This window comes from Rhizobium sp. YTU87027, from assembly GCF_050644135.1.
In the GTDB taxonomy this organism is placed as follows: domain Bacteria; phylum Pseudomonadota; class Alphaproteobacteria; order Rhizobiales; family Rhizobiaceae; genus Rhizobium.
Window position 1 is genome coordinate 2,845,558 of record NZ_CP098440.1, and the last position, 56,731, is coordinate 2,902,288.

The window sequence follows — 56,731 nt, forward strand, 5'->3', positions numbered from 1 at the left end:
GACCAGAAGCTGACGAAAGTACCGGACCATCTCAAAGCGGCGGCGGCGGCTGTCGAGGACGTACATTTCAACGGCGGCCCGCAGCGGCATGCCCGGCTGGTCGCCAAGGGTTGGCGCAAGACAGCCCTCAAGGCAAGAGAAGCAATTGCCCAATGCCGGAACGGCGAGTCGGCAGAAGCCTTCCATACCTTGCGCAAGCGCGCCCAGGACTACCGGGCCTATCATGCCGCGCTCAGGCCGCTTTGGCCGGCCGCCATGGATGCCAAATACGAGGTAACGAGCAGTCTGGTCGATCTGCTCGGCCGCATCCACGATCTCGACGTGCTTTGCGAACTCGTGGAGGCCGAGCCACGGCATTTCAGCAATGCCGACGACCTGGCCTATCTGCTCGACGCCATCATTTTCCACCAGCAGGAAGGCCGACAGGCAGCCTTAGAGCGCGCCGAGGAAGTATTCGCCGATGATCCGCGGGAGGAAGCAGACCGGATCGAATTGCTCTGGCAGGCGCAGGTGAGCTGAATCGTCCCAATTGCGCAGACGGCCCGAAACCTGTATTTGCAGCCGCATGACAGACACGCTGACACAACCGCCGTCTGCGACGAGCCCCTTCCTCGTTGCGGCTCTCTACCATTTCGTTTCCGTCCCGCGCTTCGAAAGCCTGCGCGAGCCGCTGCAGACGCTTTGCGAGGAAAACGGCGTGAAGGGCACGCTGCTTCTGGCGCATGAAGGCATCAACGGCACGATCGCTGGCCCGGATGCAGGCATCAAGACGGTGCTCGCCTATCTGCGCGCCCAGCCGGAATTTGCCGCGCTCGAGCACAAGGAAAGCCACGCATCGAAGATGCCTTTCCTGCGAATGAAGGTGAAGCTCAAGAAAGAGATCGTCACCATGGGCGTCGAGAACATCGACCCCAACAAGGTGGTCGGCACCTATGTCGCTCCGCAGGATTGGAATGCGCTGATCTCCGATCCCGATACAATCGTCATCGACACGCGCAACGATTACGAGACGGCGATCGGCATCTTCCGCGGTGCTGTCGACCCGAACACGAAGACCTTTCGCGAATTCCCGGACTGGGTGCGCAACAATACCGGCCTGCACAACAAGCCGAAGATCGCCATGTACTGCACCGGCGGCATCCGCTGCGAGAAGGCCACCGCCTTCATGAAGGAGCAGGGCTTTGAGGAGGTCTATCACCTCAAGGGCGGCATCCTGAAATATCTCGAAGAGATCCCGCGGGAGGAAAGCCTCTGGGATGGCGCCTGTTTCGTCTTCGACGAACGTGTGTCGGTCGAACACGGCCTCAAGGAAGGCGAGCACAAGCTCTGCCACGCCTGCCGCAATCCGATCACCGCCGAGGAGATCACCTCACCCCACTACGAGGAAGGTGTCTCCTGCAGCAACTGCTACCACACGCGCAGCGAAGACGACCGTCTGCGCTACCGCCAGCGGCAGCACCAGATCGCGCTCGCCAAGAAGCGCGGGCAGAAGCACATCGGAACCTGATTAGGCGGCGTTGGTGCGGCGCGTGGTGACCTTCGTTGCCCGCGCCTGCATCAACCGCTCGGTGATCTGATCGGCCGGCATCGGTCTGCCGAAGAAATAGCCCTGTAGCGTATCGCAGCCGAAGAGGCGCACGGCAATGGCTTGCTCCTCCGTCTCGATGCCCTCGGCCGTCACCGGAATGTCGAGCGAGCGGGCGAGTGCCACCGTTGCCTGCAGCATTTCGCGCTGGCTGTCGCTTTCCAGGATGTCCATGACCAGCGAGCGGTCAATCTTGATGCGGTCGAACCCGAACTGGCGCAAATAACCGATGGACGAGAAACCCGAGCCGAAATCATCGAGCGCGACTTTGACGCCCAGCGCCTTCAGCCGCTCGATCGCCTGCCGCGTGCGCTGCGGGTTCTGGATCATGTAGCCCTCGGTGACCTCGAGCGTCACCCGTTTGGCCTCGATCTCCGTCTGCTTTAGGACATAGCGGACATAGTCGGCAAAGGCCGGGTTGCGGAATTGCCCCGGAGAGACGTTGACCGAGATACGCAGTTCCGGCCACTGCTTGGCGGTTTCGCAGGCCTTGCGCAGCACGAAAAGCCCGAGCGCTTCGATCAGTCCGCTGGTCTCCGCGATAGGAATGAAGACCTCAGGCGAGACCGGTCCGTGGCCCGGGCGGTTCCACCGCACCAATGCTTCGACGCCGGTCATTTCATGGGTCGCTGCATCGATCAGTGGCTGATAGGCGATCTGTAGGTCGCCGCCCTCGATCGCCATCCGCAAATCGAGTTCCAGCGCATTGCGCTCGCTGCGGTCGGCGTCCATCGCGGGATCGTAAAGCGTCATGCGCGCGCGACCGGCTTCCTTGGCCTTGTACATGGCAAGGTCGGCCCGGCGCACCAGCTCCTCGCGGTCAATCGTGCCGCCCTGCGACATGGCGATACCGATGCTCGCGCCGATCACGACGACACGCCGGCCGATCTCCAGGGGCTCCGCCAGGAAATCCAGTATCTGCTCGGAAAGCTGCAGGGCAACCGCGTGCTCGCTTTCAGAGACAAAGGCGATAGCGAACTCATCGCCGCCGATGCGCGCAAGGACGGCACCCTCGGGGATGAGCACATCCAGGCCTGCGGCAACCGCCCGGATCAGTTGGTCGCCGGTGCCATGACCGTAAGCATCGTTGACTTCCTTGAATCCATCGAGGTCGAGATAGAGGATAAGCACGTTGCGGCGCGTCTGCAGGGCTTCTGCAACGAAACCGTCGATCGCAGATCCCAATCCGTCGCGATTCAACAAGCCGCTCAGCCGATCACGGTTTGCTTCCTCTCGGGCGTTGATTTCTTCCGCCTTGAGGCGCCGCAACGCCAACCAGCCGATGATCAGCAGCACGACGAAGAACAGGCCGACAAGGCCCAGCGCCTTGACGACCATTGGACGAACTTCACCATAGCCGATATCGCCGGGAGCCCGCGACATCCAGGTGAGCTTGCCGAGGGTAATCGCCTGCGCGTCCGCGATCGTCACCGAATAGGGGGCCTCGAAGTTCGGAGCAACCAGTTTCAATCCGCTGATAACATAGGTTGCGCCAAGCTCGGCGACCTTGTCGGCACTCAGATGTCGCGCGAATATGAGGTAGCGATGTTTTCCGGCCGGCACACCAAGCGCACCGGACTTCTCGCGGACGAGCGCTACGCCGACTGCCGCGATACCGGACTTGGTACCAACGAAGCCAGTTGCTTCCGGATTGTCCTGTGGCCTCGCGGCCTTTGCCTTGTTGAAAAGCGTCCAGAGCGATGGGGAGAAGAATTCGTCCAGCGAGCCGTCCATCGGCTTGCCTTCCCGATACACCATGATCGGTTTCTTCTCATCATCGATCACGATCGCCATGTCGAAGAGGGAACTGTTGACGGACATTTCGCCGTAGTTGCTGATCGTCCAAGCCATACCATCGGCCGCATAGACGTTCACCGCGGCATCGTCCCAGGCGGCGTAATCGTTGAGCGTCGCGCCTAACTGCATCTCGAAGGTCTTCAGTGCGCCGGAAATAGTTTCCCGCGAACGCTCGTCATCCAGCACATTCGATCGGTCCGCAACGCGTTCAAGCGCACTGAGCACCAGGACCGTGACAATCGCGACGACAATAGCAAAGGAAAAAAGCACGCCGGCTACGGTCGCATGACGACCGATGCCCGAGATTTTTCTGCTGCCTTCGAAAATTGCCCGCATTACTGCTCCCCGATCAAGGAAGTCTGCCAGCGAATGGTTCAAAAAACGGTTAAGGGGCGATATAATGATTAATCGTCTACGATTTGGCAAAAGCGCTCGAAAAACGCACGTGCGCACATATATTGATCAATATTTTCAAAAGCTTGACAAATAAAACTAGGTCGCGGCTCGATTGATTGCAGCGCAGAATTTTACAAGCGCTGATACAAGAAGACCGCTTTCGACGTTCCCGGCGAGGACAACGGTCTGTATGTCCTCCGGTTTGCCGAGCAACGAGACTCGTAGAAGGGCCTCGTCGACAAGGTGTAGTGACATCGTCTTGAGCACTTCGGTCAACTGCTCTAGCGCGAAATCGCCGCGATGCGAGGCATGCGCGATCATCACGGGCTTGAACGGCACTTCGTCGCGGGAGACCAACCAATCCAGCGCGTTCTTCAAGCCGCCGGGCAGACCATGGGCATATTCCGGACAGGCGACGATGATGCCGTCGCAGGCACGGATCTTGGCGGCAAACTCTTTGACGATGGCCGGCGTGTTCTCACCCTCGCGGTCCGGATTGAAGATCGGCAGATCGCCGATCAATTCGCAGATCTCGATGGAGACACCCACCGGCGCATTGTCGCGCAGAGCTTCGAGCAGCCGGCGATTGGTCGACGCCTTTCGCTGGCTGCCGCAGAGCGCATAGAGGAAGAGCGGCTTTGCCATGCGCTCGGTTTAAGCCACGGCGCCGATTCGCGCCATGCGCTCGTCAGCTGCTTTTGTGATTGCCCTTCGGGAACTGCGCCGCAAGTTCGCTGTACCATTTGCCGCTCTTTTTGAGCGTGCGGACCTGTGTGTCGTAGTCGACATGCACGAGGCCGAAGCGCATGCGGTAACCCTCGGCCCATTCGAAATTGTCCATCAGGCTCCAGGCGAAGTAACCGCGCATCGGATAACCGTCCTTGATAAGGTCGGCGACGGTATCGAGGTGCTCGCTGTAGTAGTCGAGGCGCGGCTGGTCATCGACCTCGCCGTTGACGACGCCCATGTTGTAGCAGGCACCGTTCTCGGTGATGTAGCACTCCGGCAGCTCGTAGCGACGATAGAGATCCTCGACGACGTTCTTCAGGCCCGGTGCATAGACCTCCCAGCCGATATCGGTCTTCACGTCGCTGACGCGCGGCGCCTCGACCGTCCAGGGGAAATCGCCGTTCTTTGCAGGATCGTCGGCGACACGCAGCGGCGTGTAGTAGTTGAGGCCCCACCAGTCGAGTTTCTGATTGATGATCTTGAGGTCGCCCTCTTCCACGACGGGCATCCGCTCGCCGAGTGCTTCCAGGAACTCCTTCGGATACTCGCCCTTGAAGACCGGATCGAAGAAGGCGCCGTTATGGAACTGGTGGGCACGTTCGCCCGCCGCCTTGTCGGCTGCGCTGGCAGAGCCCGGCATGACGGACATGGCGTTGAGCACGAGCCCGACCGGTACGTTGGGCGCTTGCGAACGGATCGCCTCGACGCCGAGGCCATGCGCGAGGTTCATGTGATGCATGGCGTGAAGCGCCGCCTGCATGTTGCGCTCGCCCGGCGCATGAATGCCGTAGAGGTGGCTGAGCCAGACGATGCACCACGGCTCATTGAAGGTCGCAACGCTGTCGAGACGGTCGCCGAGGCGGGCCATCACGGTCTTGGCATAGCGCTGGAACGCGTAGGCCGTCGAGCGCGCCGTCCAGCCGCCGTCGCCTGCGAGAAGCAACGGCAGATCCCAGTGATAGAGCGTTGCGAAGGTCTTGATGCCCCGCGCCTTGCAGCCATCGACGAGGCGATCATAGAAATCCAGACCCGCCTCGTTCACCGGACCTGTGCCATCAGGGATGATGCGCGGCCAGGCGATCGAGAAACGATAGGCTTCGACGCCCATGGACTTGATGAGATCGAGATCCTCGTCGAGACGGTTGTAGTGATCGCAGGCGACATCGCCATTGTCGCGATTGAAGACCCGACCCGGCATATTGCAGAAGGCATCCCAGATGGAGGACTTGCGACCGTCTGCCTTGGAAGCGCCTTCAATCTGAAACGCTGCCGTCGCAACGCCAAAGGTGAAATCGCCCGGGAAGCGGGCAGCAAGGGTCTTCGGATCGATCATGAGAGGGTTCCGTCTGTTGCTGTTGGACAGGCCGATGCGGCCATCTTCGGTGGCGGTTTAGCCAAGCCAGATAGGCTTGTACAGGGCTCGAATGTCAAAACTGTAACGTTGCAGATGAAAATCCGCCATGCCGCGATATGGAAAACACGACCGTTATCGACCTCCCCGTATTACGCGATGATCTCATCGCCCGAGGGCAACTGCAGCCGCCTCGCAATGCCGATATTGTCAAGAAACACTTCATCGTGACTGACGACAAGCAGCGCTCCGTCATAGGCCTTAAGGCCCGCCTCCACGGCTGCGACGGAATCAATGTCGAGATGGTTGGTCGGCTCGTCGAGGATCAAAAGCGGCGGCGGCTTCGCGCCGCCGAGGACGCAGGCGAGCCCAGCGCGCAGCAGCTGCCCTCCCGAGAGTGTCGAGACCTGCTGCAGGGCGGCATCCGCCCGGAACATGAAACGCGCCAGCGCGGCGCGGCAGGCATTCTCGTTGGCACAGGGATTGAGATTGCGGAAATTCTCCCGGATCGACAGCGATCGATCGAGGAGACTGACGCTCTGATCGAACAGCGAAAAGCCGGTCATGACGGAGACCGCCCCGGACCATGGGTGTAGCTCGCCTGTGATCAGCGCCAGCAGCGTCGTCTTGCCAGAGCCGTTCGGTCCGGCGATCGCGACGCGATCGGGGCCGGTCATGGCGAAGGAGAGGTTTCGGATGATTGGCTGCTCAGGCCGATGGCCGGCAGTGACGCCCTCCAGCCGCAGAACATCCCTGCCAGGCGGCAGCCCTGTTGACGCGAGCTGGGCTGAGAAGGGCTGGAGGATCTCGATCCGCTTCCGCACCGCGGACGCCTCCTCCATCGCCTCCTCGCGGCGTTTTTCGCCAAGGCGCACTTTGTTGCCGCCGGTGTTTTCCGCCTGTCGCTTGAGGCCGCCGGCGACAATACGGGGCATGTCGCCCCTTGCCGCCTTTTTGCGGCCGTTGCGGTCACTGCGGGCCTGCCGCTCCGCCGCAACCTGGGCGCTGCGGACCGCATCGGCAACGCGTCTCTCGGTGTCTGCAAGATCGTGCTCGGCGGCGGCCAATTCAATCGCTTTGCGTTCGCGAAATGCGCTCCAGTTTCCACCGTATCGCCGGGCGCCAAGTGTCGTGATCTCCACGATCGCATCCATGGTGTCGAGCAATTCGCGATCATGGCTAACGACGATGGCGCCGGCCCGCCAGCCGGCAAGCAATGCGATGACCGCTTCGCGCCCATCCCGATCGAGATTGTTGGTCGGTTCGTCGAGAATGAGGAAATCAGGGTCGGAGAATACGAGAACTGCAAGACCTACACGCGTCCGTTGGCCGCCCGAAAGCGAGGTCAGCAAGGCTTCCGGTTCCGCGTCCAACCCGACGCCTTCGATCGCCGCGGCGATACGCGCCTCGATCGTCCAATCGGCAATGGCGAGTTCGTCAGTAGTGGCATCACCGGCTTCGGCGCGGCGAAGGATAGTGAGCGCCTCACTGGCGCCGAAGAGATCGGCGACCGTTGCCCCCTCGTCCACCTGGACCGCCTGGCGCAGGATTCCGAGCCGCCCGCCGAAGGCGATGCTGCCGGATTGCGGTTGCAATTCGCCGGCAACGAGCTTCAGCAGCGTCGTCTTGCCGACACCATTACGACCGATGAGGCCGGTTCGCTCGGCGCCGAAACTCAGATCGAGATGGGAAAGAAGGATCCGCCCGTCAGGCGTGGACCACGAAAGATTCGACAGGGTAATGGATGCAGGCATGGATAAAGGACTCCCGAATAGCAAGGCGAACTGGCGTTGCGATCGGGGTGAAATCCATTGCTGCACACATCCTGTTGATGTTGGCGATGGCCGCAATCTAGGCGAGCACCACGCCGAAATCAAGGCAATAGGCGGTGGAGCCGCATCGACGGAACCACGTCAGCCTGCAATCCGCAGCGATTCTGTCACTACAGCACTAGGAACCGCTACTGCTTCTGCTCTTTAAGTTTCACGGCCATCGTCACCGTGCCACGCACGACGATGTCGTTGCGCGAACCGCGATTGAGATCCGCGCTGCTCGTAAGGCTTATGATCTGGCAGCTCTCGGCAAGCGTCTGCAATATGAGATCACATTGCCCGCCCGCCATCAGATAGAACCCTTTCTGGGCGGCCTTGATCTGCTCGCCGCTCTCTTGCCCGGCGTCGACAGGCACCGACAGAGAAACCGTCGTCTGCACGTTCACCGTGCCCGGAACACGTTGGCCGCCATAGAAGTTCGGCGCGCGATTGAGGACCTCCTGCGACAACGCCGGAAACGCGGCGAGCGCGAAGGCGCATGTCAGAACTTTGGCAAAAGCTTTCATCGAACGTCTCCCCATCTGGTTGCGCCCGTTTCTGCCACAGCATTGTTAAACGACAATGAGCGCTCTCCCTAACATTGTAGGGAATGCGCTCATTGGTTGCATAAATTATCCAAACCGTACGAGGATCAGACCTTGACCCAGGCGCCGTTCTTCTTCGAGGACGCTACGCAAGCCTCGACGAAGGCAACACCTTTTACGCCGTCATCAACCGTCGGGTAGACCACGGCCTTATCGACTGCCTTGCCCTTCTTGTGTGCGTTGATCGCAAGCGCGGCTTCCGTGTAGATCGTCGCGAAGGCTTCGAGATAGCCTTCCGGATGACCGGACGGAATACGCGAAACGCGAGCAGCCGCCGGGCCGGAACCGGCACCGTTGCGGGTGATCAGGCGCTTCGGCTCGCCGAAGGGCGTGAACCAGAGATAGTTCGGATCGGCCTGCACCCATTCCAGACCACCCTTCGTTCCATAAACGCGGACCTTGAGGCCGTTCTCGTGGCCCGGCGCCACCTGGCTGCACCAGAGCATGCCCTTGGCCGGCTTCTCGGAACCCTTGGCCTTGAAGCGCAGCATGACGTGCGCGTTATCGTCGAGACGGCGGCCTTCGACGAAGCTGTCGAGATCGGCGGCGAGGCTGTCGAGCTCCAGTCCGGACACGAAGGAGGCGAGGTTATAGGCATGCGTACCGATATCGCCGGTCGAACCGCCAGCACCCGACTGCGCCGGGTCGGTGCGCCACACAGCCTGCTTGGCACCCGTCTGCTCGACGGCTTCGGTCAGCCAGTCCTGCGGATATTCCGCCTGTACGATGCGGATATCACCGAGTTCGCCATTGGCGATCATCTCACGTGCCTGACGGACCATCGGGTAGCCGGTGTAGTTGTGCGTCAGGATGAAGAGCGCGCCGCTCTCGTCGGCAACCTTCTTCAGCTTCTTGGCGTCGGCAAGGTTCGAGGTCAGCGGCTTGTCGCAGATGACATGGATGCCGCGACGCAGGAATTCCTTGGCGGCGTCGTAGTGCACATGGTTCGGCGTGACGATCGAAACCGCTTCGATACCGTTCTTCAGCTTCGCTTCGCGGATCGCCATTTCACGGTAGCTGGAATAGGTGCGCGACGGATCGAGGCCGAGGTCGCGGCCCGATGCCATTGCCTTTTCCGGCGTCGATGACAGCGCGCCTGATATCAGGTCGTACTGGTCGTCGATGCGGGCAGCGATGCGATGGACAGCGCCGATGAACGCGCCCGCGCCGCCACCGACCATGCCGAGACGGATGCGCGGTTCGCGCGCCTGTTCTGTAGATGCTTCAATTGCCATTGGTTCCTCCTAAAATTGCGTAGGGCAGAAACAGCCCCTTCCCTCGATCGGCTGGGGAAGGGAGTGGCCCCTTCCCGCTGCCAATCAACCTTCCTGTAGCGAAGGGCAGTGGCCTCAAAGACCGAGCATGCGGCGGTTGGCCGCCTGGTCCGTACCACCCGCTGCGAAATCGTCGAACGCCTTTTCCGTGACGCGGATGATGTGCGCCTTGACGAACTCGGCGCCTTCACGTGCGCCGTCCTCCGGATGCTTCAGCGCGCATTCCCACTCGACCACGGCCCAGCCGTCGAAGTTGTTGGCCGTCATCTTCGAGAAGACCGCGCCGAAATCGACCTGACCGTCGCCGAGCGAACGGAAGCGGCCGGCACGCTCGACCCAGCCCTGGTAACCGCCATAGACGCCCTGGCGGCCGGTCGGGTTGAACTCGGCGTCTTTGACGTGGAACATCTTGATCCGGTCCTTGTAGATGTCGATGTTCTCGAGATAGTCGAGGCACTGCAGTATGTAGTGTGACGGATCGTAGAGCATGTTGGCGCGCGGATGGTTCTTTACGCGCTCGAGGAACATCTCGAACGTGATACCGTCATGCAGGTCTTCGCCCGGATGGATTTCGTAGCAGACGTCGACGCCGTTTTCGTCGGCATGGTCGAGGATCGGCTTCCAGCGGCGGGCGAGTTCGTCGAAAGCGGTTTCGACGAGGCCGGCCGGGCGCTGCGGCCACGGGTAGATGAACGGCCAGGCGAGCGCACCGGAGAAGGTCGCATGCGCCTTGATGCCGAGATGCTTCGACGCCGTCAGCGCCATCTTGACCTGTTCGACGGCCCATTCCTGACGCGCCTTCGGATTGCCGCGCACCTCAGGTGCCGCAAAGCCGTCAAACGCTTCATCATAGGCCGGATGCACGGCGACGAGCTGGCCCTGAAGGTGGGTGGAAAGCTCGGTGACTTCGACGCCGTTCTGGCGCGCCACACCCGCAAACTCGTCGCAATAGTCCTTTGAGGAAGCCGCCTTCTTGAGGTCGATCAGCTGGCCCGCCCAGGTCGGAACCTGCACGCCCTTGTAGCCGATGTCGGCTGCCCATTTGGTGATCGAATCCCACGAGTTGAAAGGCGCGGCATCGCCCGCGAACTGTCCAAGGAACAGGCCTGGACCCTTGATCGTTTTCATGTCAATTCCTCCCTAAAAGATGACCGTAAACGTTTCTGGTAGTGTTCTAGCACGCGATTTGAAGTCTGCAAGCCGATTTCGGCGAAACTGCAAATTTGCCCCACGGGGCAAAAAACGAAGGCGGCCGACTTAAACACGGCCTGTCTCGGCACACAAGATGTACGTACCGCATTTCTGCTGTCCATCCCGTCACAGCGGTGGTGTCCGCCTGAAATCCAGGCACCCGCAGCGTCTTGCGGCGGTAGACATCGCGCCGTGCCGTGCTACTGTCTTTAGACCAGGAGGATGGCGCATGACGCGGCGTCTGGCAGCAATCTTGGATGCGGATGTCGTCGGCTTTTCCCGGCTGATGGGCCTTGATGAAACCGGCACTTTTGCGACGCTGAAAGCGCACAACAGCGAAATCATCGTTCCCAGCATCAACAGACATCACGGGCGCGTCGTGAAATTTCTCGGCGATGGCACGTTGGCCGAATTTGCGAGCGTCGTCGATGCCGTCGGCTGCGCCATGGATATTCAGAGAGCATTGCTTCGGCGCAACGAGTCCATCGAGCCGGATCGGCGCATGGTGTGGCGGATCGGCATCCACGTTGACGATGTGCTGGTCGAAGACGAGGACATTTTCGGCGACGGCGTGAACGTCGCCGCAAGCCTGCAGCAACTGGCGCCGCCGGGAGGGATCTGCGTCTCCCAGCAGGTCAACGACCAGATCCGATCGAAGCTTGACTTCCGGGCAATCGATTTCGGCAACCGCAAGCTCAGGAACATCGAGCAACCGGTCCGTGTCTGGCGATGGACGGCGGAAAGCGTACAACTTCCATCGCCTGCCGCGCCGAAGGATCAGGTCACGAGGCCCTTGCGCAATCGGCCCTCCATTGCGGTGCTGCCCTTCAACAACATGTCGAGCATCGAGGAACAGGAACATTTCTCGGACGGCTTCACGGACGAGTTGATCGCCACGCTGGCGCGCTGTCGCTGGCTGCTGGTCGCAGCCCGCAACTCGTCGTTCAGCTACAAGGGCCGGCAGGCCAATGCCCAACAGGTGGCGGAGGACCTTGGTGTCAAGTACGTGCTGGAAGGCAGCGTGCGCCGTGCGGCAGATCGCGTTCGGATCACCGCGCAGTTGTTGAATGGCACGGATGGCTCGCTGCTCTGGGCGGAACGCTACGACCGGACGCTGGCCGACATCTTCGATGTTCAGGACCAGCTTGCTTCTGAGATCACGGGCACGATCGAGCCGGAACTCGGCTCCATCGAGTTCGCCGCCCTTCGTGGCCGCACCGTGTTCGACATGGACGCCTGGGAAATCTACCTGAAGGGCCTCTGGCATCTCTACCGGTTCACACTTGACGAACTGAAGACTGCCAAGGCGCTCTTCGAGCAGGCGATCAGCATTGATCCGACCTTCGCGCAGGCGCAGGCCCGCCTGGCCTACGTGCACATTCAGCTTGGCTGGTATGGCCCTCTCGACGAACGAGCTGAGCGGATCTGCGAGGCGATCGACCTTGCTGAACGGGCGATTGGACTGGATCAAAAGGAACCCGCCGCGCACCTCGCCCTGGGTAGAGCGCTTGCGCTCGATGGGGCGACCGAGGCCGGAATTGCGCATCTGCGCAACGCCTTGCAGCTGGATCAGAGTTTTGCGCAGGCTCACTTCGCGCTCGGCCAGGTTCTCTGCTATGTCGAGCGCCCTGCTGAAGGCATTGCCGAGATCAAGGAAGCGTTCCGTCTCAGCCCTCGCGATCCGCATCTTTGGACCTTCCATAACATTCTCGCGATCGCGAACTATCAGTTGGACAACATGGCGGAAGCGGCCAAGGCAGCCCGCGCATCGCTCCGCTCCCCGAATGCCACCTTCTGGCCGGCGATCGTTTTGGTTGCGATCCTCGGAAGGCAAGGCAAAACTGACGAGGCTCACGAAGCGATTGCCAGGCTTCATCGTTTCCGACCGGGAATGAACTGTACCGACGCCCGGCGGGAATTCTATTTCGGCGACAATCCTGTCATGACCGAAACCTTCATCGACCGCTTCATCGCCGATCTCACCAGCGCCGGCCTGCCTGACTGACGAGCGGAAGCATCAAAAAAGACGCCCGTCCTCTCGAACGGGCGCCGCATTGGATTTCTCGGATCAGAACGGAGAATCCGGGAAGTAGAAGTCCTTGGCATTGTCCTTCGTGACAAGCGTCGCATCGAGGACGAAGGTGCCGCGAACCGGAACCTGACCGTAAAGACCAGCAGCCGTCAGTTCCATTGCCGTGCCGACCATTGCCGGCGGATAGAGAACGTCGACGGGGATCATCTTGTCGCCGTCCATGACCTTCTTGACCATGTCCTTGGAGCCTGCGCCCGCGACGACATACTTGATGTCGGAACGCTTGGCCTGCTCGATCGCCTGCAGGACGCCGACAGCCATGTCGTCATCCTGGCACCAGACCACGTCGATCTTCGGATACTTCGTCAGGTAATCCTGCATGACCTTGAAGGCATCGTCGCGGTTCCAGTTGCCGTACTGGCGGTCAAGAACCTTGACCTTGGAGCCGGCAATACCCTTGTCGAAGCCGTCCTGGCGCTGCTGATCGATCGGGATCGGCAGACCGCGGATGACGACGACTTCGGCGTCCGGCGTCTGCGCTGCGATGTACTTGCCAGCGACTTCGCCGAGCGCCGGGTTGTTGCCGGCAACGTAAAGGTCACGGACGGTGTCATCGTTGGTCGAAGGCGCACGGTCGACAAGCGCGACGTACTTACCCTTGCCCTTGACTTCCTTGATGGCGTTGACGAGCGGATCCGGATCCGACGGCAGGATGACAAGTGCATCGATACCCTGTGTGTCAAGGTCCTGCACAGCGTTCGCCTGGCTGGCGGCATCCGGCGAGGTCTTGACGATGACGTTCAGGCCCGGATGCTGTTCCATCAGCTTCTTGGCGATGCGTTCGGCATGGAACACGACGCCCGAGGTCCAACCATGGTCGGCGGCCGGAATGGAGACGCCGATGGTGAACTTCTTGTCCTGTGCGTATGCGGTACCCGCCAGCGTGACGGCCGCAACCGCAAGACCCAACATGAGTTTGCGCATTCTATTTCCTCCCAATAAACGTCAGGGACTTTTCCTACCCGTCAACCGGACGCCCTGTGATCCCGGCCAATTTCCTGGAGCCAGTCCGCTTACGATTTGCGGACCAGCGAGCGCTGCACCAGCATGGCGATAATGATGATCGCACCCTGGATCGCACCGATGAGATATTCGCTGATGAAGTTCGACAGCAGCATAATGTTGCCGACGAGTTCGAGAATGAACGCGCCGCAGATCGTGCCCCAGACGCGGCCGGCGCCACCCTTGAGCGCCGTCCCGCCGACGACGACGGCGGTGATTGCCTGCAGTTCCCAAAGAATCCCCGTCGTTGCAGAGGTCGAGCCGAGGCGCGGCACATAAAGAAGCACGGCGATGGCAACGCAGAGCCCCTGGATGACGAAGGCGATCGTGCGGACACGATTGACCGCGATACCGGAGTAGCGTGCGACGTCGCTGTTGGAACCGACAGCAACGACGTGTCGACCGTAACGCGTGCGATAGAGAATGAAGGCTGCCACGGCGGTGACGGCCAGGATCACGACGATCGGCACCGGCACGCCGAGGATGCTGCCGAAATAGGCCGGGCGGTAAAGCGTCTGGATGTCGGGCGAGCGCAGCGTGATCGCGCCGCCCTGGCTGAGCCACGTCGTCAGGCCGCGATAGATGCCCATGGTGCCGAGCGTGGCGATGAACGGCTCAATTCTGCCGACCGTGGTGATCAGGCCGTTGGCCAGTCCACAGAGCGCACCGGCGACGAGCGTGAACACGACCGCAGCCGCCAGCATCAGCGTCGGGTCGGCAATCACGCTGGAATTCATCAAAAGGATCATCAGGCTGGCGACGAAGGCCACCATCGAGCCGACAGACAGGTCAAGATCGCCGGCGGAAATCACGAATGTGGCGCCGACCGCAATGATCGCGATGAAGGCGCAGCGGGTCGCGACGTTGGCAAGGTTGGTGATGCCGATGAAGTTCGGGTTGACCAGCGCGCCGACGATCAACAGCAATATCAGAGCCGCGAAGGGCGCCACCGCCCTGAGATCGATATCCCGCCAGGGGCGACGCCTGATTTCCCTGGTCTCCTCGTTCACGCTCATCTCCAAACCAACCTCCCGCCACAATATTCGATGGGCATCATACCTGGGCGGCACGACCATCGCTGCCGCCTCCCCGCCAGCGTCAGGCGGCTTTCTTCTTCAATCCCGCGGCGTAACGCATGATCTCCTGCTCGGAGATCTCGTCGCCCTCAAGCACGCCGACGATCCGTCCTTCGCGCATCACGGCGACGCGCGTGCAGAGGCCGATCACTTCAGGCATCTCCGACGAGACGACGATGATGGACCGACCATCGCGCGCCAACGCCGAGATGAAATGATAGATCTGCTGCTTGGTGCCGACATCGATGCCACGCGTCGGCTCGTCGATGATGATGATTTCGGGCTCGGTCTCCATGACCTTGGCAAGCAGAAGTTTTTGCTGGTTGCCACCAGACATACGCCCGGCAACGATGCTGGTGTCGCGAACGCGGATATCGAAGCGGCGCCGCGCCTTGGCGAGCGCCTGCGCCTCGCTGCTTGGGCTCAGATAGCCGTGCTGCGAATGCTGGCCGAGCGACTGTAGCGTCAGATTGGTCATCATACCGGAGCGCAGAAGCAAGCCCTTCGACTTGCGATCCTTGGTCATGTAGGCAAGTCCGGCGCGATTGGCGGCGTGCACATCGCCCGACGGAACCGATTCGCCGCGAATGTGGACTTCGCCCGAAGCACGGCTGCGAAGCCCGGCGATCGCCTCCATCAGTTCCGTACGACCGGAACCGATCATGCCCGAAAAACCGATGATCTCGCCCTTGCGAACCTCGAAGCTTGCATCCTGGACATAACCCGTAGAGACGCCCTCGACCCGGAGGACGACTTCCTCGTCGACATTGGGCTCGACCTTGGTGGGATACAGGCGCGACAGCTCGCGCCCGACCATCAGCTGCGCGATCGATTCGCCATCGAGCATCGAGGTCGGGGCTGTCTTGACCCACTGACCGTCACGCAGCACCGTCACCCGGTCGGTGATTTCCATCACCTCGTCGAGCTTGTGCGATACGAAGATGAAGCTGGTTCCCGTGTCGCGCAGTTTGCGTACCTGCCGGAACAGGAAGTTCGTCTCTTCGCGCGAGAGCACCGCTGTCGGCTCGTCCATGATCACGACCCGGGCATCACGGCTGATTGCCTTGGCGATTTCCACCATCTGCTTGTCGGCGATCGATAATGTGCTGATGATGGCATTCTCGTCGACGTGCGAACCGAGCAGATCGAGTGCCTTGCGCGTCTCGGCACGCATGTATTTGCGATCAAGCACGCCGAACCGTGTGACTTCGCGACCAAGGAAAAGGCTCTCTGTGACGGTCAGATGTTCGGCAAGATTGAATTCCTGATGGATGAGAACGATGCCGAGCGCTTCGGCTGCGCCATTCGCTGGCAGCACGACCGGCTCGCCATCGAGCAATATCTCGCCCGAACTCGGCTGCTCGAAACCGGACATGACCTTGACCAGGGTCGATTTGCCCGCGCCGTTTTCACCCATGAGAGCATGGATCTCACCGGCGCGCAGATCGAAATTGACACTGAAGAGGACTTGCACGCCGCTGAACGACTTGCAGATGCGCCGCGCGGACAACACCACGGGCGCGGCGTCGACTGAATCCACACTCATTGACGGCTTCCTCCCCTGCGGCTCCCATCCGCTTGGCGCCATATGTAAACCTTTACACGACGCATGTAAAGGTTTACATCATCGTTACACACAGATCTGCCGGCCCCGGCGTTTGACCTATCGACAAGTCTGTGTAGTGTCGCGGCGAAGGCATCCCCAAGGCAGGACGCAGTGTCGAATTCCACGCCCGCAACCATAGAAGACGTCGCTCGGATCGCCGAGGTTTCGATCGCGACGGTATCGCGGGCGATCCACATGCCGGAGAAAGTCGCCAATTCGACGCGGCTGAAAGTCAACCAGGCGATCGCCATCACCGGCTACACCACGAACGCCATGGCCCGCAGTCTGCGGCTCGGCCGGTCAAACATGATCCTCGTGGTGGCGCCCGATATCGGCGACCCGAACTTTTCCAACATTCTCGTCGGCCTCGAGAACGAAGCACGCGCCCATGGCTACGGCATCCTGATCGGCCATACACAGAATGACGCACAGCGTGGCCTCGAATATCTGAAGTTTTTGAATTCCAGCCAGGCCGCCGGGCTGATCCTCTTCACCGGCATTTTGCCCTTCGGCCACCAGACGATGACGGCCCGGCTGCCGCCAAGCGTCGGCGTGTTCGAGCCGGTTTTCAACGGCGGTATTCCCTATGTCGGCGTCGATGACGTCGAGGGAGCCAGAAAGGCGGTCGACCTGCTGTTGGCCGAGGGTCACCGCAAGATCGCCTTCATCGGCGATTCGCGGACGCGCCTTGCTTACAGCCGCCGCCGTCAGGGCTACGACGCGGGGCTAGATGCCGCGGGCGTTGCACCGGACATGCGTATCGTGCTCGAAGGCGACGGAACGCTTGAAAGCGGTCGTCACGCCGTCGAGCAGCTTTTCATGCGCGACACACTGCCGACCGCCTTCATGTGCGTGAACGACCAGACGGCGATCGGCGTGATGATCGGCCTGAACGCTCGAGGATACGATATTCCGAAGGATTTCTCCGTGACCGGCTTCGACGACGTGCCGCAGGCCGTCTTCATGTCGCCGCCGCTGACCACCATCCGTCAACCGCGGACGTTGATCGGCAAGCAGGCCATGGCGCTGCTCCTGGAGTTTCTTGCCGACGGCCAGCCGGCCGAGACCGAAATATTGCTGCGTCCAGACTTGGTCGTGCGCAATTCGGTCGGTGCTCCTTCACGTCGATGGACGAAACGCTGAAGCCAGCAGCTATCGGACGCTGACACGGACATCCCGCCGCGCTTGACGGCGGGAGCAATTGGCCTTCACGCCGCAACTGGTTATTGCGACTTTTGAGGATCGTCTGCCGGGTTGACGTACTTGATGCCCCACGGGCCATTGGTGTTGATTTGCAATACAGTCTCATCGTCGAAGTAGACGAAATGCGCCGTGCCCGGCGGCAAGGCAAAGAAACTGCCCGCAGGCAGTTCCTTGGTGGCGCTCCGATCGGCGGTTTTGCCCATGCCAAACTTGGCGGCGCCGGATAGGACCGTGACCACTTCATAGCCAGGATGCGTATGCGGCGGGATCGCATAGCCCGACGGTACTTTGAGCCGAAGGGCAAACAGGCCTTTCTTCGTCGGATTGCCGAACAGGACCGCCGCTTGCGCACCGGCCGGAAGCACCTTGGGGGCCTCGACCCACTTGACATCACCGGGAGCGAATATTGTGTGCGCATCCTCCGCCAGAGCGAGCGATGCGGTCCCACAGAATCCAATCAAGCCGACTGCGAATATCGATGCGATTTTCATGATATCCTCCCTCTCGCCGGGCCTTCCACCTGGGCTGAGCGCTGGGGCAGGCTCGCGAAACCCAAGAATACGTCCGCAGACCGTCTGTGGGCAAGAGCTACTCGGTCATTGGATCAGATGTCGGCAAGTCATTTCACCCGCTTGAACACCCATTTCACGACGTATTCGCCGCTTCGCTTCATCTTGGTTTTCGTTTTGACCTGGACCGGCCCGCCGAGAGCCGCTTCGGCGGCTTCGAATGCCTGCCGCGCCTCGGCAATTGCCATGTGATAGGCGCTGTTGTCGCGCCTGGGGCTGTCGGCGACAGCCTGCACAAGGGCGCTCCAATCACGTTCACTGTTGCGCATGTATCAGCCCTCCCGTTGGCAACAACGCGGTCTACCCTCCGGCATGTTGGCTACGCAAGCATGAATGATCACACGCGCTATTCGACAAGCCCGAACATGGGACCGAATCCGCCATGCCACGATTTGTCGTTGCGCCCAAGGGCCGGACTGTAGAGTCCGACACCCCGGCCACCGTCGAGAAACAGCGCATCGGGGCAGGCCAAATAGTCACGGAACAAGCGCGCGAAATCATGGAAATTCACTCCATCTTCGCTGACCGCGAAGCGCACCGCGCCATCGCTGCAGATGCCCACTCCGCCGCGGCGGGTCCTGTCCGTCGATCCGATGATAAAGATCGGATTCAGCTTGTTGTCGATGACAAGCATCGGACCGGACTGGGTGGCGAACCGGGCCTGGGGACGGCGTTTCAGGAATTCCGGCGTCGGAAGTATTCCGGCGCCAGCGTCGCCGAGAAAGAACACGCCATTCGGCCTTTTATAGAAGTTCGGCAGAGGACCGGCGGCAGATCCATCGCCATGCGCGCTGTTGGCAGGCCGCAATTCTTGACCATCTTCAACATAAAGACCGATCGGTGAAAAATCGGGCAGATACATGCCGGCATTGACCGCGAACGCCAGGGTCTGTCCCTTGCTGCGAACGGCCTCGGCAACGCCGGAGAAATCACGATAAGGCTCGCCATCCGCGTTCTTCCAGAACAACCGGAGATCGCCTTTTCCTTTTTCAATGGTGCAGACGATATACGCGTTTCCTTCGAAGGTGTCCTGCGCGCAGGGTCGCGCGGAAGCGGCTCCCGCAGATATCGCAGCGGCCAGCATCGCGGCCCCTGCAAGCATACTCTGTCTGAGATAGGCCATCGCTGCCATGCCCTTTCTTTCAGATCGCTATTCGACCGCCAGCAATGCCAAGCGCCAAGCAGGATATCTCGCGTCAACCTTCAAAGCATGGCCACGTGTGCTACCGCGATCAAAAAGGCCGGGAAACCTTCGCTCCCCGGCCCTCTCCTCCACAGTCAACCGCCGATCAGACGTAACGGTTGACGATGTTTTCGAGCAGTTCCTGCTTGCCGGACTTCGGCTGTGGGTTGATGTCCTTGGCTTCGACCCACTCGGCGATCTGCTCGAGCGAGTATTCGCCGCGGGCGAGCTTCTGGCCTTCGGCCGAATCCCAGCCGGCATAGCGGGCGTCGAGCGGGCCGGACAGAGCCTTGTCCTCGATCATCTTGGCAGCAGCCTTGAGACCGCGGGCGCAGGCATCCATGCCGCCGATATGGCCGATCAGCAGATCTTCCGCATCGAGCGACTGGCGGCGCAGCTTGGCGTCGAAGTTGGTGCCGCCCGTCGTGAAGCCGCCGCCCTGCAGGACCTGGTAGTAGGCGAGCGCCATCTCAGGAACGTTGTTCGGGAACTGGTCGGTATCCCAGCCGGACTGGTAGTCGTTGCGGTTCATGTCGATCGAGCCGAAGATGCCGAGCGCGTTGGCGAGCGCCAGTTCGTGCTCGAACGAGTGGCCGGCGAGGATCGCATGGCCCTGCTCGATGTTGACCTTCACTTCGTTTTCGAGGCCGTGCTGCTTCAGGAAGCCGTAGACCGTCGCGACGTCGTAGTCGTACTGGTGCTTGGTCGGCTCTTGCGGCTTCGGCTCGATGAGGATCGTGCCCTTGAAGCCGATCTTGTGCTTGTACTCGACGACGAGGTTGAGGAAGCGGCCGAGATGGTCGAGTTCCTTCTTGAGATCGGTATTGAGCAGGGTTTCATAGCCTTCGCGGCCGCCCCAGAGAACGTAGTTGGCGCCGCCGAGCTTCATCGTGGCGTCCATGCAGGTCTTAACCGTCGCGGCCGAGTAGGCGAAAACTTCAGGATCGGGGTTCGTGGCGGCACCCGACATGAAGCGGCGGTTGGAGAAGAGGTTCGCCGTGCCCCAGAGCAGCTTGGTTCCGGTCGCCGCCTGCTTCTCGGCGAAGTAGTCGACGATCTCGTTCAGGTTCTTGGTGTTTTCAGCGAAGTTCTTGCCTTCGGGACGCACATCGGCGTCGTGGAAGCAGTAGAACGGTGCGTCGAGGATCTGGAAGAGTTCGAACGCCACGTCGGCCTTCAGCTTGGCGGCCTTCATCGTGTCTTCGAACCAGGGGCGCAGGAAGGTCTGGCCGCCGAAGGGGTCGCCGCCCTGCCAGGCAAAGGTGTGCCAGTAGGCAACGGCAAAGCGCAGATGGTCTTCCAGGCGCTTGCCGAGAACGACTTCGTCCTTGTTGTAGTGACGGAAGGCGAGCGGATTGGTGCTCTCAGGGCCCTCATACTTGATCTTCTGGATGTCGCCGAAGAATCCGGTGCTCATCTCGTGTCTCCTCAGGTTTCGGATTGTAGTTCTGGGTTCAGTGCTGCAGCGATTTGATCGCCGGGTAGAGAGCGCGATAGCGCTTGTAGGCATCCTCGTAGGCGCCGGAGAGCGCCGCGACGGGTTCGATCGTGCCCGCCGTCTTCGGCGGCGTGCAGACGGCAACCGGGTCGGCGCCGGTCGCCGCGATCAGGCCGAGACGCGCAGCGCCAAATGCCGCGCCGAAGTCGCCATCGGCAGGCAGGTCGACAGGGACACCGAGCGCAGTCGCGATCGAAGCCAGCCAGTAGCGCGAGCGCGAACCGCCGCCGATCGCCGTAACGCGAGAAATATCCGTGCCCGCAGAGCGCAGTGCTTCCAGATTGTCGCGGATAGCGAAGGACACGCCTTCGAGGACCGCCTGGGTCAATACCACGCGGCTGCTCTCATGCTCGAGGCCGATGAACGCGCCGCGGATGACAGCATCGTTGTGCGGCGTGCGCTCGCCGGAGAGATAGGGAAGGAAGGTGACGCCGGAGGGCGCCTTCAGCGTCTCGCCGAGCTCGGTCGTCAGATCCGCCGCCGACTTTCCAGTGACACTGGAGTGCCAGTTCAGCGCGTCCGTCGCCGAGAGGATGACGCCCATCTGATGCCAGGTGTTGGGCAGCGCGTGGCAGAAGGCGTGTACGGCGCTTTCCGCCTTCGGCAGATAGGCGGCATTGGCCGCGAAGAGAACGCCCGAGGTGCCGAGCGACACGAAGGCCGCGCCATCGCTGACGGTGCCCATGCCGCAAGCCGAAGCCGCGTTGTCGCCCGCGCCGCCGGCAACGACGACGCCACCAGACATGCCCCACTGACCGGCCAGCTCGCCGCACAGCTTGCCGCCCTGCTCCGTGCCTTCGATCAGGCGAGGCATCTGCTTTTCATCAAGGCCGGTGGCTGCAAGAAGCTCGGATGACCAGGCGCGCTTGCCGGTATCGAGCCAGGAGGTGCCGGCCGAATCCGACATCTCGGAGATGTGCTCGCCGGTCAGCCAGAGGCGCAGGTAATCCTTCGGCAGCAGTACCTTGGCGACCTTGGCAAAGATCGCAGGCTCATGCTTGGCAACCCAGGCAAGCTTCGGCGCGGTGAAGCCGGGGAAAACGATATTGCCGGTCAGCTTGCGGAAGCGCGGATCGGAATCCAGCGCAGCCGCTTCGACGTAGGAGCGCGTATCGTTCCAGAGAATGCAGGGACGCAGGACTTTGTCGTCGGCATCGAGCAGCGTCGCGCCATGCATCTGGCCGGAGAGGCCAATGCCCTTGACGGCGGCGAGCTCCTTCGGATGCTTTGCCTTCAGCCCGGCAACAGCCTCTTCCGTCGCGCGGATCCAGTGCGAGGGCTCCTGCTCCGACCAGCCGGAATGCGGGCGCGAGACATCGAGCGAACCATTGGCCGAGCCGATGATCTTCTGATCGCCGTCGATCAGCATGGCTTTGACGCCGGAGGTTCCGAGATCGAGACCCAGATACATGTGTTTCTCCCTTTGCCGTTACGGCAGATTGTCTTTCAGGAATATGTCGAGGCGGATGCGCTCTTGCGCCTCGATGACGGCAAGCCCGTCAGCCTTCGCCTTGAGGACGCGGATGGCGCTGCGCACCTCGTGGCCCGCATCTTGGTTCAGAATTGCGTCAATGGTGCCGTCAAGCAGCGCGGCGCGGGTATGTGTCGTCAGTTCATGGGCGATGACCGTCAGCGACCGATCGACTGCCTTTTCCTTCAGCGCCCGGATCAGACCGCGATTACCGGCACCGAGGCTGTAGACCCCGATAATGCCACTTTTCTTCGACAGCGCGTCGGCCACCAGCATATGCGCCATCTCGGGGTCGTCGCGGCCTTCGATGACAGGCAGGATGGAGAGCGATGGAAACTCCGCCGCCATGACGGCCGCAAAGCCCTCGAGGCGCTCACGATGGTCGCGCACCAGCATCGAGCCCGCGAGCACTGCGATCTCGCCCCTGGCGCCGCCGAGGAAACGCCCGAGCAGCCGAGCAGCCGTACGCCCGGCCGCGATGTTGTCGACGCCGGCATAGTGGTGACGCTGCGAGCCGGTGAGATCCGAAACGAGCGTCACGACTGGAATGCCATCCTGCACCAGACGGTCGACGGCATCGCGCACCTCCGGCGCATCGGTCGCAACAAGCGCGATCCCCGAAGGCCGTTCTTTTCCAAGTTCGTCCAGAACCCTGACCAGAGCGCTCGGATCGAACGCCGGCACCTCAAGGGTGCGGATGTCCGTTCGCTCCACGGGCGAGCGGGCGACGGCGGCGCGCACCTCGTCATTCAGTCCATGCATAAAGGAGTTGTCGCTGGCAGGAAGGATGAACACGAGCGGATAGGTCCGACCCTTGGCGAGGTTGGCAGCAGCGACATCCCTGACGTAGCCAATCTCGCGAATGGCCTTCTCGACCTTTTCGCGCGTCACGTGGCGCACGCCCGGCCGCTGGTTCAAAACCCGATCGACGGTTGCGAGGCTGACGCCTGCGGCGGCAGCAATATCGTGAACTGTTGGCCTCATCTTTCCTCCTGACGAGACCTTTAACTCCAAATCTGATGTACGTAAATCAAAATCTGCGAACGCTTCCGTACACGTCAGATATTTGTGTAAAACAAAGGCCGATCTGATGACATCCGATCGGCCCTGAACGTTGATTTGAAAGACTAATTAGTGGCCTCCGCCACCTCCGCCCCCACCTTGCGGCGCGGGTTTGTCGAGCATCGCCACGCCGAGGATCATGGCCAGGAAAAGCAAGGTCAACATCAGGAAGACGTCGCTGAAAGCCAGGACGACGGCCTGCTTCGTCACCAGTCCGACCATCTGCTTGATGGCGACAACGGCGCCATCCATGCCGTAGGTATTGAAGTTCGCTGCCATGTTGTTCATCTGGTCGATTGCGGCAGGGCTTCCCCAATCGATATTCTCGCGCAACCGCTCGTAATGAACGTCCTGCCGGTTCGTCAGCACCGTGTTGATGATCGCCAGCCCCACAGCGCCGCCGAGGTTGCGGGTCAGGTTGAAGAGGCCGGACGCGCCGCGCATGCGGGCCGGCGGCATCGTGCCGAGCGCGATGTTGTTGATCGGCACCATGCACATCATCAGCCCGAAGCCGCGGAATATCTGCGGAATGAAGAGTTCGTAGAAGTCCCAGTCCTGGGTCAGATGCGTCATGATGTAGGTGCCGGCCGCAAAGCTGGCGAAACCGATTATCATCATGAGCCGCAGGTCTATCTTCGTCGACAGCTTTCCGGCAATCGGCGCAGTGAAGAACATCGCAAGGCCTGACACGAACATGGTCTCGCCGATCATCAGCGAGTCGTAGCCGCGGATGCGGCCCAGATAGACGGGGTAGATATAGGTCAAGCCGTAGAGGCCGATCCCCATCACGAACGAGAATACGGAGCCGAAGGCGAAGTTTCGGTTCGTGAAGGCCCTCAAGTCAACGACCGGGAATTCCACGGTGAAGGCCCGATAGAAGAAGATAACGGCAGCAATCGCAGAGGCGATCGCACCCATGAAGATATAGCTGTCGTTGAACCAGTCGTTGGAGTTGCCTTCCTCCAGCACATATTCCAGCGCACCGAGGAAAACGCCCATCGACAACAAGCCCCACCAATCGAACTTCCTGATCAGCGAGAATTCCGGCTTGTCGAAATCGATGAAATTCCACGTGACAATCGTCACGATGATGCCGGGCACGATGTTGACTAGGAACAGCCAGTGCCAGGAGAAGGCATGGCTAAGATAGCCGCCGACGGTCGGGCCGATCGTCGGGGCAAGCGTTGCGATCAGGCCGATGATCGGCGACACGATGCTGCGCTTGGAAGGCGGGAAGATCGTGAATGCGGCGGCAAAGACGGACGGGATCATGCCGCCGCCGATGAAGCCCTGAATGGCGCGATAGACAATCATCTGGTCTATGTTCGTCGCCGTCGCGCAGAGCGCGCTCGCCATGGTGAAACCGGCGGCCGAGGCCGCAAACAGATATCGCGTCGAGACGATGCGCGCGAGCGTCCCCGACAGCGGAATCATGATGACTTCCGCGATCAGATAGGAGGTCTGCACCCAGCCGATCTCGTCCGAGCCGGCGCTGAGGCCAGCCTGGATTTCCGCAAGCGATGCCGAAACGATCTGGATGTCGAGGATCGACATGAACATTCCAAGCACCATCGCGAAGAACGCAATGAGCTTGCGGGGATCCATGTGATCCGTGGCAGCCGGAGTGGCCGGAACGGTTCCAACTGTTGCGCTCGCGGCCATGGGTCTACCTCGTCAGCCGATATTACTTGGCCGCGTCCGGCGCTGTGCGCGTGTCGACATCGACGACAACGCTGAGACCGGCGCGCAGGCGACCGCTATCGAGAGCATCCTGCGGCAGCGAGATGCGAACCGGCACGCGCTGGATGATCTTCGTGAAGTTGCCCGTCGCGTTTTCCGGCGGCAGCAGCGAGAAGACGGAACCGGATGCCGGCGAAATCGACTCGACCGTGCCGACAATCGGATGATCATCATAGGCATCGACGTGCACGTTGACCTTCGAGCCCGGGACCAGATGCTGGATCTGAGTCTCCTTGAAGTTCGCGTCGATATAGAGCTGACGGACCGGCACGAGCGCCATCAGGCGTTGCCCGGGCGACACCAGATCGCCCTCCTGCACTGAACGATTGCCGACGACGCCGTCGTAGGGCGCCTTCAGCACCGTGAAGGAGAGGTCACGGGCGGCCTTGTCGCGCGAAAGCTCGAGCTGGCGGATCGTGCCTTCGGCTTCCCGGCGCTGCGCCTGCAGGAGCGTGATGTTGGCGTGCGCGGAAGCAATCGCGGCGTCGCCACCGACGAGGTTCGCCTTTGCCTGATCGAGCGCGATGTTCGCAGCATCGAGGTTGGCGGTCGTACCGACCGACTTGGATTGCAGCTCGGCAGCGCGGGTCTGGGTGATCTGCGCGCCGCGAACGGTGGCTTCCAAAGCCGCCTTCTGGGCCTCGGCCTGATCGAGACTTGCCTGCCCGCCGGCGATCTGCGCGTCGATGCGCTGCAGCGAGAGCTTTTCCGTTTCGAGTGAAGCAACCGCCTGGTCAAGTGCCAGCTTGTAATCGCCGTCGTCGAGCGACGCCAGGATATCGCCTGCCTTGACCTTCTGGTTGGCAACGACATTCACCTTGGCGACATAGCCGGTGACCTTCGGCGAGATCGTCGCGATATCGCCTTCGATATAGGCGTCATCGGTCGAGACCATGAAGCGGCCCGTGGTCCACCAATCGTAACCATACCAGGCAGCGCCCGCGAGCAGCGCAAGGCCAATGATCGGCAGAGCAAAGCTACGCTTTTTCTTCTTTTCGGCAGGAGCGGCCTGCGTATCAGCAGGAGCTTGCGGCGCGCGCGGTGCTTCCGCGGTAGGAACTGCTGCTTCCTGAGCCCTGCCCTCGGTATCAGCAGGCTCGCTGACGATGCGGGCAACATTGGCTTTTGAACTGGACGACATGGGCAGCTACCGGTAAATCGAGTGAATTTAATCGAACTGAACGGTTCGGTTCAGTTGACATAGAACCTTTTTCCATTCATATCAAGTTATATCGAACCGGTTGGTTCGGTTTTATTAACGAAAAATTCGCTGATGCGATCATGGTTAAGGAGCGATGACAGAGCTTTCCGATACGCGCGTGGACGACTCCCCCTCGACAGGCGGCCGGTGGGCCGCAGGCGAAGACCCTGCCAAGCGCAAGCAAATTCTCGACGGCGCCCGACGCGTTTTCATGAAACTTGGCTTCGATGCCGCGAGCATGAACGATGTAACGCGCGAGGCCGGAGTTTCAAAGGGAACGCTCTACGTCTACTTCGCCAACAAGGAAGAGCTCTTCACCGCGATGATGGAGAGCGAGCGCGCGGCTTTCGTCACCAGCGTGCGCAATACTCTCAAGGAATCCAATGATCCCGACGTCGCGCTGCACGACTTCGGCATGACCTTTGTCAGCCACCTGACCGAGGATAAGGTTATCAATGCGATGCGCACGGTCATCGGCGTACGCGACCGCATGCCGCACCTCTGTCAGCGCTTTTTCAGCGGCCCGGAGAACATCCGGACGGTGTTAAAGGACTTTCTGACAGCCCAAGTCGAGGCCGGCCGTTTCGAGATCGACGACATTGAGCTTGCCGCCCGGCAGTTTCTGGAACTTTGTGGTGGAAGCTTCTTCAAGCTGCGCCTGTTCGGCGACATGGACGCCCCGCCTCCACGCGAGGAGATGGATCGCGTTGTCAATGGCGCCATCCGTGTCTTCACGGCGGCCTACGGCGTCAAGAAGCAGCCCTGAACCCGTCCCTTTGATTTCTCTCGCCATTCGCGCCAGAATCCCGCAACCGGGATCAAGCGCGACCTGTTGCTCTTCGCTATGAAGGGCATGCAGCCAAGGGAGAGCAAATGAGCGCCGTCGGACGAGCGATCTGGTTCATCGAAACTCATTTCGGCAACGACATCACTCTGGAAGAGATTTCGGAGGTTGCCGGTCTTTCGCGCTACCATCTTTCGCGCGTCTTCGGGCTGGTCACCGGGCATTCGATCAGCAGCTATATCCGAGCCCGCCGCCTGAGCGGTGCGGCACGGACGCTGGTCGATCAACCGGGCAGCATTCTCGAGGTTGCCCTCGACGCGGGTTACAGCTCGCACGAGGCATTCACCCGTGCCTTTCGCGACCAGTTCGGCCTAACACCCGAGGCCGTCCGCAAGCAGAGGCACACGCGCAACCTCGCACTTCTGGAGCCTATCCGCATGGACCCCACTCGCCTTCCCGAACTCGAACCACCACGTTTCGAAACCTTGCCGCCGATGCTCTTTGCCGGCCTGCAGGAGATCTACCCCTACGGCGGCAATGCCGCGATCCCCTCGCTATGGCAAAAATTCAATGTTCATTTCGGCAACATTCCCGGCCAGATCGGCAATGTCGCCTATGGAATCTGCACGCATATCGAGGGTGAAGCCGAGAAATTCCGCTACATGGCGGCCGTGGCAGTCAGTAACGGCAGCGACCTGCCGGCCGGCTTTTTAACCCTGAAGATCCCCGGTCAGCGCTATGCCGTCTTTGCCCATCGAGGCCACGTTTCAGGCATTTCCGCAACGATGCATCGGATTTTCGGAGACTGGATGCCGAATTCCGGTATAGAGTTCGGCAACATGCCCGACATGTTCGAACGCTACGACGATCGCTTCGATCCCTATACCGGCACGGGCCTGACGGAAATCTGGATTCCCATCAAGGAATAAAACTCGTCGTGCTTTCGTATATCCCCTTGCGCGCTTGCCAAGGCAGGCCGCGTCCGTACATTGCGAGCGTCAAACTATGTGGCGCAAGGGGATAAACGCCGATGCAAGATATCATGATGCTCGTTCAGGACCCGGCTGCCTGGGTGGCCCTCGTCACCCTCGTGGTGATGGAAGTGGTCCTCGGGATCGACAACCTCATCTTCATCTCGATTCTCACCAACAAGCTGCCACCTGAACATCGCGAGAAGGCCCGCACGCTTGGCATCGGCCTTGCTCTCATTATGCGTCTTGCCCTCCTCGGTACCATTGCCTGGATCGTGAAGCTGACCACGCCGATCTTCGAACTGTTCGGCCACGGCTTCTCGTGGAAGGACATCATCCTGATTGCCGGCGGTCTCTTCCTGCTGTGGAAGGCGACGAAGGAAATCCACCACAACGTCGATCCGACCGATCACAACGAGGATTTCATTGCGACAGCAGTAACAACAGGCTTTACCGCCGCGATCGGCCAGATCCTGCTGCTGGACCTCGTTTTCTCGGTCGACAGCATCATCACCGCGGTCGGCATGACGCCGCACCTGCCGATCATGGTCGTCGCCGTGGTCGCGGCCGTAACCGTCATGCTGGTTGCCGCCACGCCGCTTGCGAACTTCATCGAGAAGAACCCGAGCATCGTCATGCTGGCCCTCGCCTTCCTGATGATGATTGGCATGACCCTGATCGCCGAGGGTATGGGCGTGCACGTGCCGAAGGGCTATGTCTATGCCGCGATGGCCTTCTCCGCGCTCGTGGAAGCCCTCAACATGCTCGCTCGCAATGCCCGTCAGCGCAGAAAGCAAGGCGGCCACTGAGACAAGCATGGGGCGCGGTTCCGCTGCCGCGCCCTAAAGCATGTCCCCCAGGCTCCAGTGATTGCCCCATCGGACATCGATCTCGTCATCGACGTTTTGATAGCGGATATCCGTCGACAACCTTATCCGGTTCGAGACGCTTTGGTTCGTGGTCGAGGCGTGGATCATGTAGGGACTATGCAAGACCACGTCGCCGGCTTCGTAGTCGGCGATCAGCCAGCGCGTGCCGAAGCGCTCCGCCATGTCAGGAAGATCCTTCGAAACCCAGCCGCCCTCGGTCATGTTGCGGTTGAAGGCGCTCACCCTTTCCTCTGCGGACAAGTCGCGGCTCTTCCTGGAAAACTCCTCCTCCATACGGACGCCGATGGCATGCGAGCCCTCGAGGTAAACGAGCCCACCCATGTCGACCGACGTATCGCCGATCGGAATCCAGGCGGTCACCAGCCGGTTGGTGCCACCGCGCAGGTAGACGAGATCGTAGTGCGCCGGCGTCGCTGTCGTCGTGCCCGGCTGGGTAAAGCGCATAATCTTGCGCTTGTGCAGGTAGGAGATACCCGAAAGGAACTCATCCATGAATCCGGCAAGCCGTGGCTGCGCGCAAAAGCCCTCGAAGGCGACAGAGCGGACAAGCGACATCAGAATACGATCGACCTGACCTTTGTCGACACCTGTGCCGGCGGATAATCCGAGCATCGGATCGGACCCGGGTGCGACAAGCCCGCCGCGCGCCAGATGCAAGAAAACCCAGCCGCGAAAGGCATTGACCACATCCGGATCGAGAAAGCGCTTCAACCAGACATAGCCACTTTCGCGATAAAGCCTGCGGATCGCCTCCATGCCGATCGACGGGTCCGTCGGCACGAGTTCACCCAACCGGTTCGGCGCGGTCGAGAGAATCTTCCCGTTCGCGACTAGGTCGATCGCCGGCGCTCGATCCGGCTTGCGATCCGCAGCACGACTTGACATTCCGATCACTCCTAAAGCGAAATAGACGCTTGAAATCTGAAGAAAAAGAAATGAGCATTCCATGGACGGAAGAAACGGCTGGACTTTTCGCTCATGACTGAGCTCCCGATCGCTCTTTATCGTTCTTCCTCTCCCGGCTCCACAGTGCTCACGGTCACCGGGTTCGGTCGCCAACGTATCGGAACGCGTATCGTCAACCGCCGGCTGCCGATGCACGCGGTCGTCCTCGTGGAAGCCGGGCAAGGCACGCTGCAGACGGCAAAGGCCGGTGTTCAGGAGATCAACGGCCCGTCGCTCTTCTGGCTGCCCGCCGGGACGCGGCATTCCTATGGTCCGACAGAAGGCGAGAGCTGGGAGGAACGATGGGCTCTCTTCGAGGGCACGTTGACGGCGGATCTGATCCGTCAGCGCCTGATCTCACCAATAGAACCGGTGGTGCGTCTACAGAATCTCCGCGAGACGCAGCACCTTTTCGGGGCGCTTCATTCTGACTTTGTTGCGGGCGATCCGCTTAGCCTCGCGTCGGCCGCGGCAACGCTTCACCGCATCGTTGTCCAAGCAGCCCGGCAGGCAAACGCAGGCAGCGATGATGCGGCGGATGTCAAGATCGAGCTGGTCATCGAGACCTTGCAGCGTCGGGCATTCGAGCCGGCGGACATGCAATCCGTCGCGCGGGAGTTCGGCATGTCCCCGGCAACGTTGCGACGGCGTTTCCATGGAGCCATTGGCTTGTCACCGAAGGCTTTCCAGCTGCGCCTCCGCATCGATCGAGCCAAGCAGCTGCTGACGACCACCGATCTTTCGATCGAGGCGATCTCCAATGCCATCGGCATCGATGATGCATTCTACTTTTCGCGGCTATTTCAGGATCGCGAACACTGTTCGCCGAGCGAGTTCCGCCGCCAGTACCGCAGAACATGACTGCGGCCGGATCGAAACCGGCCGCAATCACACATTGATTTGATCCTACTGCGCTGCTCAGTGCGCGCCGGCGCCCCCGCCGGCCTGCGTTTTCTTGGTGAGCAATAGAGCGAAAGCGGCAATGGCAAGCACGACACCGATCACGGCGAAGGTATCGCTGAAGCCTAGGATCAAAGCCTGACGTCTGACAATTTGACCCAAGGCGACAATGGCTTTGTGGCTGGCGACGGCCGGATCGGAGACGCCGTGCGCCAGGAAATAATTGGTCGTTTGGCCGAGGCGATCACGAACCTCGTCGCGAGCCAGCGTCACAGACTGACCGATGATATTCGAATGGAACTGCTCGCGTTTGGTCAGGATGGTGCCAAGCGATGCCGTGCCGACCGCGCCGCCGAGGTTGCGCAACATGTTCGTCAGGCCCGAGGCAGCCGCCGCGTCCGCCGCAGCGATGCCGCCCGTGGTGATCGCGGTAACCGGCGTGATGACCAGTGCCTGACCCATGGCGCGCACGATGTTCGGGATCCAAAACTGGTCACCTGCATTGTCGGACGAAAGCCAGATGTTCATGAAGCAACTGACGGAGAAGACGCTCACGCCGACGACGGCGAGCACACGGACATCCACGCGCTTCATCATCCATGGGATGAGAGGGATCAGCATCAGCTGCGGCAAACCAGTCCATGCAAGAACGTTGCCGATCTGCTCGGCGTTGTAACGCTGCACCTGGCCGAGATATTGCGGGACGATGTAGACGGACCCGAACAGGGCTACGCCGACCAGCACGTTGACGACAACACCGATGCCGAAATTACGCTGCTTCAGCAGGCGCAGCTTCACGAGGGGCCTTTCGACCTTGAGCTCGATCCAGATGAAGGCTGCAAGGAAGACAAAAGCAACAATGCTGAGCTTGATGATGAAGGGCGAGGAGAACCAGTCGTCCTTGTTCCCTTCCTCAAGCACCGTCTGCAGGGCAGAAAGGCCGATCGCCATGGTAACGATGCCGGCCCAGTCGCCTTCCTTCAGCAGGTGGAGCTGCATCGGCTGCTTCTCGAGCGTCAGGGCAAGAGCCACCGCCATGATGGCACTGGGAACGGTGTTGATGAAGAAGATCGTCTGCCAGCCGTAATTCTCTGTGAGATATCCGCCGATTGTCGGCCCGATGGCCGGCGCGAAGGTCACCGACAGAGCAAAAAGCGCCAGGCCGAGCGGTTGCTGGCTCTTCGGCAACTTGGTCAGCACCATGGTGAAGGCCATGGGGATCAGGACGCCGCCGGCGAGCCCCTGGAGGCCGCGAAACACGATCATCGTGCCAAGGTCGTGCGCGAACGCACATGCCATTGAAAACAGCGGAAAGAGGATGGAATTGACGAGAATGTAGCGGCGAAACGAGAAGACGCTGCTGAAATAGGCCGTCAGCGGTATGACGACGATCTCGCCGATCAGATAGGAGGTGGAGATCCAGGCGCCGTTGTCGACGCCGGTTCCGATGCCGCCCTCGATGTTGAGCAGTGAAGCATTGGTGATCTGGATGTTGAGGATTGCCATGAACGCACCGATCATGCCAGCGCAAACGGCTATCCAATCCTTCGTGCTGGCTCGCGGCTGGGAGACTGCAATTGAAGTAGACATGACAAGATCCTCATCCCGCGCCCGTTACGCTCCGGGAGCCGTATCGGCGGCCTTGGTGTTGATGCTTGGTTGCACCGACATGCCGGGGCGAAGGTCGCCAGCCGCCGTGCCATTGCCGTCGAGCACGATCTTGACCGGGATACGCTGGACGACCTTCGTGAAGTTGCCGGTGGCGTTATCCGGCGGCAGCAGTGCGAATTCCTGGCCGCTCGCCGGTGCGATGCTATCGACATGACCGCGATAGGTGCGGCCGGGGAACGTATCGACTTCGATGTCAACAGGCTGGCCGGCATGCACATCGGTCAGCTGCGTTTCCTTGTAGTTCGCGACGATATAGGCAGCGCTGGTCGGGACGACCGACATCAGCTGCGTACCTGCCTGGACGTACTGGCCAACGCGCAGTGTCCGGTTGCCGACAGTGCCGTCGACGGGCGCTACGATCGTGGCATAGGAGAGGTTGAGCTCGGCCTGGCGCTCAAGCGCCTGGCTACGGCCGAACGCAGCTTTTGCCTGGGCAAGCTCGGCATTCAGAAGATCGACCTGTTTTACGGCTGCCTCGAGGGCCGCGCTGTCGCGCACGATCGTTGCCTGTGCAGCGGCGATCTGCGAGGCGGCCTGCTGGGCGGTCTGGACCGGGGCATAACCGTTATTGGCAAGGCTCGAATAGCGCTTGTTGTTCTGCTCGGCGAACGTTTCGTTGGCCTTATCGACTTCGACCGTGGCGCCGGCGGCAGCGATCGTCGATTGCTGGATCTCAAGGGCCGCCTGCTTGGCGCTTAACGTGGCTGCCGCAGCGGCAACATCCGCCTTCGCCTGGTCGAGCGCGGCCTGGAAATCGCGGTCATCGATACGCGCGAGCGGATGGCCGGCCTTGACGGCCTCGTTGTCGTTGACGAGCACCCGGGCGATATAGCCTGAAACCTTGGGGGCGATCGTGCTGTTGTCCGCCTTCACATAGGCGTCGTCGGTCGACACATGGAAGCGACCGACCGTCCAGTAATCGTGCCCATAATAGGCACCTGCGACCACGATCGCGATGGCAGCTGCGCCAAGCAGCAGCGACCGACCTGGTCGCTTGCGAGCCTGCAGCGTGTTAGCGGCAGCGCGCGGCGCCTCCGCGTGCAGCGGCTTGCCGGCCTCAAGCGTTTCTGGGGCTGCCTCGGCGACCGTTTCGGCGCTTGGGGCGGTGTTGTTGTTCAGAGCATGCAGCTTCTGGGCGGTCATTGTTTTCTCCGGATCATGGCCGCTATCGCGCGGAACGCAGCCTGATGCACAAAATGGAAAATTGACGTTTTCCAAAATATGCTCTATAAAATCGATGTCAACATGAATTTGGAAAATAGTGATGGTCCAAAATCACAAGATCGAGAGAAGGCCGCGAGGCAGACCACAGGCGCGGTGCGATGACGACACCAGAAGCGTCATCATTGAGGCTGCCAACAAGCAGTTTCACGAGAATGGATATGCGACGGCGAGCATAGCAGCGATCGCGCAGGAAGCGGGCGTTTCGACAAAGACGCTCTACCGGCTGTTTCCGACGAAAGCCGACCTCTTCTCCGACCTGATTTCCGATCGCATTAGCCGCTTTTTGCTGGCCCTCGACCCGACTACGCTTGCCGCGGCCGATCTGCGCCAAGGCCTCGAGCGGATGCTGATGGCCTATGGCATGCTGACACTCTCTGACGACACCATCACCATGATGCGCCTCGTGATCGGCGAGTCCGACCGTTTCCCCGAAATCTCCGCATCCTTCTATGAAAAAGCCATCGTTCGAACGAGCGCACTGATGGAGGGATGGCTGCGCAAACAGGTCGATCGCGGCCTCATCGCTCTCGACGACCCGCATGCCGCTTGCGGCATGTTGCGCGGCATGATGGCCATGGAGCCACAGCGCGCCGCAATGCTGCGGCAGCTGCCGGCGCCCGGGATCGAGGAGATCGCTGCCCGGGCGAAAATGTGCGCCGATCTGTTTCTGAACGGCGCGGCAGTCGTTCCAGCTTAGTCGCCGCGCTTAAGCGCGGAGAACCGCCTCAGGCGGTCTTTGCAAGCTCCTTGTCGATGGCAGAAGTCAGTCGCTGATCGTCGGCCGTGACATCAGGCGCAAACCGCGCCACGATCTTGCCATCGCGGCCAATCAGAAACTTTTCGAAATTCCACAGGATATCGCTCTTGTCGCCGGTCTCGATGCCGTGATTGCGCAGCCGCTCCCGCATCGGACCTTCGCCAACTGCCGTCCCGGCAGCGGCTGTCAGCAGCTGGTAGAGCGGATGCTTGTCATCGCCCTTCACCGAGATCTTCGAGAAGATCGGAAACTTCACGTCATAAGTCAGGGTGCAGAATTCAACGATCTCGGCATCCGTGCCGGGTTCCTGCCCCTTGAAATTGTTCGCCGGAAAGGCGGCAATCACGAAGCCGCGCTCGCGTTTGTCCTCATAGAGCTTCTCGAGCCCTTCATACTGGACAGTCAGGCCGCATTTGGAGGCGACATTGACGACCAGGATTACCTTGCCGCGGTGATCGCTCAGCGTTGTCTCGCGGCCGTCGGCCAGCTTCACCGGTATGTTCAAAAGATCAGTCATCACTATCTCCAGCATGAATTCCGCCGCGGAAGCTATACCCACCCGTGCGTTTGTCCAGCAGGCAGATGCAGTCCACTGGCAAAATCAAACAAAACAGCTAGTTTGCCCCAGGAGCACGGGAGGGCGCGACGCAAGATGGTGCTGGAATTGCTGGTGGCGGTCGTTGTCTTCGCTTTGCTCATGACAGCCTCGATCGGAACGATGCTGACTTACTCGAAGCTGCCGGTACATCACCGCCAGGACGAGACCAATACCGTCGTCCGGCTGGTCGCCAACATCTTCGTCGTTATGACATCGCTTGTCTTTGGCCTGATGATCAATTCGTCAAAGAACACCTTCGCCGAGATCGATAAGAACGTTCACGCCTTCGCGACGCAAATCATCCTTCTTGACCGAACCCTGCGCACCTATGGCCTCGAGGCCAACGAAACCCGTAAGCGCCTGGAAAACTACGTCGAAAAAGCGCTGACCAATCCGGCGCGCGCCGCCACTGATCCAATGGTCAAGAGCGACCGAACGAGCGAGCTTGCCCTCAATGCCGTCGGCGACAGCCTTTCGCTGATCAGGCCGTCCGACCCGGGGCATGTTGCGCTCTGGAACGACGCCCGCCAGCAGTACCAAAGGATCGTCGAGCAACGCTGGATCATCGTCGAACAATCGGAAGGCGTCATTCCGAGGCCGCTCATCACGATGCTGACGGCGTGGCTGACCTTGATCTTTGCCAGCTTCGGCTATCGTGCGCCGAGAAACATCATCGTCGTCCTGATGTTCTTCATGTCCGCGCTCCTCATATCCCTGTCGATCTTCATCGTGCTGGATATGGACATCCCGTTTTCGGGCTGGATCCAGATTTCCGATACGCCCCTTCGCAGGGCGCTGGCCGAGCTTCAACAATAGCAATTTGCGGAACGCTGAGCAGCATCGCGCTCGTATTATCGCGACACCGACGAGATCCTGGCGCAAACGATCCGCGTCCTTGAAGTGCCGAACAGGAACTTTGCACCCGGCACAGCATTGATTAGTCCAGGAAGGCTTACAGATATCAAGGCGGCAGGCGCACGCCCGTCGCTCGGCCTCGAGACGCTGGAGTCGCATGACAACACAGCAGATCCTCGCCTTCAGCGTGATCGGCCTGATGATGGCGATCTTCATCTGGGATCGCTTCCGCTATGATCTGGTCGCCTGTTGTTCCCTTGTTCTGGCAGTAGCTGTCGGCATCGTGCCTTTCGACAGGGCATTTTCGGGCTTCAGCGATGACATCGTCATCATTGTAGGCAGTGCGCTCATCGTCAGCGCCGGCGTCGCGCGCTCCGGAATCGTCGACACCACGATCAAGCGATTCTTCCCCAATCTGACCAAGCTGCATGCGCAACTCGCCCTGCTGCTCATCGTTGTCGCCGTTCTCTCTGCCTTCATCAAGAACATCGGCGCGCTTGCGATCATGATTCCGGTCGCTTTCCAGTTTGCCCGCAAGAGTGGGAGATCACCATCGTTCTACCTGATGCCCATGAGCTTTGCCGCCCTTCTGGGCGGGCTGATGACCCAGATCGGCACCTCGCCGAATATCGTGGTCTCGCGACTTCGCGGCGAAATCAGTGGTGAACCCTTCACGATGTTCGACTTCACGCCGGTCGGAGCGACGCTAACACTGGTCGGCATTGTCTTTCTGATCTTCTTCCACTGGCTCCTTCCCGAGCGACAGAACGAGAATCCGTCGCTGGAGGAAGCGCTGGATCTCAAGAACTACTTTTCCGAGGCAACCGTCGTGGAGGGCGCGGGTTTCGAAGGCAAGGCACTCAACGGTATCCTGCAGCTTGGCGATGGAGAAGTAATCGCAACCGCGATCCTGCGCGGGCATTCACGCCTCTCGCCCTTCCCTGACATCCTGCTGAAAGCAGGTGACACGATCCTGCTGGAGGGGCGCCCGGAGGCGCTGGACCGCGTCGTTTCCAATGCCAAGCTCAAGCTTGCCGGCAAACCGATCCCTGAGGCGAAGGCCGAAGGAGACGTCACCTCCATCGAAGCGGTGATTTCATCCGAGTCCATGCTGGTCGGCTGGTCCGCGCGCCAGCTTTCACTGTGGAACCGCCGTCGGATCAACCTGCTTGCCGTCAGCCGCCACGGTCACCGGCTGACAGAGCGCCTGAGCGAAGTGACCCTGCGCGCCGGCGATGTTCTTGTGTTACAGGGCAGCCGCCGAAACCTGCCTGCCTTCCTGCAGGAATTCGCCTGCCTTCCCCTGGCGCAGCGCGACATCATGCTCGGCACGCCGCGCAGGGCCTATGTGCCGCTGCTGATCCTCGCCGCTGCGATGGGTGTAACCGCAGCCGGAATGGTTCCGGTTTCGGTTGCCTTCTTCTGCGCGGCGCTGGCAATGGTCGTCTTTCGGGCAATCCCGCTCGCCGAGGTCTACAAGGCCGTGGACGGGCCGATCCTGATCATGCTTGCGGCTCTGATCCCCGTCTCCGACACACTGCGAACGACCGGCGGCAGCGATCTGATTGCCGGCTGGCTTGGCCACTTTGCGGCCCAGATGCCGCCCTTCGGCGCATTGGCGCTGATCCTCATCACCGCCATGGCGGTAACCCCGTTCCTCAACAATGCGGCAACGGTTCTGGTCATGGCGCCGATTGCCGCAAGCTTCGCCCAGACACTCGGATACCGGCCAGAGGCGTTCCTGATGGCGGTCGCCGTTGGAGCGGGTTGCGATTTCCTGACGCCGATCGGCCACCAATGTAACACACTTGTCTTCGGCCCGGGCGGTTACCGCTTCAGCGACTATCCTCGCCTCGGCCTGCCGCTGTCCTTCATCATCATCCTCGTCAGCGTGCCCGCCCTGCTATACGTCTGGCCGGTTCGTTGACCAAATTGCCCATTTTCCTTGACGCGCGCGGTCGAATATGGCCTTAAGGCCAGCCAAATGGGCAATCGGCGGATGAACGGGGGCAGTGCCCTTTTCCAGCCGGTTTCCTGATCCAGTTATCTGCATTCTTTCCGGCCGAACGTCGCTTTCCCAGGAAAAGCCGTCCGGCATTCATTTGACGGGCACATAAAAATGACAGCTTCCGGCGTCCGCGTCCGCATTGCTCCCTCGCCGACCGGCGAGCCGCATGTCGGCACTGCTTACATCGCACTCTTCAACTATCTTTTCGCCAAGAAGAACGGCGGCGAGTTCATTCTGCGCATCGAAGACACCGATGCGACGCGCTCGACCCCGGAATTCGAAAAGAAGGTGCTGGACGCGCTGAAATGGTGCGGCCTCGAATGGAAGGAAGGTCCTGACATCGGCGGTCCCTACGGCCCCTATCGTCAGTCCGACCGCAAGGATATCTACACGCCATACGGCCAGGAACTGCTGGACAAGGGCCACGCCTTCCGCTGTTTCTGCACGCCGGAGCGGCTGGAAAAGATGCGCGAAGAGCAGCGCGCCGCCGGCAAGGCACCGAAGTATGACGGTCTTTGCCTGAAATACTCGGCCGAAGAAGTCAGATCAAAGATGGCAGCTGGCGAAGGCTCGGTCATCCGCATGAAGATCCCGACCGAAGGCTCCTGCGACTTCACCGATGGCGTCTACGGTGATGTCTCGATCCCGTGGGACTCCGTCGACATGCAGGTCCTCATCAAGGGCGACGGCATGCCGACCTATCACATGGCAAACGTCATCGACGACCATCTGATGCAGATCACCCACGTCGCGCGCGGCGAAGAGTGGCTGGCATCGGTGCCGAAGCACATCCTGCTTTATCGCTATTTCGGTTGGGAACAGCCGGTGTTCATGCATCTTTCGCTGATGCGCAACGCCGACAAGTCGAAGCTCTCGAAGCGCAAGAACCCGACCTCGATCTCCTATTATTCCGCTCTCGGCTATATCCCGGAAGCGCTGATGAACTTCCTCGGCCTGTTCTTCGTGCAGATCGCCGAAGGCGAGGAGCTGCTGACGATGGACGAACTCTCGGAAAAGTTCGACCCCGAAAACCTCTCCAAGGCCGGCGCGATCTTCGACATCCAGAAGCTCGATTGGCTGAACGGTCGCTGGATCCGCGAGAAGCTGTCGGAAGAGGAATTCCAGGCCCGCGTGCTCGACTGGGCAATGGAGAACGACCGCCTGAAGGCTGGCCTGCGCCTGTCGCAGTCGCGTATTTCCAAACTCGGCGAACTCCCGGAACTCGCAGGCTTCCTGTTGAAGTCCGACCTCGGAGTGGACCCCTCGACCTTCGCCAAGATCAAGTCGCCGCCGGAAGAGATCCTGGAGATCCTCAACACCGTTCAGCCGGACCTTGAAAAGATCCTCGAATGGAACGTCGAGACGATCGAAGCCGAGCTGCGCGCGATAGCCGACCGCATGGGCAAGAAGCTGAAGGTCGTCGTGGCGCCGCTCTTCGTTGCCGTCTCCGGCTCCTCGCGCTCGCTGCCGCTCTTCGACTCGATGGCGATCCTCGGCCGCTCCGTCGTGCGTCAGCGGTTGAAACTGGCCGCCCAGGCAGTTGCCTCCCTCGTCGGCCCGAAGAACTGAACCGGACGTTTGCATCATGACCGAAAAGACCGAAACAGCGACCCTTTCCTCCGACGCAACCGAAGTCCGCGCCCAGAAGCTGAAGCTGCTGCGCGAACAGATCGGTGACGTCTATCCCGCGCATTTCCACCGGACCATGACCAATGCCGAACTGGCGAAGAAGTACGAAGGCCTCGAGTCTGATGTCGAGACACAGGATGTCGTGACCGTTGCCGGTCGCGTTTATTCCTCGCGCAATTCGGGCATGTTCATGGATATCCATGACGCCTCCGGCAAGATCCAGATCTTCAGCCACAAGGACGTGACGCCGGAAGAAGCACGCAACATGCTCGGCATGATCGATATCGGCGACATCATCGGCGTCACCGGTACGGTGCGCCGTACGAAGCGCGGCGAATTGTCGATCAACGCCCGCGAAATCACGATGCTGACGAAGTCGCTACTCCCCATGCCGGAGAAGTGGCACGGCGTCTCCGACGTCGAGATCCGCTATCGCAAGCGCCACCTCGACATCATGACCAACGAGGAATCGAAACTCCGCTTCCAGCAGCGCTCGAAGATCGTCTCCGGCATCCGTCGCTTCATGGAAAACGACGGCTTCATGGAAGTCGAAACGCCGATGCTGCACTCGGTCTATGGCGGCGCCACCGCCGAGCCGTTCAAGACGCATCACAACACGCTGAAGCTCGACATGTACCTGCGCATCGCGCCGGAGCTGTATCTGAAGCGGACGCTGGTTTCGGGCCTCACCGACAAGGTGTTCGAGATCAACCGCAACTTCCGCAACGAGGGCGTCTCGACCCGGCACAATCCAGAATTCACGATGATGGAGTGCTACTGGGCCTATGCGGACTACGAGGACATCATGGACCTCGTCGAGCGGCTGTTCGAAAGCCTGGCGTTGTCGATCCACGGCACGACGGAATTCCCCTTCGGCGACAAGGTGATCTCCTTCAAGGGTCCGTTCAAGCGCGTTCCGATGCCCGACGCCGTCAAGGAAGTGACCGGCATCGACTTCCTCGCCATGAAGACGGACGAGGAAGCCCGCGCAGCCGCCAAGGCGGCCGGCTTCGAAGTTGAGAAGGATTGGACCTGGGGCGAATGCCTTGCCTTCATCTTCGAAGAGAAGGTTGAAGCGACGCTGATCCAGCCATCACACGTCACCCATTTCCCGAAGGACATCTCGCCTTTCGCCAAGGAAGTCCCGGGTGAGCCGCGCCTCGTCGAGCGCTTCGAGACCTACTGCAACGCCTGGGAACTCGGCAACGCGTTTTCGGAACTCAACGATCCGGAAGAGCAGCGTCGCCGCATGGTCGAGCAGCTGGAGCAGGCGCACGCCCGCGGTGAAAGGGAAAAGCAGCTGGACGACGAATTCCTCGATGCAATCGACCAGGGCATGCCGCCGGCAGGTGGCCTCGGCATCGGCGTCGATCGCCTGATCATGCTGCTCACCAACGCTCCGTCGATCCGAGACGTGATCCTCTTCCCGGCTCGCCGCAGCAAGGCAGACTGAGCCGGCTCATACGGAACAGAAAAGGCGGCGGCCCGGTCGGCTCGCCGCCTTTTTTCGTTCGAACCGTCAGTGACCGGCAGCGGGCGCTGATTCCGCTGGCGCAGGTTCCCCTGCAGGCGCCGCGTCTTGCCCGCCACCCTCGGCCGACTTTTCTTCCTTCGGCTCTTCCTTCTTCTCACCCTTGCCCTCGCCACCCTTCGTTGAGGCAACGGCGATCGGATCGATGCAGTCGGAGTATTCCTTGAAGGACGCGTTCAGCGCTGTGATCTCGTCCTCGGGCAGATCGACACGTTCGCCGAAGAACAACCCGTTGGCGGCAGCCTCGCCGTCATAATAGCGGGCGGTGTACGTCTTCGCCTCCGCGCTTTCGAGAACGGGATCGGGATGCGGAATGTAGACGACGTCGGCGCCGATCGCCCGGCCGCGAATATCGGAACGCAGCGTCGGTCCATTGGTATCGAGCACAACGACCTGCACGAGATCGGGCTTCTGTGCATTGTAGATCGCCTTGGCCACGCGAAGCGCGGTCTTGACCCGCGTCATGCCATCGGTCGGCTCGGTCTTGATATACTTGCGGATCCAGACGCGGTTCTGTTTCTTAATAGTGACGAGATTGACGTCGGTGCAGGAGAGACCGTTCATCGTCTCCGCGGAAAGGCCGAGGATCTTGTCTTTGCCGATGAACAGCGCGGCGCCGCCGGAGACGCCCCCGAGGAGGGCGACGCCAGCGATGATAAACACCAATTTCCGGGAAGGCCGGAAGATGCGCAGTAGGGCCTTCACGCCAACTGCTCCGCCATTAACGAGCTCCAACGCAATACGAGTGGTCTCGACGCTAGAGAAATGACGTTTCCGAATACTTAAACGAGCCCTCCAAGTTTGCGTCAGTATGGGATTAGCACCAAAAAAGGTCCAAGCTTTCCCTATGCTTGCCAATATCCTCGCGACCATGCTCTAACGGCGTATGGCCTTCACGCTCCGCCAGATCCAGTATTTCGTAGCCGTCGCCGAACAGGGCTCCGTAACGCGTGCCGCGCAGAACCTTTCGATCTCGCAATCCTCGGTTACGGAGGCGCTGAAAGAACTAGAAACCGATCTCGGCGTCGCGCTCTTCGAACGCCATCCGCGCGGTCTGTCGATCACCCACAATGGCCATCAGTTCCTTCGCCATGCGACGAAAATCCTGGCGAGCGTTTCTGATGCGCGCACCAGCTTTTCCGGCAAGCAGAATGAGCTGTCAGGCACGCTCAATATCGGCGTCACCTCGCTGGTTGCCGGCTACGTGCTCTCCGACCTCTTGGCCCGCTATCGCCGCGCCTGCCCAGGCGTCGAAGTCAGCGCCATCGAGGACAATGGCAGCTATCTCGAGCATCTGCTGGTCGGCGGCGAGCTGGATGTGGCTGTCATGGTGATCTCCAACCTGCGTGACCGCATGGCCCTGCAGGCGGAAATTCTGGAAACCTCGCCCTACAGGCTGTGGCTGCCCATGGGCCATCCACTGGTCTCCGCCGACATCATCTCCGTCGCCGATATCGCCCGCGAGCCGCTGATCATGCTGACCGTCGACGAAATCGAGGAGAACACCGGCAAACTGCTTTCGGCGCTCGGCGCGCGCCCGCATGTTGCCTTCCGCACGCGTTCGGTGGAAGCGGTGCGCAGCCTGGTCGCCACCGGCGCCGGCGTGGCGCTGCTGCCGGATCTCGTCTATCGCCCCTGGTCGCTGGAAGGCGACCGCATCGAGAGCCGCGACGTGTCCGGCTCGCTCCCCGTCGTCCAGGTGGGCATGGTCTGGCGCAAGGGGTCGAGCCTGCCGCAGGCGGCCCGCGACTTTGTGGGCATTGCGGAGGCGCTCCGGTCCGGTCGACCGCGCTGAATGCCAGTATTGATATCGGATTTTCCGATATCGGCTTTCTGATAAATGAATTTGCGAAACCGGAAAATTCGGCGCACTTTTTCATCCGGGAACATAACGCCACGAAAAGTGGCAAAACCGGGAGACATCAGATGAAATATCTTCTGAAATCGTGCACTGCTGCCCTCGCGAGCTTAAGCTTCGTGACGCAGGTGGCCGCCGCCGAACCGCTGAAGGCGCTCGGCAAGGGCGAAGGTGCAGTGAGCATCGTAGCCTGGGCGGGTTACATCGAACGCGGCGAAAGCGACAAGAGCTACGACTGGGTCACCGCCTTCGAAAAGGAAACCGGCTGCAAGGTCTCCGTCAAGACGGCCGCGACCTCGGATGAAATGGTCTCGCTGATGAACGAAGGGGGCTTCGACCTCGTCACCGCGTCCGGCGACGCATCGCTTCGCCTGATCGCCGGCAAGCGTGTCCAGCCGATCAACACCGACCTGATCCCGAGCTTCAAGAATGTCGATCCGCGTCTGCAGAAGGGGGCGTGGTACACGGTCAATGGCGCCCACTACGGCGTACCCTACCTCTGGGGGCCGAACGTTCTGATGTACAACACCGATGCCTTCAAGGATAAGGCGCCGACCAGCTGGAAGGTCGTCTTCGAGGAAGAGACGCTTCCGGATGGCAAGTCAAATAAGGGGCGTGTCCAGGCCTATGACGGCCCGATCTATATTGCGGATGCCGCCCTCTACCTGATGGCGCACAAGCCAGACCTCGGCATCAAGGATCCTTACGAGCTGAACGAAGACCAGTACAAGGCAGCCCTCGATCTGCTGCGCGGCCAGCGCAAGCTCGTTTCCCGCTACTGGCACGACGCAATGATCCAGATCGACGACTTCAAGAACGAGGGCGTGGTCGCCTCGGGCTCCTGGCCGTTCCAGGTCAACCTGATGCAGGCCGACAAGCAGAAGATCGCCTCCACCTTCCCGGAAGAAGGGGCAACCGGCTGGGCTGATACGACCATGCTGCACGTCGACAGCGAGCACCCGAACTGCGCCTACATGTGGATGGAGCATTCGCTGCAAGCCAAGGTCCAGGGCGACGCCGCTGCCTGGTTTGGCGCGGTGCCGTCGGTCCCCGCAGCCTGCAAAGGCAACGAATTGCTGACCGACGAAGGTTGCGCAACGAACGGCTTCGACCACTTCGACAAAATCAAGTTCTGGAGAACGCCGACCGCGAAGTGCGCCACGCAGAACGAGTGCGTGCCGTATCACCGTTGGGTATCTGACTATATCGGCGTGATCGGCGGACGATAATTTCGCCCGCGACCTCTTCTTCTCCTCGCTCGGGGAGAATACGCCCTGCGAGGGCAGACGAGGGGGCAACCGAGCAAAAGAGCGGACGTCAGCGCGGGGCGCGATGACGGAACGCCGAGTTGCCCCCTCGTTGGAGCCTTTTGGGCCACCTTCTTCCCGCTGCGAAGAAGTCAAAACAGACACTACATTTCCGGAGCTTACAATGATCCCCGCCGTCCGTTTCCAACAGGTCTCGCGCCATTTCGGGCAGGTCCGTGCCGTCGACGGCGTCGATCTCGAAATTGCGCCGGGCGAATTCTTCGCCATGCTCGGCCCTTCCGGTTCCGGCAAGACGACGTGCCTGCGCCTGATCGCCGGCTTCGAGCAGCCGACGGACGGCCATATCGAAATATTCGGCGAAACGGCAGAGGGCATTCCGCCCTATCGCCGCAACGTCAATACGGTCTTCCAGGACTACGCGCTCTTCCCACATCTCAACATCCTCGACAACGTCGCCTATGGGCTGATGGTCAAGGGCATCGGTAAGGCCGAACGCACCAAAGCCGCCGAGCAGGCGCTCGAGCTTGTGAAGCTTCCGGGCTACGGCGCGCGCAAGCCTGGCCAGCTCTCCGGCGGCCAGCGGCAACGCGTGGCGCTCGCCCGCGCCCTCGTCAACAAGCCGAAGGTCCTGCTCCTCGACGAACCGCTCGGCGCGCTCGATCTGAAACTGCGCGAGCAGATGCAGGAGGAGCTGAAGAGCCTGCAGCGCGCGCTCGGCATCACATTCGTCTTCGTCACTCATGACCAGGGCGAGGCGCTGTCGATGGCCGACCGCGTCGCCGTCTTCAACAATGGCGGGATCGTCCAGGAAGGCACCCCGCACGACATCTATCGCTGCCCGAAGACACGCTTCGTCGCGGATTTCGTCGGCTCCTCCAATGTCATTGCGCCCGATCTGATGACCGCGCTCGGCGGCGAGAAGCGTTGGGCGAGCCTGCGTCCGGAAGCGATCCACGTCGCCGGCGAAGGTGTCGAGGCGCGTGTGGAGCACGCGAGCTTCCTGGGTGCTGCAACCCGCTTGTCGGTCGATATCCGCGGCACGCGGCTGCACGTCATGCTGCCTGCCGGCGCCCACGTGCCGGAAGTCGGCACGAGCGTTCGCCTCGCTTGGCAGCCTGTGGACGTGCATTACATGGACGACGCAGCATGACCACCCTTGCGCTGACCAAGCCGACCGATCTGCGCGAGACCTCGATCCTGCCCGGTCGCGGTGGCTTCTTCGGACGGCTTTCCGATGCCTTCTGGCGGCGTCCGAAACTGCTGCTCTTCCTGATGCTGACGCCGCCGCTGCTGTGGCTCGGCATCATCTACATCGGTTCGCTGATCGCGCTGTTGTTACAGAGCTTCTTCTCGATCGATGACTTCTCAGGCCTGGTGAATTACGAATTCACGCTCGCGACCTATGCTCAGCTCCTCAGCCCGACGAATTTCGACATCATCATCCGCACCATCATCATGGCGGCGCTGGTGACACTGGCCTCCGCCGTGGTCGCCTTCCCGATCGCCTACTATGCCGCCCGTTATGCGCAGGGCAAATGGAAGGCGCTGTTCTATCTCGGTGTCATGCTACCACTCTGGTCGAGTTATCTCGTCAAGATCTATGCCTGGAAGCTGATCCTGGCCAAGGAAGGCATCCTCACCTGGATCTTCGAGAAGATGCACCTTTCCTGGCTGCTCGACGGCATTCTCAACCTGCCCGTCATCGGCGGCAATTCGCTGTCGGTCAGCTATCTCGGCACGTTTGTCGTCTTCGTCTATGTCTGGCTGCCCTACATGATCCTGCCGACACAAGCAGCGCTCGAACGCGTCCCCGGCAACCTCATCGAGGCCTCGTCCGACCTCGGCGCTACCCCGAGCCAGACGTTCCGCACAGTGCTTTTTCCGCTGGCGCTGCCCGGTATCGTCGCCGGCTCGATCTTCACCTTCTCGCTGACCCTTGGCGACTACATCATTCCGCAGATCATCGGCTCGTCGCGTCTCTTCATCGGCCAGGCGGTCTACGCCCAGCAGGGCACGGCAGGCAACGTCCCACTCGCGGCCGCCTTCTCCGTCGTGCCGATCGTCATCATGGCCATCTATCTCTGGCTCGCCAAGAAACAGGGGGCCTTCGATGCGCTCTGACCGTTCAAAGCGTTCGCCGCTGTTCCTGAAGATCGCCGCAGCCGGCGGCCTGCTCTTCCTGCACCTGCCGATCCTATTGATCTTCGTCTACGCCTTCACGACGGAGGAAAAGAGCTATCAATGGCCGCCGCCGGGGCTGACGACGCAATGGTTCGCCATCGCCTGGAACCGTCCAGATGTCTGGTCGGCGCTCGGCCTGTCCGTGCAGGTCGCCTGCATCGCCACATCAATCGCACTGGTGCTTGGCACCCTCTGCGCCGCGGCGATCAGCCAGACGAAGTTCTTCGGCCGCGAGGCGATCTCGCTGCTGGTCATCCTGCCCATCGCGCTCCCCGGCATCATCACCGGCATTGCGCTGCGCTCGGCCTTCAGCCTGTTCGATATTCCCTTCTCGGTCTGGACGATCGTGCTTGGCCACGCGACCTTCTGCGTCGTTGTCGTCTACAACAACGCCGTCGCCCGCTTCCGCCGCACCTCCGGTTCGCTGATCGAGGCATCGATGGATCTTGGCGCCGATGGCTTCCAGACCTTCCGCCACGTCATCCTGCCGAACATCGGCACGGCGCTTCTGGCCGGCGGCATGCTCGCCTTCGCGCTGTCGTTCGACGAGGTCATTGTCACCACATTCACCGGCGGACAGCAATCGACGCTACCGATCTGGATGCTCGAAGAACTCATCCGCCCGCGGCAGCGCCCGGTCACCAACGTGGTCGCGATGGTCGTCGTGCTCGTCACTTTCCTGCCGATCCTGGCAGCGTACTACCTCACTCGCGACGGCGACCAGATCGCCGGAGCCGGCAAATAACCAGAGTGGGATGCGGAAAAGTGTGAAGCGGTTTTCCGCCCACATCCCACTCCGTCAACAATAAGGGAGAACATCATGGACACCGCGATGCTGATTGGGTCCCGCTTCGAAGCGGGCACGGAAACGGAAGAGCACATCCTGAACCCGAAAACGGGCGAAACCGTGCTTGACCTGCCGGAAGCCTCGCTTGGCCAGATCGACGCCGCCGTGGACGCCGCGGAAGGCGCGTTCAAGCACTGGTCGCAGACGACGCCGGGCGAACGCTCCAGCTACCTTCTAAAGATTGCCGATGCGATCGAAAAGGATGCTGCGGGCTTTGCCGCATTGGAAGCGCTGAACTGCGGCAAGCCGATCAACGCCGTGCTGAACGACGAGATCCCGGCGATAATCGATTGTTACCGTTTCTTCTCCGGTGCGGTCCGCAACCTGCACGGCCCGGTCGCCGGTGAATATCTGCCGAACCACACCTCGATGATCCGCCGCGACGCCGTCGGCATCGTCGGCTCGATCGCGCCGTGGAACTATCCGCTGATGATGATGGCCTGGAAGCTCGCGCCGGCGATCGCCGGCGGCAACACCGTCGTCTTCAAGCCTTCCGAACATACGCCGTTGACGGCCCTGAAGATGGCGAAACTGCTCTCCGAAATCCTGCCGGAAGGCGTCGTCAACGTCGTCCTCGGCCGCGGCGAAAGCGTCGGCAACGCGCTGATCAACCATCCGAAGATTTCGATGCTGTCGATCACCGGCGATGTCGCCACCGGCAAGAAGGTGCTGCAGGCGGCCGCCAAGACCGTCAAGCGCACCCATCTGGAACTCGGCGGCAAGGCCCCCGTGATCGTCTTCGACGACGCCGATATCGATGCCGTCGTCGCGGGCATCCGCACTTTCGGTTACTACAATGCCGGCCAGGACTGCACAGCAGCCTGCCGCATCTATGCAGACGCTAAGGTCTACGACAAATTCGTCGCCGACCTCTCCTCGGCCGTCTCCTCGATCAGGTTCAACCAGGCAGACGATACCGAAAACGAAATCGGCCCGCTGATCTCCAAACGCCAGCGTGACCGCGTCGAAAGCTTCGTCGCCCGCGCCGGCGAGCACAAGCACATGGAGATCACGACCGGCGGCAAGACGTCAGGCGACAAGGGCTTCTTCTACACGCCAACGGTCATCGCGGGCGCCACGCAGGATGACGAAATCGTTCGTCGTGAGGTCTTCGGCCCCGTCGTCTCGGTCACCCGCTTCACCGATGTCGAGGATGCCGTCACCTGGGCGAACGACAGCGACTATGGCCTCGCCTCGTCCGTCTGGACCAAGGATATCAGCCGCGGCATGAAGACCGCCGCCCGTCTGCAATATGGCTGCACCTGGATCAACACCCACTTCATGCTCACCAATGAAATGCCGCATGGCGGCGTGAAGCAATCAGGCTACGGCAAGGACATGTCCGTCTACGCACTGGAAGACTACACGGCCGTCCGCCACGTGATGATCAATCACGGCTGATCCGCGCGCCGGGCCGCTGGCCCGGCCCGCAAACCAAAAACAATAGATACGCAAAGGGGAGTCCATATGAAACGCCGCACCATTCTTGCCGCCCTCGGCGGCATCTGCCTAGCGTCGACGCTTGCCGCTGCGCCGGTCTATGCCGCCGATCAGACGCCGCTTGAGGTCGTCCAACAGTATCTGGCCGCATGGAACGCCCACGACGCCGCCAAGGCCGCCTCTTACTTCGATGAGAAGGTGAGCTACTACGACTCAACCGTCGGCAAGCCGACAGTTGGAAGGGCCGAAGCCAAGGCCGGAGTCATCGACAACTTCATGACCGCAGCGCCGGATCTGAAATGGGTGATGCGCGGCGATCCGATCGTCAGCGGAAACAAGGTCTCCTTCGAGTGGACCTTTTCGGGCAACAACAGCGGTACCTGGGCCGATGGCACAAAAGCGACCAACAAGTCCTTCTCCTTCGATGGCGCTTCGGTCTTCGTGATTGAGAACAACACCATCAAGCAACAGTCGGATTATTACGACGCCCTTGGCTTCTACAAGCAACTGGGCCTGATGTAACTCGACGATCCGCGCGAAGGCGCCCGCACCAAGGGTGCCGTCAAACCGCCGGCTCGGCCGACACTCCCACACGCGCCAATCGCGGGAACCGCGCATGGAACAAATTTCCTCGCATTGCGTCATCCAAGCGATGAACAAAGAGGAAAACATCCATGCTTAAATGGGCCCTTATATTCTTCGTTATTTCGCTGATCGCCGGCCTCCTAGGTTTTTCCGGGATATCGGCGGCCACGGCGACGATCGCACGTGTCCTCTTCGGCATTGCCCTGGTGATCTTCCTGATCTTCCTCGTCCTGGCGTTGCTGGCTGGCAATGCTGTTGTGTAGCTTTGTCGGTCAGCCAAGCAGGCTTGCGCCAACATTGATCGCCAAAGCAAGGATCGTCGTATTGAACAGGAACGAGAGAACTGAGTGAAGAAGCGTCAGCTTTCGCATCGCGGTAGAGGTCGTCGCCACATCCGCAGTCTGCGAGGCGACGCCGATGGTGAAGGAGTAATAGAGGAAGTCCCAATAGACCGGCTCGTCATTGCCTTCCGGAAACTTCAGCCCCTCCGCCTTGTCCTCGCCACCATAGAAGCGGTGCGCGTAGTGGACGGTGAAGAGTGTGTGCAGGAAGACCCACGAGTTCAGAATGGTGACGATGGCCACGAGTGCCCGCGCCAAGGCTTCGCTTGGTCCGGCGTCCTTGGCGAAGTGAAGTTCGAGCGCGATACCGCCGATGCTCGCGACGGCTGCGACAATCGACAGCGCCAGCAGGAAAACATCTGAAAAGTCGAGATCCTCAGCCCGCTTGCGGATGCTGGCGACAGTCGCACGCAACATTCGCCGCCAAGTCAGCGCCGTAAATACGACGGCGCTAACGTTCCAGCCGAAAATCAGGTTCTGCGGATTGACCTCCCTACTTGTCAAAAGCAGGAACGTCACTAACCCGGCGGCCACCGCGACGACGAAGACCATATGCTTGCGCACTTGCCCCATGACCCGATTTTCCCGGTCCGCCGTGCCTTCCGCCATTGCTGTCCTACCGATGCAAGATTGCCTTTGATATCAGCTTGATGGCGGCGGGAGCAATATGGCTTCAGCCGGTCCAGCCGCCATCGACGACATGGATCTGGCCAGTGGTGAAGCCTGCATCATCGCCGGCAAGATAGGTCACAAGTGCGGCAATCTCCTCGGGTGTCGCAATGCGTCCCATTGGCTGGCGGGCGATGAAATCCTTCAACGCCTTCTCGTAGTCGCCGGTGGCACGCAAACGATCATGCAGGGAGGGGCTGTCCACCGTGCCGGGGCAGATCGCGTTGGCGCGGATGCCCTTGGCAACAAAGTCAGACGCAATCGACTTGGTGAGCCCGATCACGGCTGCCTTCGACGCACTATAGGCGAAGCGATTGGGCACGCCCTTCACACTGGAAGCGACCGAGGCCATGTTGACGATCGAGCCCTTGCCTTTTTCCAGCATGCCCGGAAGAAAGGTACGGCAGGTCGTATACATGGCCTTGGCGTTGAGGTTGAAAGAGAAATCCCAATCCTTCTCCTCGCATTCGAGGATCGTGCCCGCATGCACGAAGCCCGCGCAATTGAAGAGAACGTCGATCGGGCCGATCTCGGCCGCGAAGGCGCGCACGGCATCGCTATCAAGCACGTTCAGAACATGTTTCTCGGCACCTTCCAGCGTGGAAAGCGTCTTCCCGTTGATATCGGTCGCGTAGACATGCGCGCCGAGCGAAAGGAAACGCTCAGCGCTCGCTCGACCAATACCCTGACCTGCCGCCGTGATGACGACCTTCTTGCCTTCCAAACCGTGGCTCATACGTCCTCCCATAATTCCAGCGCTTGCGACGCGTTCATTCATATGCAAACAATATATTCAAATTGGCGTCAACCTGTTTCAAACACGCTTCGCTCGCCGGAGAAACCCTAGTCGATCCCGTGATGACGGGCATGGTAAATCTGGTCATCGAGGCATCATCCGGCTCCTATGCCGCAGCTCGGCGCATATAAATCGCATGAATGGGAGGAACCGCATGCTTTTCGATACTCATCTGCATATCGTCGATCGGCAGGCGCTCGATTATCCCTGGCTCTCCGGCGCTGGTAACCTCAACCGGGACAGTCTTTACGAGGACTACGCGCGTGATGCGCTGCGCTGTGGGATCTCCAACGTTCTGCATATGGAGGTGGATGTCGCCCAAGAGCGTATTGATGACGAGACGAACTACGTCAGGGAGATCAGTCGCCGACCGGGCAGCCTCGTGCGCGGCGTCATTGCCGCCTGCCGGCCGGAAGAGGATGGATTCGCGGCCTATCTCGAGCGGTCGCTTGCCGATCCCTTCATCAAGGGGTTCCGCCGCGTCTTGCATGTGGCGCCTGACGACACCGCCGCACGGCCGCTGTTCCGCGAAAACATCAGGCGGTTATCAGCCACCCGCATAACGTTCGACCTCTGCGTCTTCCCGCATCAATTCGAAACCATCCTCGCACTTGTCGATCACTGCCCGGATGTTCGCTTCATCCTCGATCATTGCGCCAACCCGCCAATCAGGAACGGTATGAGCGACGTCTGGCGCAAAGGCATCGCGGAATTTGCCCGCCGCTCGAATGTCACCGCAAAGATCTCAGGCGTCATCGCCTATGGTGACCTCGAAAACTGGTCGGTCGACAGCCTCCGCCCTTATGTCGAGCATACGATCGGGAGCTTCGGTTGGGATCGCGTCGTCTGGGGCAGCGACTGGCCAGTCTGCACGCTGGGCGGCGGGCTGACACCCTGGGTTGCCGCCACTCACGCTCTGACTGCGGGCTGCAGCGCGGAGGAGCGCAACAAACTCTATCTGGCCAATGCCAAGCGCATCTGGTCGATCTAGTACTAGAATAAAAAGGGCGGCGCCGATGGCACCGCCCTTTCCGTTAGAAATCGAAAGCCTTAAGCGGCAGCGAGCTGCAGTTCCTTCTGGACGTTGCTGCGCAGCGTGCCTAGGTCCTTGGCGAAGGCGCGGATGCCTTCTGCGAGCTTTTCAGTCGCCATCGCGTCTTCGTTCATCATCCAGCGGAAGGTCTTTTCGTCGACCGTGATCTTCGGGGCGGGCTTCGTCACGTCAGGCGACAGCTTGCGCTCGAGCTTGCCCTGGTCGTTGGAAAGTTCGTCGAGCAGGTTAGGCGCGATCGTCAGGCGATCGCAACCGGCCAGCGCCTCGATTTCACCGGCGCTGCGGAACGAGGCACCCATGACGATCGTCTTGATGTCGTTGGCCTTGTAGTAGTTGTAAATGTCGCGGACGGAGATGACGCCGGGATCTTCCTCAGGCGTGAATTCCTTGCCCGTCGACTTCTTGTACCAGTCAAGGATACGGCCGACGAACGGCGAGATCAGGAATACCTTGGCGTCAGCGCAGGCAACGGCCTGGGCCTCCGAGAACAGAAGCGTCAGGTTGCAGTCGATGCCTTCCTTCTGCAGGATTTCGGCAGCTCGAATGCCTTCCCAGGTCGAAGCCAGCTTGATCAGGATGCGGTCGCGCTCGATGCCGCGTTCCTTGTAGGCAGCGATGATCGAACGTGCTTTGGCAAGCGATGCTTCCGTATCGAAGGAAAGGTCCGCATCGACTTCGGTCGACACACGACCCGGAACGAGTTTGACGAGCGCGGCGCCAACGGAGATCGCCAGACGATCGGCAACGGCGGCGGAAACGGCCTCCGGATTGCCGCCCTGCTTCTTGCCCCAGGCAACGGCTTCCTTGACCGTGTCTGCGAACATCGGCGTGCCGAGTGCCTTGAGCACGATGCTTGGGTTCGTGGTGCAATCGACCGGCTTCAGACGGGCAACAGCCTCGATGTCACCGGTATCGGCAACGACGGTGGTCATTTCGCGGAGTTGGTCAAGCTTGGATGTCATGGTTACTGGTCCTTTTGACTTGAGCTGCGCGCCGGCGCGATTTTCGACCGGCAAATCTGTCTACGAACAAGCGGTATTGCTGATCGGATCGCGTCCGCGTTTCCGAACGGGCGCTGATGTAAGGGACGGTCGTATCGCCGCGGCGCAAAGACGTCATGCTTCGGCTGCGCGGCACGTCAGGCCGCAGCGCAAATGCTGATGGTGACTTCCCACTTGCCCGCACATTGCCTCCTCGGACGCACAAGGGCGACTTCTTCGCGGCGACTATCGCTATTCCGACCTAGATATGTCAAGGACATTTGTGCATTTCAATTGACATAAGTGTCACACCCGTCATTATCGGGCGGAACAACGAACCTGCCCTGGCTTGATGGTAGATCTAGGGCGCAATTGGCTCCGGAGGAGATGTGGTCAAGCTCAAACGCGGCACGCATACGGCTTATTCTGAAGCATCGTCTCTGAGGTTGCGCGCGGCCTGGCTCTACTACAATCAGGGGCTGACGCAGAAGGACGTCGCCGAACAACTCGGCATCAGCCGCACGACGGTGATCCGTCTGCTCGACGAGGCGATGAAACGCAGCGAAGTGCAGATCTGGATCAACGATTCCATCGGCGATTGTGTTGAACTGTCGGTGAAGCTCGAGCGCGCCTATGACCTCGACGAAGCGATCGTCGTGCCGGCGCCGCCGCAGCCCGACGCCAATTCTCTGGCCAAGAGTGTTGGTCTTGCCTTGGGACAGTTTCTCTCCGAGGCCATTCCCGATGATTACACGATCGGCGTCGGCTGGGGCCGCACCATGACGGCCTCTCTCTCCAGCTTCCGGCCGCCCCGCCGCGACAATTGCAAGGTCGTCTCCCTGCTAGGCGGCGTCGTTGCCGTTCATCAGACGAACCCGATCGACTACACTTGGCGGCTCGCCAGCCAGCTCGGCGCGGAGTGCTACATGTTCCTCGCTCCGCTGCTGGTGGATTCGACCGAGACGAAGCGGAACCTCATCGAGAAATGCGGCCTGGACACGATCTATCGCCTGGCGGAAACGCTGGATCTCGCGATCGTCAGCTGCGGCGATATCGGCCCGCATTCGACCTCTCTGTCGGAGGGGTGGATCTCAAAGGCCGAACTGCAGCAACTGATCGACGCCGGCTGCGTCTGCGACACGATGTTCAATTTCCTCGACAAGGACGGCAACACGGTCGATCACTCGATCAACAGCCGCGTCATGTCGGTGGATCTCGATACACTGAAAAAGGCCAAGCATATCGTGTTGTCATCGGGCGGGGCGCATCGGGCGGTCGCAATCCGGGCCACCATCAAGCGGATCGGCTGCAATACGCTGATTACCGACGAGAGCGCCGCCAAGGCGCTGTTGGGCCTGGCAGAAGCGGTTTAACGGCGCCCGCCTCGGCGTTACCGCAGCTGGCACAGGCGCGACAGTTGCGATTGCGCCCAGTTCCGTCCAACATCCTGGGTATCCGGCAATTCCGATAAAAGGCTTCCGATCTCGCCATCAATTTCGATGTGGGTGTCGGTGATCTTGCAGGCTCCCAGATCGAGGGAGACGGTTGCGACCACCTTGCCCTCCACGGGAGCCATCTGAAAGAGCGCGTTGTCGCCCGTCTCGCAGGTCAAAAGTGCCGTCGCCTTGATGGATGCGAGACTATCTCCCGTCAAACAGACATCTGCAGAAATAACCTTGAAACGGCTGGTTCGATTTGGGCCTACGGGAAGCTGTTCGCACAATTGCGCGGTCGATATCGCTCGCGCTACAGCCGGCCATTCCGGACTACTCATCGCCGATTTGCAGCCCGCCCAGGCCGGAACCAGTGACATCGCGAGCAAGCCAACGGCAATGCCTGCGACCCTGCATGGCTTTTCTCCAGAGTTCATTTCCGCCTCCTCGAGTCCCAGCCTGGAATCAAACCGGTGATTCCTGAGTTTTTGATGGCAGGACTCTCAAAGGAAGAAGCGTATCCACAGGTTGGATAGTTGCCTCGCCGCGATCACGCGTGCGCCGCTTCCCAGCCCAGGATCGCACGCTTGCGGGTAAGGCCCCAGTGATAGCCGGTCAGGGCCCCACCCTTGCCGACCGCCCGATGACAGGGAACAACGAATGAAATCGGGTTCGCACCAACCGCAGCTCCGACCGCGCGCATCGCTTTCGGCCGACCGATGTCATTGGCGATATCGCTATAGGTGACGGCCTTGCCAAAGGGGATTTTCAACAGGCTTTCCCATACCTCCACCTGGAAGTCGGTGCCGATCAGAACGACGCGCAACGGCTGGTCTGACGTCCAGCGTCCGGGCTGAAATATACGCTCGGCATAGGGCGCCGTCGCCTCGGCGTCCTGGACATATGTCGCATTCGGCCAGCGGCATGTCATGTCGTCAAGACAAGCCGCCTCGTCCCCGAGATCGCTGAAGGCAAGTCCGGCGAGTCCACGGTCGGTGGCCATGACAAGCGCGACGCCGAACGGCGAAGGATGGAAGCCGTAGCGGATCGTCAGTCCTCCGCCCTTGGCCTTCCATTCGCCCGGTGACATGGCTTCGTGCGTCACGAAGAGATCGTGCAAGCGGCTGGGGCCAGAAAGCCCAACCTCGATCGATGTCTCCAGCAGAGGCATCGCTTCCTCACGGAGAAGCCGCTTTGCGTGATCGAGCGTGACGGCCTGCAGAAATGCCTTCGGAGACAGGCCCGCCCACCGCGTGAATGTCTTCTGCAACTGCGTCGGCGATTGCTTGAGCCGCGCTGCGATCATTTCGAGAGACGGCTGATCGCGATAGTCCTCGGTAATGAGTTCGATCACCTGGCGCACGGTCTCGTAGTCAGAGCCATCAGGCGTGATGTCGTTGTTCAGCTTGGCTACCATATTCATGATCTTTCTCCTTGTACCAAGGAGATAGTCAAGTGAACCCTCGCAAACCACCCGATTCTTGCGTGCCGATCAAATCCGCTGCTTGACGGTGGCAAGCGCGCCTTTGAAGGCCTTGGCGAAGCTCTCACGGTCATCAGGGTTGAGGAAGGAGCCTATGTCCGTGCCTCTTCCCTCGCCGGAAATATACATGGAAAGGATGCCGATTTCCTGATGCCGGCGAACGAAAAAACGCGTCCAGAACGGATTGAAGTGGTGCTCGATCATCCGACCGGAAGGCGCGAATTTGCGGACGGAAATATCGGTACGCGACACCGTCACTTCCTCCCGCACTCGACCGGAACGGTAGTTCAGCCAGAAAGCGCCGTAGAGCAGCAAAAAATCCAACCCGAAAAAGAAGCCGATCGGCCAGGCGCCGGTGGCCACGAAGAACATGCCATACATGCAGCAGACCACGCCGGTCAGCAGTAGCAACACCTTGAAGCCTTTGCGGCCAAGCGACCGGTACGGAAAAAGCTCCGCGGCAAAAACAGGTTGTTCGTCGGCCCTATCGCCGTTGCTTTCCATCATGGCTGCCAAGTATAGATTTTCCATGCCAACTCCGAAACTCAAATCCACCGCCACATCGTCGCTGAACTCAAAAGTGATCGTTCG

Annotated in this window: 53 protein-coding genes (2 of these 53 running past the window's edge); 24 read left to right on the forward strand and 29 right to left on the reverse strand. The window is 60.7% G+C overall.

All coding sequences use genetic code 11. From position 1 onward, the window contains the following. Together NBG89_RS14130 and NBG89_RS14135 are read left to right on the forward strand one after the other, a co-directional pair. Positions 1-519 carry the 3' portion of a CHAD domain-containing protein gene (locus NBG89_RS14130; protein WP_431320473.1) on the forward strand. Its footprint begins 390 nt before the window's first position, so only the last 519 of its 909 coding nucleotides appear in the window; the start codon falls outside the window, past its left edge; its stop codon occupies positions 517-519. Between the two features lie 46 nt (positions 520-565). Next, positions 566-1,507: a rhodanese-related sulfurtransferase gene (locus NBG89_RS14135; RefSeq protein WP_431320474.1), complete on the forward strand. Its 942-nt coding sequence runs from the start codon at positions 566-568 to the stop codon at positions 1,505-1,507. Here the strand turns inward: NBG89_RS14135 and NBG89_RS14140 are convergent, their stop codons facing one another. The 7 genes from NBG89_RS14140 to NBG89_RS14170 form a co-directional block, all read right to left on the reverse strand. Beyond that, on the reverse strand, positions 1,508-3,718 hold the full coding sequence (locus tag NBG89_RS14140; protein ID WP_431320475.1) for a bifunctional diguanylate cyclase/phosphodiesterase: 2,211 nt from the start codon (positions 3,716-3,718) through the stop codon (positions 1,508-1,510). It lies immediately after the preceding gene. 156 nt (positions 3,719-3,874) lie between these two features. After that, complete coding sequence (locus tag NBG89_RS14145) at positions 3,875-4,423, reverse strand: NADPH-dependent FMN reductase (protein WP_431320476.1); 549 nt, start codon at positions 4,421-4,423, stop codon at positions 3,875-3,877. Between the two features lie 43 nt (positions 4,424-4,466). Next, positions 4,467-5,840: a GH1 family beta-glucosidase gene (locus NBG89_RS14150; protein WP_431320477.1), complete on the reverse strand. Its 1,374-nt coding sequence runs from the start codon at positions 5,838-5,840 to the stop codon at positions 4,467-4,469. 170 nt (positions 5,841-6,010) lie between these two features. Continuing rightward, positions 6,011-7,612: an ABC-F family ATP-binding cassette domain-containing protein gene (locus NBG89_RS14155; RefSeq protein ID WP_431320478.1), complete on the reverse strand. Its 1,602-nt coding sequence runs from the start codon at positions 7,610-7,612 to the stop codon at positions 6,011-6,013. Positions 7,613-7,818: 206 nt separating this feature from the next. Continuing rightward, positions 7,819-8,196, reverse strand: a complete 378-nt coding sequence (locus NBG89_RS14160) for a hypothetical protein (protein ID WP_431320479.1) — start codon at positions 8,194-8,196, stop codon at positions 7,819-7,821. A 125-nt stretch (positions 8,197-8,321) separates the two neighbouring features. Beyond that, positions 8,322-9,509, reverse strand: a complete 1,188-nt coding sequence (locus NBG89_RS14165) for a Gfo/Idh/MocA family protein (protein ID WP_431320480.1) — start codon at positions 9,507-9,509, stop codon at positions 8,322-8,324. 114 nt (positions 9,510-9,623) lie between these two features. Continuing rightward, positions 9,624-10,676 carry a sugar phosphate isomerase/epimerase family protein gene (locus tag NBG89_RS14170; RefSeq protein ID WP_431320481.1) on the reverse strand — a complete coding sequence of 351 codons (1,053 nt, stop codon included), beginning with the start codon at positions 10,674-10,676 and terminating at the stop codon, positions 9,624-9,626. Positions 10,677-10,968: 292 nt separating this feature from the next. Here NBG89_RS14170 and NBG89_RS14175 point away from each other — a divergent pair, with 292 nt between their 5' ends. Then, on the forward strand, positions 10,969-12,744 hold the full coding sequence (locus tag NBG89_RS14175; RefSeq protein ID WP_431320482.1) for an adenylate/guanylate cyclase domain-containing protein: 1,776 nt from the start codon (positions 10,969-10,971) through the stop codon (positions 12,742-12,744). 63 nt (positions 12,745-12,807) lie between these two features. On the opposite strand, the gene NBG89_RS14180 is transcribed toward NBG89_RS14175, so the two are convergent. The 3 genes from NBG89_RS14180 to NBG89_RS14190 form a co-directional block, all read right to left on the reverse strand. Further along, the gene (locus tag NBG89_RS14180; RefSeq protein WP_088692148.1) at positions 12,808-13,755 is read right to left on the reverse strand and encodes a substrate-binding domain-containing protein; all 948 of its coding nucleotides are present in this window, start codon (positions 13,753-13,755) and stop codon (positions 12,808-12,810) included. An 89-nt stretch (positions 13,756-13,844) separates the two neighbouring features. Then, on the reverse strand, positions 13,845-14,849 hold the full coding sequence (locus NBG89_RS14185; RefSeq protein WP_431320483.1) for an ABC transporter permease: 1,005 nt from the start codon (positions 14,847-14,849) through the stop codon (positions 13,845-13,847). A gap of 82 nt (positions 14,850-14,931) precedes the next feature. Beyond that, on the reverse strand, positions 14,932-16,455 hold the full coding sequence (locus NBG89_RS14190; protein WP_431320484.1) for a sugar ABC transporter ATP-binding protein: 1,524 nt from the start codon (positions 16,453-16,455) through the stop codon (positions 14,932-14,934). 171 nt (positions 16,456-16,626) lie between these two features. Between NBG89_RS14190 and NBG89_RS14195 the strand changes: the two genes are divergently transcribed. Beyond that, positions 16,627-17,658 carry a LacI family DNA-binding transcriptional regulator gene (locus NBG89_RS14195; protein ID WP_431320485.1) on the forward strand — a complete coding sequence of 344 codons (1,032 nt, stop codon included), beginning with the start codon at positions 16,627-16,629 and terminating at the stop codon, positions 17,656-17,658. Between the two features lie 80 nt (positions 17,659-17,738). Here NBG89_RS14195 and NBG89_RS14200 read toward each other — a convergent pair whose 3' ends face one another. The 8 genes from NBG89_RS14200 to NBG89_RS14235 form a co-directional block, all read right to left on the reverse strand. Continuing rightward, positions 17,739-18,209: a cupin domain-containing protein gene (locus NBG89_RS14200; RefSeq protein ID WP_431320486.1), complete on the reverse strand. Its 471-nt coding sequence runs from the start codon at positions 18,207-18,209 to the stop codon at positions 17,739-17,741. A 128-nt stretch (positions 18,210-18,337) separates the two neighbouring features. Next, on the reverse strand, positions 18,338-18,556 hold the full coding sequence (locus NBG89_RS14205; protein WP_431320487.1) for a hypothetical protein: 219 nt from the start codon (positions 18,554-18,556) through the stop codon (positions 18,338-18,340). Positions 18,557-18,633: 77 nt separating this feature from the next. After that, positions 18,634-19,410, reverse strand: a complete 777-nt coding sequence (locus NBG89_RS14210; protein WP_431322695.1) for a phosphodiester glycosidase family protein — start codon at positions 19,408-19,410, stop codon at positions 18,634-18,636. Between the two features lie 166 nt (positions 19,411-19,576). After that, positions 19,577-20,887 carry a xylose isomerase gene (gene xylA / locus NBG89_RS14215; RefSeq protein ID WP_431320488.1) on the reverse strand — a complete coding sequence of 437 codons (1,311 nt, stop codon included), beginning with the start codon at positions 20,885-20,887 and terminating at the stop codon, positions 19,577-19,579. A gap of 37 nt (positions 20,888-20,924) precedes the next feature. Next, the gene (gene xylB, locus NBG89_RS14220) at positions 20,925-22,379 is read right to left on the reverse strand and encodes a xylulokinase (RefSeq protein ID WP_431320489.1); all 1,455 of its coding nucleotides are present in this window, start codon (positions 22,377-22,379) and stop codon (positions 20,925-20,927) included. Positions 22,380-22,397: 18 nt separating this feature from the next. After that, positions 22,398-23,423, reverse strand: coding sequence for a LacI family DNA-binding transcriptional regulator (locus NBG89_RS14225; RefSeq protein ID WP_431320490.1), 1,026 nt, complete (start codon positions 23,421-23,423; stop codon positions 22,398-22,400). Between the two features lie 147 nt (positions 23,424-23,570). Continuing rightward, positions 23,571-25,163 (reverse strand): DHA2 family efflux MFS transporter permease subunit, encoded by a 1,593-nt coding sequence (locus NBG89_RS14230; RefSeq protein ID WP_431320491.1) that lies wholly within the window; start codon positions 25,161-25,163, stop codon positions 23,571-23,573. Between the two features lie 22 nt (positions 25,164-25,185). Beyond that, positions 25,186-26,382 carry an HlyD family secretion protein gene (locus tag NBG89_RS14235; protein ID WP_431320492.1) on the reverse strand — a complete coding sequence of 399 codons (1,197 nt, stop codon included), beginning with the start codon at positions 26,380-26,382 and terminating at the stop codon, positions 25,186-25,188. 154 nt (positions 26,383-26,536) lie between these two features. Between NBG89_RS14235 and NBG89_RS14240 the strand changes: the two genes are divergently transcribed. The 3 genes from NBG89_RS14240 to NBG89_RS14250 all read left to right on the forward strand — a co-directional run bounded on the left by NBG89_RS14240 (position 26,537) and on the right by NBG89_RS14250 (position 29,006). Further along, positions 26,537-27,208: a TetR/AcrR family transcriptional regulator gene (locus NBG89_RS14240; RefSeq protein ID WP_431320493.1), complete on the forward strand. Its 672-nt coding sequence runs from the start codon at positions 26,537-26,539 to the stop codon at positions 27,206-27,208. Positions 27,209-27,315: 107 nt separating this feature from the next. Then, positions 27,316-28,155 (forward strand): AraC family transcriptional regulator, encoded by an 840-nt coding sequence (locus NBG89_RS14245; protein ID WP_431320494.1) that lies wholly within the window; start codon positions 27,316-27,318, stop codon positions 28,153-28,155. Between the two features lie 101 nt (positions 28,156-28,256). Beyond that, positions 28,257-29,006: a TerC family protein gene (locus NBG89_RS14250; RefSeq protein ID WP_088692161.1), complete on the forward strand. Its 750-nt coding sequence runs from the start codon at positions 28,257-28,259 to the stop codon at positions 29,004-29,006. A gap of 33 nt (positions 29,007-29,039) precedes the next feature. Here NBG89_RS14250 and NBG89_RS14255 read toward each other — a convergent pair whose 3' ends face one another. Beyond that, positions 29,040-29,972, reverse strand: a complete 933-nt coding sequence (locus NBG89_RS14255; protein WP_431320495.1) for a phytanoyl-CoA dioxygenase family protein — start codon at positions 29,970-29,972, stop codon at positions 29,040-29,042. 93 nt (positions 29,973-30,065) lie between these two features. Here NBG89_RS14255 and NBG89_RS14260 point away from each other — a divergent pair, with 93 nt between their 5' ends. Continuing rightward, positions 30,066-30,893 (forward strand): helix-turn-helix domain-containing protein, encoded by an 828-nt coding sequence (locus tag NBG89_RS14260; protein WP_431320496.1) that lies wholly within the window; start codon positions 30,066-30,068, stop codon positions 30,891-30,893. Between the two features lie 57 nt (positions 30,894-30,950). Here the strand turns inward: NBG89_RS14260 and NBG89_RS14265 are convergent, their stop codons facing one another. Then, complete coding sequence (locus tag NBG89_RS14265) at positions 30,951-32,522, reverse strand: DHA2 family efflux MFS transporter permease subunit (protein ID WP_431320497.1); 1,572 nt, start codon at positions 32,520-32,522, stop codon at positions 30,951-30,953. A gap of 24 nt (positions 32,523-32,546) precedes the next feature. Then, a complete protein-coding gene (locus tag NBG89_RS14270; protein WP_431320498.1) occupies positions 32,547-33,746 on the reverse strand; it encodes an HlyD family secretion protein in 1,200 nt (399 codons plus the stop codon). 121 nt (positions 33,747-33,867) lie between these two features. Between NBG89_RS14270 and NBG89_RS14275 the strand changes: the two genes are divergently transcribed. Further along, positions 33,868-34,524: a TetR/AcrR family transcriptional regulator gene (locus NBG89_RS14275; protein WP_088692164.1), complete on the forward strand. Its 657-nt coding sequence runs from the start codon at positions 33,868-33,870 to the stop codon at positions 34,522-34,524. A gap of 28 nt (positions 34,525-34,552) precedes the next feature. Here NBG89_RS14275 and NBG89_RS14280 read toward each other — a convergent pair whose 3' ends face one another. Beyond that, complete coding sequence (locus NBG89_RS14280; RefSeq protein WP_431320499.1) at positions 34,553-35,101, reverse strand: glutathione peroxidase; 549 nt, start codon at positions 35,099-35,101, stop codon at positions 34,553-34,555. Between the two features lie 135 nt (positions 35,102-35,236). Between NBG89_RS14280 and NBG89_RS14285 the strand changes: the two genes are divergently transcribed. The 4 genes from NBG89_RS14285 (at position 35,237) to lysS (ending at position 41,127) form a co-directional block, all read left to right on the forward strand. Next, positions 35,237-35,998, forward strand: coding sequence for a hypothetical protein (locus NBG89_RS14285; RefSeq protein ID WP_431320500.1), 762 nt, complete (start codon positions 35,237-35,239; stop codon positions 35,996-35,998). Between the two features lie 196 nt (positions 35,999-36,194). Continuing rightward, the gene (locus NBG89_RS14290; protein WP_431320501.1) at positions 36,195-37,964 is read left to right on the forward strand and encodes an SLC13 family permease; all 1,770 of its coding nucleotides are present in this window, start codon (positions 36,195-36,197) and stop codon (positions 37,962-37,964) included. Between the two features lie 192 nt (positions 37,965-38,156). Next, positions 38,157-39,614: a glutamate--tRNA ligase gene (gltX, locus tag NBG89_RS14295; protein ID WP_431320502.1), complete on the forward strand. Its 1,458-nt coding sequence runs from the start codon at positions 38,157-38,159 to the stop codon at positions 39,612-39,614. 16 nt (positions 39,615-39,630) lie between these two features. Continuing rightward, entirely contained in the window at positions 39,631-41,127 is a 1,497-nt protein-coding gene (gene lysS / locus NBG89_RS14300) for a lysine--tRNA ligase (RefSeq protein WP_431320503.1), read from the forward strand. Between the two features lie 66 nt (positions 41,128-41,193). On the opposite strand, the gene NBG89_RS14305 is transcribed toward lysS, so the two are convergent. Next, positions 41,194-41,910 carry a hypothetical protein gene (locus tag NBG89_RS14305; RefSeq protein ID WP_431320504.1) on the reverse strand — a complete coding sequence of 239 codons (717 nt, stop codon included), beginning with the start codon at positions 41,908-41,910 and terminating at the stop codon, positions 41,194-41,196. A gap of 181 nt (positions 41,911-42,091) precedes the next feature. Between NBG89_RS14305 and NBG89_RS14310 the strand changes: the two genes are divergently transcribed. The 8 genes from NBG89_RS14310 (at position 42,092) to NBG89_RS14345 (ending at position 49,647) form a co-directional block, all read left to right on the forward strand. Beyond that, positions 42,092-43,000 carry a LysR family transcriptional regulator gene (locus NBG89_RS14310; protein ID WP_007527791.1) on the forward strand — a complete coding sequence of 303 codons (909 nt, stop codon included), beginning with the start codon at positions 42,092-42,094 and terminating at the stop codon, positions 42,998-43,000. Positions 43,001-43,131: 131 nt separating this feature from the next. After that, entirely contained in the window at positions 43,132-44,292 is a 1,161-nt protein-coding gene (locus tag NBG89_RS14315) for an ABC transporter substrate-binding protein (RefSeq protein WP_431320505.1), read from the forward strand. Between the two features lie 202 nt (positions 44,293-44,494). Beyond that, positions 44,495-45,481 carry an ABC transporter ATP-binding protein gene (locus tag NBG89_RS14320; protein ID WP_431320506.1) on the forward strand — a complete coding sequence of 329 codons (987 nt, stop codon included), beginning with the start codon at positions 44,495-44,497 and terminating at the stop codon, positions 45,479-45,481. Then, positions 45,478-46,452 (forward strand): ABC transporter permease, encoded by a 975-nt coding sequence (locus NBG89_RS14325; protein ID WP_431320507.1) that lies wholly within the window; start codon positions 45,478-45,480, stop codon positions 46,450-46,452. The genes NBG89_RS14320 and NBG89_RS14325 overlap by 4 nt, the downstream gene beginning before the upstream one ends. Then, complete coding sequence (locus NBG89_RS14330; RefSeq protein WP_431320508.1) at positions 46,442-47,257, forward strand: ABC transporter permease; 816 nt, start codon at positions 46,442-46,444, stop codon at positions 47,255-47,257. Before NBG89_RS14325 ends, NBG89_RS14330 begins: the two co-directional genes overlap by 11 nt. A 75-nt stretch (positions 47,258-47,332) precedes the next feature. Next, positions 47,333-48,760, forward strand: a complete 1,428-nt coding sequence (locus NBG89_RS14335; RefSeq protein WP_431320509.1) for a gamma-aminobutyraldehyde dehydrogenase — start codon at positions 47,333-47,335, stop codon at positions 48,758-48,760. A 66-nt stretch (positions 48,761-48,826) separates the two neighbouring features. Next, positions 48,827-49,321 (forward strand): ester cyclase, encoded by a 495-nt coding sequence (locus tag NBG89_RS14340; RefSeq protein ID WP_431320510.1) that lies wholly within the window; start codon positions 48,827-48,829, stop codon positions 49,319-49,321. Positions 49,322-49,473: 152 nt separating this feature from the next. Then, complete coding sequence (locus tag NBG89_RS14345) at positions 49,474-49,647, forward strand: DUF1328 domain-containing protein (protein WP_088692176.1); 174 nt, start codon at positions 49,474-49,476, stop codon at positions 49,645-49,647. 9 nt (positions 49,648-49,656) lie between these two features. On the opposite strand, the gene NBG89_RS14350 is transcribed toward NBG89_RS14345, so the two are convergent. Together NBG89_RS14350 and NBG89_RS14355 are read right to left on the reverse strand one after the other, a co-directional pair. Continuing rightward, on the reverse strand, positions 49,657-50,334 hold the full coding sequence (locus NBG89_RS14350) for a DUF1345 domain-containing protein (protein ID WP_431320511.1): 678 nt from the start codon (positions 50,332-50,334) through the stop codon (positions 49,657-49,659). Between the two features lie 64 nt (positions 50,335-50,398). After that, the gene (locus tag NBG89_RS14355) at positions 50,399-51,130 is read right to left on the reverse strand and encodes an SDR family oxidoreductase (protein WP_431320512.1); all 732 of its coding nucleotides are present in this window, start codon (positions 51,128-51,130) and stop codon (positions 50,399-50,401) included. Positions 51,131-51,344: 214 nt separating this feature from the next. Between NBG89_RS14355 and NBG89_RS14360 the strand changes: the two genes are divergently transcribed. Next, entirely contained in the window at positions 51,345-52,181 is an 837-nt protein-coding gene (locus tag NBG89_RS14360) for an amidohydrolase family protein (protein ID WP_431320513.1), read from the forward strand. Positions 52,182-52,240: 59 nt separating this feature from the next. On the opposite strand, the gene tal is transcribed toward NBG89_RS14360, so the two are convergent. Beyond that, positions 52,241-53,206 carry a transaldolase gene (tal, locus tag NBG89_RS14365; RefSeq protein WP_431320514.1) on the reverse strand — a complete coding sequence of 322 codons (966 nt, stop codon included), beginning with the start codon at positions 53,204-53,206 and terminating at the stop codon, positions 52,241-52,243. Between the two features lie 407 nt (positions 53,207-53,613). On the opposite strand from tal, the gene NBG89_RS14370 reads away from it, so the two are divergent. After that, positions 53,614-54,597 (forward strand): sugar-binding transcriptional regulator, encoded by a 984-nt coding sequence (locus tag NBG89_RS14370; protein ID WP_431320515.1) that lies wholly within the window; start codon positions 53,614-53,616, stop codon positions 54,595-54,597. Positions 54,598-54,614: 17 nt separating this feature from the next. Here the strand turns inward: NBG89_RS14370 and NBG89_RS14375 are convergent, their stop codons facing one another. The 3 genes from NBG89_RS14375 to NBG89_RS14385 all read right to left on the reverse strand — a co-directional run bounded on the left by NBG89_RS14375 (position 54,615) and on the right by NBG89_RS14385 (position 56,647). Next, a complete protein-coding gene (locus tag NBG89_RS14375) occupies positions 54,615-55,094 on the reverse strand; it encodes a hypothetical protein (RefSeq protein WP_431320516.1) in 480 nt (159 codons plus the stop codon). A 113-nt stretch (positions 55,095-55,207) separates the two neighbouring features. Next, complete coding sequence (locus NBG89_RS14380; protein ID WP_088692183.1) at positions 55,208-56,080, reverse strand: methylated-DNA--[protein]-cysteine S-methyltransferase; 873 nt, start codon at positions 56,078-56,080, stop codon at positions 55,208-55,210. A 69-nt stretch (positions 56,081-56,149) separates the two neighbouring features. Next, on the reverse strand, positions 56,150-56,647 hold the full coding sequence (locus NBG89_RS14385) for a DUF2244 domain-containing protein (RefSeq protein ID WP_088692230.1): 498 nt from the start codon (positions 56,645-56,647) through the stop codon (positions 56,150-56,152). On the opposite strand from NBG89_RS14385, the gene nth reads away from it, so the two are divergent. Then, positions 56,646-56,731 carry the 5' end (the start) of an endonuclease III gene (gene nth, locus NBG89_RS14390; protein ID WP_431320517.1) on the forward strand. It continues 721 nt past the right edge of the window, so 86 of the gene's 807 nt are visible here — the first part of the coding sequence; the start codon lies at positions 56,646-56,648; the stop codon falls past the right edge of the window. The genes NBG89_RS14385 and nth overlap by 2 nt on opposite strands.

Bases quoted from the DNA above. Each gene is read 5' to 3' on its own strand.
- NBG89_RS14135 (WP_431320474.1), top strand. From the start codon at position 566: ATGACAGACACGCTGACACAACCGCCGTCTGCGACGAGCCCCTTCCTC.
- NBG89_RS14140 (WP_431320475.1), bottom strand. From the start codon at position 3,718: ATGCGGGCAATTTTCGAAGGCAGCAGAAAAATCTCGGGCATCGGTCGT.
- NBG89_RS14145 (WP_431320476.1), bottom strand. From the start codon at position 4,423: ATGGCAAAGCCGCTCTTCCTCTATGCGCTCTGCGGCAGCCAGCGAAAG.
- NBG89_RS14150 (WP_431320477.1), bottom strand. From the start codon at position 5,840: ATGATCGATCCGAAGACCCTTGCTGCCCGCTTCCCGGGCGATTTCACC.
- NBG89_RS14155 (WP_431320478.1), bottom strand. From the start codon at position 7,612: ATGCCTGCATCCATTACCCTGTCGAATCTTTCGTGGTCCACGCCTGAC.
- NBG89_RS14160 (WP_431320479.1), bottom strand. From the start codon at position 8,196: ATGAAAGCTTTTGCCAAAGTTCTGACATGCGCCTTCGCGCTCGCCGCG.
- NBG89_RS14165 (WP_431320480.1), bottom strand. From the start codon at position 9,509: ATGGCAATTGAAGCATCTACAGAACAGGCGCGCGAACCGCGCATCCGT.
- NBG89_RS14170 (WP_431320481.1), bottom strand. From the start codon at position 10,676: ATGAAAACGATCAAGGGTCCAGGCCTGTTCCTTGGACAGTTCGCGGGC.
- NBG89_RS14175 (WP_431320482.1), top strand. From the start codon at position 10,969: ATGACGCGGCGTCTGGCAGCAATCTTGGATGCGGATGTCGTCGGCTTT.
- NBG89_RS14180 (WP_088692148.1), bottom strand. From the start codon at position 13,755: ATGCGCAAACTCATGTTGGGTCTTGCGGTTGCGGCCGTCACGCTGGCG.
- NBG89_RS14185 (WP_431320483.1), bottom strand. From the start codon at position 14,849: ATGAGCGTGAACGAGGAGACCAGGGAAATCAGGCGTCGCCCCTGGCGG.
- NBG89_RS14190 (WP_431320484.1), bottom strand. From the start codon at position 16,455: ATGAGTGTGGATTCAGTCGACGCCGCGCCCGTGGTGTTGTCCGCGCGG.
- NBG89_RS14200 (WP_431320486.1), bottom strand. From the start codon at position 18,209: ATGAAAATCGCATCGATATTCGCAGTCGGCTTGATTGGATTCTGTGGG.
- NBG89_RS14205 (WP_431320487.1), bottom strand. From the start codon at position 18,556: ATGCGCAACAGTGAACGTGATTGGAGCGCCCTTGTGCAGGCTGTCGCC.
- NBG89_RS14210 (WP_431322695.1), bottom strand. From the start codon at position 19,410: ATGGCCTATCTCAGACAGAGTATGCTTGCAGGGGCCGCGATGCTGGCC.
- xylA (WP_431320488.1), bottom strand. From the start codon at position 20,887: ATGAGCACCGGATTCTTCGGCGACATCCAGAAGATCAAGTATGAGGGC.
- xylB (WP_431320489.1), bottom strand. From the start codon at position 22,379: ATGTATCTGGGTCTCGATCTCGGAACCTCCGGCGTCAAAGCCATGCTG.
- NBG89_RS14225 (WP_431320490.1), bottom strand. From the start codon at position 23,423: ATGAGGCCAACAGTTCACGATATTGCTGCCGCCGCAGGCGTCAGCCTC.
- NBG89_RS14230 (WP_431320491.1), bottom strand. From the start codon at position 25,163: ATGGCCGCGAGCGCAACAGTTGGAACCGTTCCGGCCACTCCGGCTGCC.
- NBG89_RS14235 (WP_431320492.1), bottom strand. From the start codon at position 26,382: ATGTCGTCCAGTTCAAAAGCCAATGTTGCCCGCATCGTCAGCGAGCCT.
- NBG89_RS14240 (WP_431320493.1), top strand. From the start codon at position 26,537: ATGACAGAGCTTTCCGATACGCGCGTGGACGACTCCCCCTCGACAGGC.
- NBG89_RS14245 (WP_431320494.1), top strand. From the start codon at position 27,316: ATGAGCGCCGTCGGACGAGCGATCTGGTTCATCGAAACTCATTTCGGC.
- NBG89_RS14250 (WP_088692161.1), top strand. From the start codon at position 28,257: ATGCAAGATATCATGATGCTCGTTCAGGACCCGGCTGCCTGGGTGGCC.
- NBG89_RS14255 (WP_431320495.1), bottom strand. From the start codon at position 29,972: ATGTCAAGTCGTGCTGCGGATCGCAAGCCGGATCGAGCGCCGGCGATC.
- NBG89_RS14260 (WP_431320496.1), top strand. From the start codon at position 30,066: ATGACTGAGCTCCCGATCGCTCTTTATCGTTCTTCCTCTCCCGGCTCC.
- NBG89_RS14265 (WP_431320497.1), bottom strand. From the start codon at position 32,522: ATGTCTACTTCAATTGCAGTCTCCCAGCCGCGAGCCAGCACGAAGGAT.
- NBG89_RS14270 (WP_431320498.1), bottom strand. From the start codon at position 33,746: ATGACCGCCCAGAAGCTGCATGCTCTGAACAACAACACCGCCCCAAGC.
- NBG89_RS14275 (WP_088692164.1), top strand. From the start codon at position 33,868: ATGGTCCAAAATCACAAGATCGAGAGAAGGCCGCGAGGCAGACCACAG.
- NBG89_RS14280 (WP_431320499.1), bottom strand. From the start codon at position 35,101: ATGACTGATCTTTTGAACATACCGGTGAAGCTGGCCGACGGCCGCGAG.
- NBG89_RS14285 (WP_431320500.1), top strand. From the start codon at position 35,237: ATGGTGCTGGAATTGCTGGTGGCGGTCGTTGTCTTCGCTTTGCTCATG.
- NBG89_RS14290 (WP_431320501.1), top strand. From the start codon at position 36,195: ATGACAACACAGCAGATCCTCGCCTTCAGCGTGATCGGCCTGATGATG.
- gltX (WP_431320502.1), top strand. From the start codon at position 38,157: ATGACAGCTTCCGGCGTCCGCGTCCGCATTGCTCCCTCGCCGACCGGC.
- lysS (WP_431320503.1), top strand. From the start codon at position 39,631: ATGACCGAAAAGACCGAAACAGCGACCCTTTCCTCCGACGCAACCGAA.
- NBG89_RS14310 (WP_007527791.1), top strand. From the start codon at position 42,092: ATGGCCTTCACGCTCCGCCAGATCCAGTATTTCGTAGCCGTCGCCGAA.
- NBG89_RS14315 (WP_431320505.1), top strand. From the start codon at position 43,132: ATGAAATATCTTCTGAAATCGTGCACTGCTGCCCTCGCGAGCTTAAGC.
- NBG89_RS14320 (WP_431320506.1), top strand. From the start codon at position 44,495: ATGATCCCCGCCGTCCGTTTCCAACAGGTCTCGCGCCATTTCGGGCAG.
- NBG89_RS14325 (WP_431320507.1), top strand. From the start codon at position 45,478: ATGACCACCCTTGCGCTGACCAAGCCGACCGATCTGCGCGAGACCTCG.
- NBG89_RS14330 (WP_431320508.1), top strand. From the start codon at position 46,442: ATGCGCTCTGACCGTTCAAAGCGTTCGCCGCTGTTCCTGAAGATCGCC.
- NBG89_RS14335 (WP_431320509.1), top strand. From the start codon at position 47,333: ATGGACACCGCGATGCTGATTGGGTCCCGCTTCGAAGCGGGCACGGAA.
- NBG89_RS14340 (WP_431320510.1), top strand. From the start codon at position 48,827: ATGAAACGCCGCACCATTCTTGCCGCCCTCGGCGGCATCTGCCTAGCG.
- NBG89_RS14345 (WP_088692176.1), top strand. From the start codon at position 49,474: ATGCTTAAATGGGCCCTTATATTCTTCGTTATTTCGCTGATCGCCGGC.
- NBG89_RS14350 (WP_431320511.1), bottom strand. From the start codon at position 50,334: ATGGCGGAAGGCACGGCGGACCGGGAAAATCGGGTCATGGGGCAAGTG.
- NBG89_RS14355 (WP_431320512.1), bottom strand. From the start codon at position 51,130: ATGAGCCACGGTTTGGAAGGCAAGAAGGTCGTCATCACGGCGGCAGGT.
- NBG89_RS14360 (WP_431320513.1), top strand. From the start codon at position 51,345: ATGCTTTTCGATACTCATCTGCATATCGTCGATCGGCAGGCGCTCGAT.
- tal (WP_431320514.1), bottom strand. From the start codon at position 53,206: ATGACATCCAAGCTTGACCAACTCCGCGAAATGACCACCGTCGTTGCC.
- NBG89_RS14375 (WP_431320516.1), bottom strand. From the start codon at position 55,094: ATGAACTCTGGAGAAAAGCCATGCAGGGTCGCAGGCATTGCCGTTGGC.
- NBG89_RS14380 (WP_088692183.1), bottom strand. From the start codon at position 56,080: ATGAATATGGTAGCCAAGCTGAACAACGACATCACGCCTGATGGCTCT.
- NBG89_RS14385 (WP_088692230.1), bottom strand. From the start codon at position 56,647: ATGATGGAAAGCAACGGCGATAGGGCCGACGAACAACCTGTTTTTGCC.